58 protein-coding genes and 2 pseudogenes (1 of these 60 only partly in view) are annotated in these 55,512 nt (G+C 61.2%); 30 read left to right on the top strand and 30 right to left on the bottom strand.

Annotated elements, in window-relative coordinates; genetic code table 11:
- The 10 genes from PVW49_RS17580 to PVW49_RS17535 all read right to left on the bottom strand — a co-directional run.
- Positions 1-32: the 5' end (the start) of a hypothetical protein gene (locus tag PVW49_RS17580; protein WP_274591166.1), read on the bottom strand. Its footprint begins 154 nt before the window's first position; 32 of the gene's 186 nt are visible here — the first part of the coding sequence; the start codon lies at positions 30-32; its stop codon lies beyond the left edge, outside the window.
- 90 nt (positions 33-122) lie between these two features.
- Positions 123-647, bottom strand: a complete 525-nt coding sequence (locus tag PVW49_RS17575; RefSeq protein WP_274591165.1) for a TlpA family protein disulfide reductase — start codon at positions 645-647, stop codon at positions 123-125.
- Entirely contained in the window at positions 644-1,213 is a 570-nt protein-coding gene (locus PVW49_RS17570; protein ID WP_027263677.1) for a DsbE family thiol:disulfide interchange protein, read from the bottom strand. Before PVW49_RS17570 ends, PVW49_RS17575 begins: the two co-directional genes overlap by 4 nt.
- Positions 1,210-1,695, bottom strand: a complete 486-nt coding sequence (locus PVW49_RS17565) for a c-type cytochrome (RefSeq protein WP_064260116.1) — start codon at positions 1,693-1,695, stop codon at positions 1,210-1,212. The genes PVW49_RS17570 and PVW49_RS17565 overlap by 4 nt, the downstream gene beginning before the upstream one ends.
- Entirely contained in the window at positions 1,692-1,820 is a 129-nt protein-coding gene (locus PVW49_RS17560; protein WP_274591164.1) for a hypothetical protein, read from the bottom strand. The genes PVW49_RS17565 and PVW49_RS17560 overlap by 4 nt, the downstream gene beginning before the upstream one ends.
- Positions 1,821-1,824: 4 nt before the next feature.
- Positions 1,825-2,322 carry a DUF411 domain-containing protein gene (locus PVW49_RS17555; RefSeq protein WP_027263675.1) on the bottom strand — a complete coding sequence of 166 codons (498 nt, stop codon included), beginning with the start codon at positions 2,320-2,322 and terminating at the stop codon, positions 1,825-1,827.
- 11 nt (positions 2,323-2,333) lie between these two features.
- Positions 2,334-3,263 carry a WD40/YVTN/BNR-like repeat-containing protein gene (locus PVW49_RS17550; RefSeq protein WP_274591163.1) on the bottom strand — a complete coding sequence of 310 codons (930 nt, stop codon included), beginning with the start codon at positions 3,261-3,263 and terminating at the stop codon, positions 2,334-2,336.
- Between the two features lie 20 nt (positions 3,264-3,283).
- Positions 3,284-4,669: a multicopper oxidase family protein gene (locus tag PVW49_RS17545; protein WP_274591162.1), complete on the bottom strand. Its 1,386-nt coding sequence runs from the start codon at positions 4,667-4,669 to the stop codon at positions 3,284-3,286.
- 555 nt (positions 4,670-5,224) lie between these two features.
- Positions 5,225-5,668: a Cu(I)-responsive transcriptional regulator gene (gene cueR / locus PVW49_RS17540; RefSeq protein ID WP_274591161.1), complete on the bottom strand. Its 444-nt coding sequence runs from the start codon at positions 5,666-5,668 to the stop codon at positions 5,225-5,227.
- Positions 5,669-5,756: 88 nt separating this feature from the next.
- Positions 5,757-8,309, bottom strand: a complete 2,553-nt coding sequence (locus PVW49_RS17535) for an NAD-dependent epimerase/dehydratase family protein (RefSeq protein ID WP_274591160.1) — start codon at positions 8,307-8,309, stop codon at positions 5,757-5,759.
- A 327-nt stretch (positions 8,310-8,636) separates the two neighbouring features.
- On the opposite strand from PVW49_RS17535, the gene PVW49_RS17530 reads away from it, so the two are divergent.
- Complete coding sequence (locus PVW49_RS17530) at positions 8,637-10,952, top strand: heavy metal translocating P-type ATPase (protein WP_274591159.1); 2,316 nt, start codon at positions 8,637-8,639, stop codon at positions 10,950-10,952.
- 132 nt (positions 10,953-11,084) lie between these two features.
- On the opposite strand, the gene PVW49_RS17525 is transcribed toward PVW49_RS17530, so the two are convergent.
- From PVW49_RS17525 to PVW49_RS17500, 6 genes are all read right to left on the bottom strand, one after another.
- Entirely contained in the window at positions 11,085-11,444 is a 360-nt protein-coding gene (locus tag PVW49_RS17525) for a hypothetical protein (protein ID WP_274591158.1), read from the bottom strand.
- 4 nt (positions 11,445-11,448) lie between these two features.
- A complete protein-coding gene (gene merA / locus PVW49_RS17520; RefSeq protein WP_274591157.1) occupies positions 11,449-12,900 on the bottom strand; it encodes a mercury(II) reductase in 1,452 nt (483 codons plus the stop codon).
- Positions 12,901-12,959: 59 nt separating this feature from the next.
- Positions 12,960-14,309 (bottom strand): dihydrolipoyl dehydrogenase family protein, encoded by a 1,350-nt coding sequence (locus tag PVW49_RS17515; protein WP_274591156.1) that lies wholly within the window; start codon positions 14,307-14,309, stop codon positions 12,960-12,962.
- A 217-nt stretch (positions 14,310-14,526) separates the two neighbouring features.
- Positions 14,527-14,733 (bottom strand): mercury resistance system transport protein MerF, encoded by a 207-nt coding sequence (gene merF, locus PVW49_RS17510; protein ID WP_274591155.1) that lies wholly within the window; start codon positions 14,731-14,733, stop codon positions 14,527-14,529.
- 37 nt (positions 14,734-14,770) lie between these two features.
- A complete protein-coding gene (locus PVW49_RS17505; protein ID WP_274591154.1) occupies positions 14,771-15,076 on the bottom strand; it encodes a heavy-metal-associated domain-containing protein in 306 nt (101 codons plus the stop codon).
- A 12-nt stretch (positions 15,077-15,088) separates the two neighbouring features.
- Entirely contained in the window at positions 15,089-15,496 is a 408-nt protein-coding gene (locus PVW49_RS17500; protein WP_027263666.1) for a mercuric transporter MerT family protein, read from the bottom strand.
- Between the two features lie 96 nt (positions 15,497-15,592).
- Here PVW49_RS17500 and PVW49_RS17495 point away from each other — a divergent pair, with 96 nt between their 5' ends.
- Entirely contained in the window at positions 15,593-15,994 is a 402-nt protein-coding gene (locus PVW49_RS17495) for a MerR family transcriptional regulator (RefSeq protein WP_036051002.1), read from the top strand.
- A gap of 69 nt (positions 15,995-16,063) precedes the next feature.
- Here PVW49_RS17495 and PVW49_RS17490 read toward each other — a convergent pair whose 3' ends face one another.
- The 6 genes and pseudogenes from PVW49_RS17490 to PVW49_RS23780 all read right to left on the bottom strand — a co-directional run.
- A complete protein-coding gene (locus PVW49_RS17490; RefSeq protein ID WP_274591153.1) occupies positions 16,064-17,056 on the bottom strand; it encodes an arsenic resistance protein in 993 nt (330 codons plus the stop codon).
- Positions 17,057-17,346: 290 nt separating this feature from the next.
- On the bottom strand, positions 17,347-18,333 hold the full coding sequence (locus tag PVW49_RS17485) for a hypothetical protein (protein WP_274591152.1): 987 nt from the start codon (positions 18,331-18,333) through the stop codon (positions 17,347-17,349).
- A 55-nt stretch (positions 18,334-18,388) separates the two neighbouring features.
- Positions 18,389-19,939: an IS66 family transposase gene (tnpC, locus tag PVW49_RS17480; protein ID WP_371399021.1), complete on the bottom strand. Its 1,551-nt coding sequence runs from the start codon at positions 19,937-19,939 to the stop codon at positions 18,389-18,391.
- Between the two features lie 54 nt (positions 19,940-19,993).
- Complete coding sequence (gene tnpB / locus PVW49_RS17475; protein WP_274591151.1) at positions 19,994-20,344, bottom strand: IS66 family insertion sequence element accessory protein TnpB; 351 nt, start codon at positions 20,342-20,344, stop codon at positions 19,994-19,996.
- Positions 20,344-20,757, bottom strand: coding sequence for an IS66-like element accessory protein TnpA (gene tnpA, locus PVW49_RS23785; protein ID WP_371399015.1), 414 nt, complete (start codon positions 20,755-20,757; stop codon positions 20,344-20,346). Before tnpA ends, tnpB begins: the two co-directional genes overlap by 1 nt.
- 309 nt (positions 20,758-21,066) lie before the next feature.
- Positions 21,067-21,339, bottom strand: a pseudogene (locus PVW49_RS23780) (transposase); the annotation flags it as partial.
- 432 nt (positions 21,340-21,771) lie between these two features.
- Between PVW49_RS23780 and PVW49_RS17460 the strand changes: the two are divergent.
- Positions 21,772-21,918 (top strand): hypothetical protein, encoded by a 147-nt coding sequence (locus PVW49_RS17460; protein ID WP_274591150.1) that lies wholly within the window; start codon positions 21,772-21,774, stop codon positions 21,916-21,918.
- 46 nt (positions 21,919-21,964) lie between these two features.
- Here PVW49_RS17460 and PVW49_RS23775 read toward each other — a convergent pair whose 3' ends face one another.
- The 3 genes from PVW49_RS23775 to PVW49_RS17450 all read right to left on the bottom strand — a co-directional run bounded on the left by PVW49_RS23775 (position 21,965) and on the right by PVW49_RS17450 (position 24,264).
- Complete coding sequence (locus PVW49_RS23775) at positions 21,965-22,207, bottom strand: winged helix-turn-helix transcriptional regulator (RefSeq protein ID WP_371399016.1); 243 nt, start codon at positions 22,205-22,207, stop codon at positions 21,965-21,967.
- Positions 22,207-23,928 (bottom strand): SulP family inorganic anion transporter, encoded by a 1,722-nt coding sequence (locus tag PVW49_RS17455; protein ID WP_274591149.1) that lies wholly within the window; start codon positions 23,926-23,928, stop codon positions 22,207-22,209. Before PVW49_RS17455 ends, PVW49_RS23775 begins: the two co-directional genes overlap by 1 nt.
- A 75-nt stretch (positions 23,929-24,003) precedes the next feature.
- The gene (locus PVW49_RS17450; RefSeq protein WP_274591148.1) at positions 24,004-24,264 is read right to left on the bottom strand and encodes a helix-turn-helix domain-containing protein; all 261 of its coding nucleotides are present in this window, start codon (positions 24,262-24,264) and stop codon (positions 24,004-24,006) included.
- Positions 24,265-24,429: 165 nt separating this feature from the next.
- Here PVW49_RS17450 and PVW49_RS17445 point away from each other — a divergent pair, with 165 nt between their 5' ends.
- Genes PVW49_RS17445 through PVW49_RS23770 form a run of 3 tightly spaced genes read left to right on the top strand, consistent with a single transcriptional unit; the run spans position 24,430 to position 28,083 of the window.
- A complete protein-coding gene (locus tag PVW49_RS17445; protein WP_274591147.1) occupies positions 24,430-26,193 on the top strand; it encodes a Mu transposase C-terminal domain-containing protein in 1,764 nt (587 codons plus the stop codon).
- A gap of 16 nt (positions 26,194-26,209) precedes the next feature.
- Complete coding sequence (locus tag PVW49_RS17440) at positions 26,210-27,076, top strand: TniB family NTP-binding protein (protein WP_274591146.1); 867 nt, start codon at positions 26,210-26,212, stop codon at positions 27,074-27,076.
- Positions 27,073-28,083 (top strand): TniQ family protein, encoded by a 1,011-nt coding sequence (locus PVW49_RS23770; protein WP_443137071.1) that lies wholly within the window; start codon positions 27,073-27,075, stop codon positions 28,081-28,083. The genes PVW49_RS17440 and PVW49_RS23770 overlap by 4 nt, the downstream gene beginning before the upstream one ends.
- A gap of 16 nt (positions 28,084-28,099) precedes the next feature.
- On the opposite strand, the gene scpB is transcribed toward PVW49_RS23770, so the two are convergent.
- Positions 28,100-28,711 (bottom strand): SMC-Scp complex subunit ScpB, encoded by a 612-nt coding sequence (scpB, locus tag PVW49_RS17435; RefSeq protein WP_197919471.1) that lies wholly within the window; start codon positions 28,709-28,711, stop codon positions 28,100-28,102.
- Between the two features lie 47 nt (positions 28,712-28,758).
- The gene (locus tag PVW49_RS17430) at positions 28,759-29,643 is read right to left on the bottom strand and encodes a DUF1403 family protein (protein WP_274591145.1); all 885 of its coding nucleotides are present in this window, start codon (positions 29,641-29,643) and stop codon (positions 28,759-28,761) included.
- A 114-nt stretch (positions 29,644-29,757) separates the two neighbouring features.
- Between PVW49_RS17430 and PVW49_RS17425 the strand changes: the two genes are divergently transcribed.
- The 8 genes and pseudogenes from PVW49_RS17425 (at position 29,758) to PVW49_RS17385 (ending at position 37,568) form a co-directional block, all read left to right on the top strand.
- Positions 29,758-30,909 carry a tyrosine-type recombinase/integrase gene (locus PVW49_RS17425; RefSeq protein ID WP_232272209.1) on the top strand — a complete coding sequence of 384 codons (1,152 nt, stop codon included), beginning with the start codon at positions 29,758-29,760 and terminating at the stop codon, positions 30,907-30,909.
- Positions 30,910-31,329: 420 nt separating this feature from the next.
- A complete protein-coding gene (locus PVW49_RS17420) occupies positions 31,330-32,214 on the top strand; it encodes a recombinase family protein (RefSeq protein WP_274591144.1) in 885 nt (294 codons plus the stop codon).
- A 293-nt stretch (positions 32,215-32,507) separates the two neighbouring features.
- Positions 32,508-33,653 carry a plasmid partitioning protein RepA gene (gene repA / locus PVW49_RS17415; protein ID WP_274591143.1) on the top strand — a complete coding sequence of 382 codons (1,146 nt, stop codon included), beginning with the start codon at positions 32,508-32,510 and terminating at the stop codon, positions 33,651-33,653.
- A complete protein-coding gene (locus tag PVW49_RS17410; protein WP_067921651.1) occupies positions 33,643-34,566 on the top strand; it encodes a ParB/RepB/Spo0J family partition protein in 924 nt (307 codons plus the stop codon). The genes repA and PVW49_RS17410 overlap by 11 nt, the downstream gene beginning before the upstream one ends.
- Before the next feature lie 204 nt (positions 34,567-34,770).
- Positions 34,771-35,904 (top strand): helix-turn-helix domain-containing protein, encoded by a 1,134-nt coding sequence (locus PVW49_RS17405; protein WP_274591142.1) that lies wholly within the window; start codon positions 34,771-34,773, stop codon positions 35,902-35,904.
- Positions 35,905-36,017: 113 nt separating this feature from the next.
- A pseudogene (locus PVW49_RS17395) lies at positions 36,018-36,779 on the top strand (DNA-binding protein); the annotation flags it as partial.
- 125 nt (positions 36,780-36,904) lie between these two features.
- Positions 36,905-37,159: a type II toxin-antitoxin system prevent-host-death family antitoxin gene (locus PVW49_RS17390; protein ID WP_224769632.1), complete on the top strand. Its 255-nt coding sequence runs from the start codon at positions 36,905-36,907 to the stop codon at positions 37,157-37,159.
- Positions 37,152-37,568 carry a hypothetical protein gene (locus tag PVW49_RS17385; protein ID WP_231582180.1) on the top strand — a complete coding sequence of 139 codons (417 nt, stop codon included), beginning with the start codon at positions 37,152-37,154 and terminating at the stop codon, positions 37,566-37,568. Before PVW49_RS17390 ends, PVW49_RS17385 begins: the two co-directional genes overlap by 8 nt.
- A gap of 28 nt (positions 37,569-37,596) precedes the next feature.
- Here the strand turns inward: PVW49_RS17385 and PVW49_RS17380 are convergent, their stop codons facing one another.
- Positions 37,597-37,890, bottom strand: coding sequence for a hypothetical protein (locus tag PVW49_RS17380; protein ID WP_045685415.1), 294 nt, complete (start codon positions 37,888-37,890; stop codon positions 37,597-37,599).
- A gap of 337 nt (positions 37,891-38,227) precedes the next feature.
- Here PVW49_RS17380 and PVW49_RS17375 point away from each other — a divergent pair, with 337 nt between their 5' ends.
- The 16 genes from PVW49_RS17375 (at position 38,228) to PVW49_RS17300 (ending at position 53,007) form a co-directional block, all read left to right on the top strand.
- Positions 38,228-38,713 (top strand): hypothetical protein, encoded by a 486-nt coding sequence (locus PVW49_RS17375; RefSeq protein ID WP_338020394.1) that lies wholly within the window; start codon positions 38,228-38,230, stop codon positions 38,711-38,713.
- Between the two features lie 40 nt (positions 38,714-38,753).
- The gene (locus tag PVW49_RS17370; protein WP_274591140.1) at positions 38,754-39,692 is read left to right on the top strand and encodes an ArdC family protein; all 939 of its coding nucleotides are present in this window, start codon (positions 38,754-38,756) and stop codon (positions 39,690-39,692) included.
- Between the two features lie 346 nt (positions 39,693-40,038).
- Positions 40,039-40,866 carry a DUF2971 domain-containing protein gene (locus PVW49_RS17365; protein ID WP_274591139.1) on the top strand — a complete coding sequence of 276 codons (828 nt, stop codon included), beginning with the start codon at positions 40,039-40,041 and terminating at the stop codon, positions 40,864-40,866.
- A 225-nt stretch (positions 40,867-41,091) separates the two neighbouring features.
- Entirely contained in the window at positions 41,092-41,481 is a 390-nt protein-coding gene (locus PVW49_RS17360) for a DUF3768 domain-containing protein (RefSeq protein WP_274591138.1), read from the top strand.
- A gap of 157 nt (positions 41,482-41,638) precedes the next feature.
- Positions 41,639-43,621 carry a ParB/RepB/Spo0J family partition protein gene (locus PVW49_RS17355; RefSeq protein WP_274591137.1) on the top strand — a complete coding sequence of 661 codons (1,983 nt, stop codon included), beginning with the start codon at positions 41,639-41,641 and terminating at the stop codon, positions 43,619-43,621.
- Positions 43,622-43,693: 72 nt separating this feature from the next.
- On the top strand, positions 43,694-44,287 hold the full coding sequence (locus tag PVW49_RS17350) for a hypothetical protein (protein ID WP_025042408.1): 594 nt from the start codon (positions 43,694-43,696) through the stop codon (positions 44,285-44,287).
- A gap of 103 nt (positions 44,288-44,390) precedes the next feature.
- The gene (locus PVW49_RS17345; RefSeq protein ID WP_024099305.1) at positions 44,391-45,044 is read left to right on the top strand and encodes a DUF6927 domain-containing protein; all 654 of its coding nucleotides are present in this window, start codon (positions 44,391-44,393) and stop codon (positions 45,042-45,044) included.
- Between the two features lie 124 nt (positions 45,045-45,168).
- Entirely contained in the window at positions 45,169-45,495 is a 327-nt protein-coding gene (locus tag PVW49_RS17340) for a type II toxin-antitoxin system PrlF family antitoxin (protein ID WP_005668772.1), read from the top strand.
- The gene (locus PVW49_RS17335; protein WP_024099306.1) at positions 45,492-46,010 is read left to right on the top strand and encodes a type II toxin-antitoxin system YhaV family toxin; all 519 of its coding nucleotides are present in this window, start codon (positions 45,492-45,494) and stop codon (positions 46,008-46,010) included. The genes PVW49_RS17340 and PVW49_RS17335 overlap by 4 nt, the downstream gene beginning before the upstream one ends.
- Before the next feature lie 94 nt (positions 46,011-46,104).
- Positions 46,105-46,269, top strand: coding sequence for a hypothetical protein (locus PVW49_RS17330; protein WP_165054214.1), 165 nt, complete (start codon positions 46,105-46,107; stop codon positions 46,267-46,269).
- Positions 46,259-46,411, top strand: a complete 153-nt coding sequence (locus PVW49_RS17325) for an antitoxin PaaA2 family protein (protein WP_274591136.1) — start codon at positions 46,259-46,261, stop codon at positions 46,409-46,411. The genes PVW49_RS17330 and PVW49_RS17325 overlap by 11 nt, the downstream gene beginning before the upstream one ends.
- Before the next feature lie 102 nt (positions 46,412-46,513).
- Positions 46,514-50,776: a strawberry notch family protein gene (locus tag PVW49_RS17320; protein WP_274591135.1), complete on the top strand. Its 4,263-nt coding sequence runs from the start codon at positions 46,514-46,516 to the stop codon at positions 50,774-50,776.
- 122 nt (positions 50,777-50,898) lie between these two features.
- Complete coding sequence (locus PVW49_RS17315; protein WP_274591134.1) at positions 50,899-51,285, top strand: DUF6878 family protein; 387 nt, start codon at positions 50,899-50,901, stop codon at positions 51,283-51,285.
- Position 51,286: 1 nt separating this feature from the next.
- Positions 51,287-51,748: a DUF6915 family protein gene (locus tag PVW49_RS17310; RefSeq protein WP_274591133.1), complete on the top strand. Its 462-nt coding sequence runs from the start codon at positions 51,287-51,289 to the stop codon at positions 51,746-51,748.
- Between the two features lie 100 nt (positions 51,749-51,848).
- The gene (locus PVW49_RS17305) at positions 51,849-52,154 is read left to right on the top strand and encodes a hypothetical protein (protein ID WP_274591132.1); all 306 of its coding nucleotides are present in this window, start codon (positions 51,849-51,851) and stop codon (positions 52,152-52,154) included.
- A 124-nt stretch (positions 52,155-52,278) separates the two neighbouring features.
- Positions 52,279-53,007: a DUF736 family protein gene (locus tag PVW49_RS17300; RefSeq protein ID WP_274591131.1), complete on the top strand. Its 729-nt coding sequence runs from the start codon at positions 52,279-52,281 to the stop codon at positions 53,005-53,007.
- Positions 53,008-53,185: 178 nt separating this feature from the next.
- Here PVW49_RS17300 and PVW49_RS17295 read toward each other — a convergent pair whose 3' ends face one another.
- Positions 53,186-54,322: a helix-turn-helix domain-containing protein gene (locus tag PVW49_RS17295; RefSeq protein WP_093036949.1), complete on the bottom strand. Its 1,137-nt coding sequence runs from the start codon at positions 54,320-54,322 to the stop codon at positions 53,186-53,188.
- 935 nt (positions 54,323-55,257) lie between these two features.
- On the bottom strand, positions 55,258-55,512 hold a 255-nt coding region (locus PVW49_RS17290; protein WP_274591130.1), incomplete at its 5' end, for a DUF3800 domain-containing protein.

Genomic DNA, 55,512 nt, shown 5'->3' with positions numbered 1-55,512 from the left:
TTCAGGTAAAGCCCGGCGCCGATGATCGTCATTGACGCGAGAATCAGGCTGCGCTGTCCAAATTGCGGCCGCCATGGGCGTGCCACCGGATTCTCAGTGTGAGATGAAGTTTCAGACATTGGTTATTCACTCCTTTCGTTGATGAGATTCTGAATCTGGGCCATGACCTCGGGACTGTCCCATTCGGCCGGCCCGACAAGCCTGCCGCGCTCGAAACCGTCGCGATCGATCAGGATCGTGGTGGGAAAGCCCAGAGCGCCGAAGGCAAGCATCGCTCGTGTGCTGTCGGCGAGATACATGTCGAGATGGCGGATGCCGATTTCTTCGTAGAAGCTTCGAACGACCCTCATACCGGCGCGGTCGATGGACAGTGGCAGGACATGGAAATCGTCCCCGCCCAGCTTTTCCTGCAAAGCGTCGAGCGTTGGCATCTCTTCACGGCAGGGAACACACCAGGTCGCCCAGATGTTCAGTAGGACCACCCTGCCCCGGAAATCCGCCAGCGTCAGATCGCGGCCCTTTCCATCGACGAAAGGTGGCGACAGCATCTGTCGCGGCTTGTCGTGAAGCGGCATCGGGGGGCGTGCGTGAACCGGCCCCGCGACGCCGAGCGCCGCCATGCCAGCCAATAATTCACGTCGTTTCATGATCCCGCTCCTTCCTGAAGACGCCGCACCACGGGAAGGATGTTTTCCTCCAGAGAGTTGCGGTTGAAGGGGCCGATATGCTTGTAGGCAATCCGGCCCTCGGCATCGATCACGAAGGTCTCGGGCAAGCCGTAGACGCCCCAATCGATGGACACGCGCCCGTTCCGGTCGGCGCCGATGCGGGTGTAAGGGTCACCAAGCTCATCGAGAAAGCCCAATGCCTCTTCGGGACGGTCCTTGTAGTTTATGCCGAAGATCGGGACTTCACCCTGCGCCGCCAGTTCGTTCAGCAACGGCATCTCTACCCGGCACGGCACGCACCAGGACGCCCAGACGTTCACGATAGACACCTGCCCTTTGAGGTCGGCGGTCGACAGACCGTCGGTTCGTCCCTCTATCGGCGGCAAGTCGAACTCAGGCACCGCCTTGCCAACAAGTGGGGAAGGAAGAGTGTCGTTGCCATTGAACAGGCCCCAATAAAAACCTGCGCCGATGAGGGCGAAGATCGCAACTGGCAGCACGGTGACAAGCCGACCCTTACGGCGATTGGCCTCGACCGCGCTCATAAATCACCCTTGTCGTTGACAGAGACTTCCGCCTGGAATTCGCGCTGTCGATCCGGCCAGGTGCTTTTGATGTAAGAGAGAACATCGGCAATCTCGTCGTCGGTCAGGATGCCTTCAAACGCCGGCATGTCGCTTTCATAACCGGGCACGACGGCACCGACGCCGCCCTTGGTTACGATAAAGAGGTTCCGGTCCGAATGGTGCCAGGTATGGCCGGTTTCGTCATGTGGGGGAGCGGGCATGCGCCCATTGTCTAGACGCCGCCGCCAATCGGGCTGCCCTTCCAGTTCGGCACCATGACAGGACGCGCAATTCTCCGCGTAGAGCGTCTCGCCGGCTGCGATGTCCGCAGTAGTCACGGGTTCACCGAGGAAGGACAGCCCATCCACAGAAGCTTCGTCACTTTCCGACTGCGCGAGGACGGCAAAGCCGATCGCGGATAGTGCGACGATGGCGGCACCGATTGTTGCGGCCCGCCTCATGTCGCACTCCTGAGGTATTTCACGAGTGCGACGAGGCTGAGCACCAGAACCGCAGCGACGAGCAGGAGCAATAGCCCTCCACCGAACATCATCACACCCATCATCGGGCCGTTCATCATGTCCATGCAGTTACTCATCGGAGTAAACGGCGATCCCGCCCTCGCCGAAGGCGTAGGTCTTGAGCGTACCGGTCTTTACTCTTGCCATGCCCGGTGCGTTCGCAGGCATGCCCGGCAAAGTAATGCCGGTGATGTCGGGCTTCTCCGCGACCAGCCTTTCCAGGATCTCCGAGGGCACCAGTCCACTGACAAAATAGCCTTCGATCTCGGCCAGATGACAGCCGAGCCCCTGTTCGGGAACGCCGACTTCGATCGAGCGCTTGTCGAATTCCCGATCGTCGATGCGTGTTACCGTATAACCGTTCTCTTCCAGGTAATCGGCGTAGGTGTCACAGCAGCCGCAGCCCGGGTCGCGCCAGATGGTGATCTGCTTCGTTCCGTCTGACACATCGGTACTTGCGTGACCGGTCGCATCATCGGTGCTTTGTGCCGAAGTCAGCGTCGTGAAAGTGAAGGTTCCGCCGACGCCAAGTGCAGCAAGCGAAGCCAGGAAAATTCTTCTGTTCATGGGGTTCTCCATCATGCGATCGCGAGCGCGATCCAGGTTGCGCCGCCATCGCGGCTGAGTTTCAGAGCGCCGTCGAGTATGGCGGCCACGTGATTTTCGTCCCTTGGGTGAAGCGCGATGGCCCTCCCCTGCCCTTCTGCCTTGTGCGTCCAGACCACGCCGCCGTCCTGCGACGCCCAGACCCCCGAGGGCAGTGCCGCGTAAAGCTTAGACGGTGCCGTCAGGGCACTGGCCAGCGACAGGACCGGTTCGTCCGCCGGCAGGGGTGCCTCGGCAGGCGGTGCGCCCGCCGCCAGAGCGTCCATCGCATTGCCCGGCTGAACGTCCTGCCAGCGGCAGAAACAGTCCGGAACGCGGGTCAGGCCCTTCTCGGTTCCCGCATAGATCCATATGCCGCCCATTCCGGTATCGAGATCGACCGATACCAGCGTCAGCGGGTCGCGCTCGGCCGCGTCGAGCCAGGGCCGGTCCATGGCCAGGGCCCAGGTTGCGCCTGCATCCTCGCTCTTCCAGAGGCCGTCGCCGCGGATCGCGGCATAGATCATGTCGGGGTTTCCGGCGGCCACAGCCAGCGCCGTGACCTCACCGGAGGCAAGCCCGTCGCTTCGGGTAGTCCATGACGATCCGCCATCGCCGGACACGGCCACCCCTCCCCGCGCCAGTCCGGCAAGGAGACGTCCGGGACGCGCAGGATGCGTGGCGATCGAGGAGACCGGGGAAGGTGTCGGTCTCACATGCCAGCTGCGACCGCCGTCGAGGCTGGCCCTCAGTGTTGCGCCTGCGATCAGCAGCGTGTCGCCGTCGAAGGCGAGCGTTCGAATATCGGCCGCCCGGTCGGCCGCGCGCACCGCGCCGGGCAATACGAGCACTGCGGCTGCACCCATACCCAGTGCCAGGAAGTGGCCTCTGTCCGGCTCAAAAATCAAGGTACTGTTTGTCATATCTTGTCCTCCTCCGGAGCTCATGCGACGCGGATCACGCCCATCATTCCCGCAGCCTGGTGTTCGAGAATGTGGCAGTGGAACATCCAGTCGCCGAGGTTGTCGGCGACGAAGGCGATCTCGACCCGTTCGCGGGGCGCCATGAGCACCGTGTCCTGCCATTCCCGATGCGGCGTCGGCGCACCGTTTCGGCTGATTACGCGGAATGAGTGGCCGTGCAGATGAATCGGGTGATCAAAAGCGGTCGCGTTGGTCATTTCCAGAATGTGACTTGCGTCGCGTTTAAGCGTCAGGAACGGGTCGAGCACATGCCCCTCGGCGGCTTTTCCGTTGACGAACCAGATGCCGCGTCCGTCATGCATCATGCCCATCATCCCGCCGCCCATCATGCCTCCACGCGGCTCCAGGCCCATCTCCCGCTCCACCATCATGCCCATCATCCCGCCGGTGAACGTCACCTCATGACGCTGCGCAGAACTCAGGTCTGGTTCGGGAATAGGGTTGACTGGCAGTGTGATCGGCCAGTCCGGTGTAGCCTCGCGCAGGGCGGTATCAGCGTAGGTGAAATCGAGGACTCGAAAATCGTTCCCGCGATAGGCACGGTCGACAAGCTGGGATTGCGCGCCGGGCACACCGATGCAATCCAGGATTACGTCGGCGCGCATTGCGGGTCCAAGAACGACAAGACCGCCCGGCGGGTCATGTGGCGTGACGGGTTGGCCGTCGAGCGCGATGATGCGCGGTGTATGGTCCCCGAAATCGAGCGCGAAGATCCGGGCATTCGCGGCGTTGATCAGGCGGAGGCGGATCCGCTCCCCTGATGCCACCTCGAATGTCTCCGGCACAAGACCGTTGATCGTCACGGTGTTGCCGAGGCGGCCCGCGTGACTCACGTCATGGGCATTGCCGAAATCGTCAGAAATCGATGCGTCGTCGGTCAGTCGCCAGTCGTCCAGCACCCAGGTAACTTCGCGGTCGACACGAGGGGGATTGGCCTCCTCGACGATAAGGGGACCGTAGAGACCGCGCCCGACCTGCTCGAAGCTGCGCTGGTGCGGGTGATACCAGAAGGTTCCGGCATCGACTGCATTGAATTCGTAAACGAACCTGTCGCCCGGAGCGATCGGAGCCTGTGTCAGATGCGGCACCCCGTCCATTGCGTTGGGAAGCCGGATACCATGCCAATGCACGGTGGTTTCCTCCGCAAGGTCGTTGATAACCTCGACCTGAAGGCGATCACCTTGCCGAAGGCGGATCTCCGGGCCCGGAACCTTACCGTTGTAGCACCAGGCCGCGGTGTCGGGATGTGGCTCAGGAACAAGCCGTGTCCTTCCCGGAGTGGCCCGGAGCGAGAATTTGCGGATCGCGGCTTCCGCCATCCCCGGAAAAGGCAGGGTGGTGGACATCACACCCGCGAGCGACGACGCGACAAAGGCGCGGCGCGTGACGTTAGGTTTGCACTTCAAAGACATCGGACAGGGGCTCTCTGATAATAATGGGGTCCTCCGCCGGAGCCAAAGCGGCAACTGCGGTTTGGAATACCCGCAACACGGAGCGGCATGGCTCCACTGTCACGGCATGACACTGCGACCGCGAAACCGCGGCGCGTGTCAGATCAGAGAAGGAATCTTGGAGGCTGTTTGGCAGGCGGACTGCTCAGACCGCGAAAATCCCGCGCGATCGGCAGTCCATGAGCGCTCGAAACTGCAATTGAACCAAATTCCGCCGAGGCTCCCACCAGCGCGACGGCGGTCGCCGAGTTGCACACAAAATCGCATGCGACGCCCAAGGTTCCCGCCGTATCGTCATCACATGCCTCGCAGCCAGCACCTGCCATTTCAGCTCCGGCTGCGATCATTTCAGATGCCATCCTGGCCGAACCGGCCGCATGCGCAACCGAGCTTACCGCGAAGGCGGCAAGGACAGTTATCATGATGAGGCGGGCGACAAAGTGCATGCGGTTAATTTACCAGTGTTCCGAGGGTTGTGCCAGTAGGATAGTTTCGTGTCTCCGCGAGGTCGGAATCTGTCAGGTCATCCATTATCGGGCAGTCAGGACGATCATCGCCATGACACCGAACAACGAGATCACCAAGCGTTGCGCTCAGCGCCTGCAACTCCTCGATTTTTTGGTCCACCCGCGCGAGGTGGCTTTGGGCGATCGCCTTGACGTCGGCGCTGGACCGCTCGTGATCCTCGTACAGCGACAATAATGTGCGACACTCCTCAATGCTGAAACCCAACGATCGCGCCCGGCCGAGAAACGTCAGCTTGTGCAGATCCTGAACAGTGAAATCGCGGTACCCGTTTTCACGCCGCGACGGTTGCACGAGTCCGATATCCTCGTAATACCGGATCGTTTTCGCCGGCAATCCGCTCTGTTCCGAAACATTTCCGATGTTCATGGCTGGCAATCCTCTCCTTGAAACACCAGATAGTCCTTCCACCTACTGGAAGGTCAAGGGCGCTTGGCAATCATTTTCTGACGCCCTTTCAAAAAATGAATCTGTCCCAACTCCCATAGTGTTCCTCGCTGCGCTTCCCACGCGGCAGGCTGAGCGCGATGAGAGCGATCCCGGCGAGGATACCGACAAGGCTGCCTGCCACCGTGCCTCCGCCCAGAAGCCAGGGCGCGATGACCAGCCAGAGGCCGAAGAGGATGTTAAGGAACCTCAATGGCCGCGCGACCTCGGCCCAGGCGATGACCGCTGTGGTCAGAACCAGTGCGCCCAGCAGGTGATCGCTGTTCGCCATTGCCGCTTCGTTACCGAAAATCGCGCGCGACAACATCAGGAAGGCGCCAATCGCTGCACTCAGCCCGAGTGTCCATGGGACGGTAACCCCACGTGCGCTTTGTCGAAAGATCTGCATAGGTCGCGCGTCGAAGCTCATTTCGCCCCCCGTTGTGCCACCGGGCAGAGCATCGCCTCTGAAGAACGCGCGCCAGAACGGTCTGCCCCGGCGCATATTCCAGACCATGAACTGCACCATCGCGACGATTTCATCGAGTGAGAACGGGATCATGATCAGCATGGCCAGCGCCGCCATCAGGCAGATCGTGCAATAGGTGCCAATGGCAATCGGCTGAATGATGATGAAATAGATGCTGATCACGCCAAGCGGCCCGACAACGATCCCGAAAAGTGCGACCATCCAGGGCATTGTGCGCCAGCGCAAGCGGCTGCCCATCACGCCCATCATGATTTCGAACATGTAACTCATCGCGCCAAGGCCACCGTCGGCAATGGGCCAGGCCTTTGAGACATCGGAGGTGATGATGTATTCGGTGCCATTCAGCGCCGAGGGCGAGGAAAAGAACGGCTCCCACACGCCGTCTACATGGCCGAGCTGATAGGCCGACAGGACGCGCGACAGGATGAAGCCCACGACACCGAGCGCGATGATCGGCAGGCGCTGGACGTAGGTGGAGGGGCAGTAGCTCCAGCCGGGCGGAATGTCGGTATCGTCCATCATCCCCTCGCGCGACATGCCCGGCATCATCGGGATCAGGATGGTCAGTGCGACCACCAGCGCGCCGATCAGCGTGTCATTGGCATAGACGGCCGCATCGGGCGTCCAAAATACCAAGGGCGCGGCAAGCAACCAGACGCCGAGCGCGGCATTCGCCCATTGCGCCCAGCCGTTGCCGGGGCGAAGCGACAGGGCGGCAAAGACCATGATGGCAAGTCCGGTGAAGACATTGTTCCACGCGGTCAGCCAACTGCGTGTAGCGGCGGACCACAGCCCACGATCCTCCGTCACGCGCTGGACCGCCGCGCTGAATTCGGTCTGATCGAAGGTGCCGAAAACCGATGGCGCGGTAGCCAGCCACAGGCCGAGCGCCATGACCAGCCAATGCACCCAGAGCATCGAGAAATGCATCTGCCGCATGTGTTGATCGTGCTCGCGCCTGTTCGCGTTCGCTTCGGCCTCGGTCGGTGCCTTCTCGGCAGCCTCTTCAGCCACGGCGTTCTCAACCTTGGACGCCGAAACGCGGGCGGCGTTCAACCCGTTCGCTTCGTACCATTCGAAGGGATCGTCCTTCAGGCGCTGAAGAATGCCCGGCATGTCCTCGCGCAGGCTGTGCTGAGGCGTCCAAGCCAAATGCTTCTTCGCTGCTGACAGATCGAGCTCATAATGATCGCTCGAAATATCGACCATCCAGGACCGAATGAAGGCATCCTCACCAAATATCTTGTTTTCCGTCCAGGCGCCGAACTTGGCCAGTTGGGGCGGCACGTTCCAGGTGATCCAGTCCTCTCCATGCAGCTCGCGCCCGATCAGGCGCTGCAACTCGCCGAAGGGTATCGGGTCGGCCTCGCCCAGTAGCACCGGAAAAACGTCCGGCAGCTTGACGCGCCGATCAACGATACGTTCCACCGCGTCGAGAAAATCGTCGAGATGCAGGAACGCCTGCCCGCGCGACAGATCGCCAGGATAAACCTTGCCGCTGAATCGTCGTTCGTGAATGCGGGCGATCTGGTGGGTCAGAAAAGTCGACTGCCCGTTGTCATCGTAGATACCGGCGGGGCGCATCAGCACGAGTTTCTCGTCGCCCCTTACCTCGCGCAGTACCTTCTCCGTGCGCACCTTCGATGCGCGGTAAGGAAACCTGGGATCGAGAGGATGATCCTCGTCTATCGGCTCCCCCGGCTCGGTCGGCGCATGGGCAAGCATGGTGGAAGCGAAGACGAACTGTTCAAGCTCAAACCCCTGAAGACCCTTCATCAGCCGTTTTGAGCCTTCGACCGTCACGGCATCATACGCCGGATCATCCTCGCCGCTGAGATGGAAATAGCCCGCAAGGTGAATGCAGGCGGCAATCCTGTCGCCGTAAGCCAGCCGCACACGATCAAGCGCGGTGTCGATACTTGCCTGATCGGTGATGTCGAAGCAGACGCACTCGGCCTGATGCGGCGGATGGGGCGGCGAATACCGATCAAGTCCGACGACGCGGTAGGACCCGTGCAGCCGTCGCACCACCGCGGCCCCGAGATACCCGCTCGACCCCGTGACAATGACGACCGGCTTGCTTTCATCCGCCATGGTGACGCTCCGGCCTTCCGCTATGTGCGCAGGTATTTCACCAGCGCAATGATCGCGAGAACCAGCACCACGATGACAAGAAGCCAGACGATTCCCATGCCGAGCATCATGCCGCCACCCATCATTCCACCATCCATCATGATCTTCTTCCTTCTTTCAGTTGCTACCGGTTCAACTAAGTCATTGGCATTTGGTTTCAATTTCCAGCGCTGGAAGGTTAGAGGCCGCGTCTGGGATCGAACATTTGAAAGGGTGCAGGCTTCTATTGACCTTCCAGCAACTAGAAGCATTAAGTGAATTGTCAGCAACCTGCCGAAGGGACCTGACATGGACACTACAAAAGCAGAAACACGCGAAGTCACTGATCCCGTCTGCGGGATGAAGGTCGATCACGCGACGGCCAAACACCGATCAACTCACGCGGGCGAAGAGTTTCTGTTCTGCTCGTCACGATGCAAGGACAAGTTCGACGCCGAGCCCGAGACGTATTTGGGTGCAGGGCCGGCGCCGGAGCCGATGCCCGAGGGAACGATTTTCACCTGCCCGATGCATCCCGAGATCGAGCAGGTCGGACCGGGTGATTGCCCGATCTGCGGGATGGCTTTGGAACCCAAGGGCGTGCCCACTGGTGACGAAGGCCCGAATCCCGAACTCGTTGATTTCACCCGCCGCTTCTGGACTGGCGCGGCGCTGACCATCCCGGTCGTGCTGCTCGCGATGGGCGGCTATGTTGGCATGCCCATTCGCGACTGGACGGGGGAAAGGCTTGCTCACTTGCTGGAGCTGATCCTGGCGACGCCGGTCATTCTCTGGGCCGGCTGGCCGTTCCTCGTGCGAGGCTGGAAGAGCTTCCGCACGCTGAACCTCAACATGTTCAGCCTGATCGCCATGGGCGTCTTCGCGGCCTGGACCTTCAGCACCGTCGCGGTGATCGCACCAGGCCTTTTCCCCGCAGGCTTCCGCGACGACCAGGGCAATGTCGGCATCTATTTCGAGGCAGGGGCAGTGATTGTCGTGCTGGTCCTGCTCGGCCAAATCCTGGAGCTGCGCGCACGTGAGCGAACCGGCTCCGCCATCCGGGCCCTGCTCGACCTTGCAGCCAAGAGCGCCCGAATTATCCGTGCCGATGGAAGTGAGGAGGAAGTGGCGCTTGAGGATGTCCAGATCGGCGATCACATCCGGGTACGACCGGGCGAGAAAGTGCCGGTGGATGGCGAGGTGATCGACGGGCGGTCCTCTGTCGACGAGTCGATGCTCACCGGCGAACCCGTGCCGGTCGAAAAGGTGACAGGCGATGCCGTTACCGGCGCCACGATCAACGGCACTGGCAGTATAATCATCGAAGCGAAACGCGTCGGCGAGGACACGATGCTCGCGCAGATCGTCGAGATGGTTGCAGCCGCACAACGGTCGCGCGCGCCCATCCAGAAGCTCGCCGACGCAGTGGCAGGGTATTTCGTGCCGGCCGTGATCGCCGTGGCCATCGTTTCATTCATTGCCTGGTCGATCTGGGGTCCCTCCCCTGCCCTCGCCTATGGTCTCGTTTCCGCCATTGCGGTGCTCATCATCGCTTGTCCCTGTGCGCTCGGGCTCGCGACACCGATGTCGATCATGACGGCGACCGGACGCGGCGCTCAGGCGGGCGTGCTGATCAAGAATGCAGAAGCGCTGGAAGCGTTCGAGAAGGTAGACACCCTGATCGTCGACAAGACCGGCACATTGACCATGGGCAAGCCGGAGCTTGCCGCCGTCCTTCCCGAGGACGGCCATGACGAGGAAGAGGTCCTGCGGCTGGCCGCCAGCCTTGAACGCGGGTCGGAGCACCCACTGGCCGAGGCCATTGTTCGCGGGGCCGAAGCGCGCGGGATAGACTTTGCCAGCGCGCATGACTTCGAGGCGGTCACCGGCATGGGGGTCAAGGGAAGCGTGGACGGTAAGTCCGTCGCTCTCGGGAACGCGCGAATGCTTGGTGAGCTTGGAATCGATGCGCCTGCCGCGAGCCAAGTTGCTAACGCCCGTCGCGACGAAGGAGAAACGGTGATGTTCGTCATCATCGACGGTGCCGTGGCGGGCCTTGTCAGTGTCGCCGATCCGGTCAAGGAAACGACGCCCGCCGCGTTGAAGGCGCTGCATGAACTGGGCTTCCGGATTGTCATGGCGACAGGTGACAACGAACGCACGGCGCGTGCCGTCGCGTCACGGCTGGGCATCGATGATGTCCGGGCCGATGTCTTGCCCGAAGACAAGGCGCGCATCATCCGCGAGCTTCAGGCCGAGGGTCGCAAGGTCGCGATGGCTGGCGACGGCGTGAATGACGCGCCTGCCCTGGCACAGGCGGACGTCGGGATCGCAATGGGAACCGGTGCAGATGTGGCCATTGAGAGTGCCGGCTTCACGCTGTTGAAGGGCGATTTGAATGGACTTGTCCGCGCGCGGCGTCTTTCGCTGGCGACTATGCGAAACATCCGGCAGAACCTCTTCTTCGCGATGATCTACAACACGGCCGGCGTTCCGATCGCTGCGGGAATCCTGTATCCATTCTTCGGGTTATTGATCTCTCCGATGTTTGCAGCCGCTGCGATGAGCCTTTCTTCTGTTTCGGTAATTGGAAATGCTCTCAGGTTGCGGACGGTCCGGTTATGACCTGCATCAAGCTCCGGGGTCCAATAATCCATCGCGCGGATACAGCACTCTCCTGTCGATTGACCGAGTGTTCTGCAAAATTGTAGGCGACGCCGACAGCGACGGTCAAAAGTCGTCGTTCCGCACGGCTTATCAACGATACCTGCCCTCGCGCTCCGTGATGGCCGCGATAGCCCACGCGCCAATCCCGATCACCGCACCCAGCCACTTCCAGCCTTGGCCGCCAAGATCCACGAAACCGTACCCGTAAGCCAATACGGACAGCCCCATCACAAAGAAAAACGGTCCGGTCCAGAAGCAATGCCGCCGCTTGCACCGGTGCGCGTTCCAAAGACAAGCTGCTCCCATCCAGATCAGCGCTATGACCCAGACCCAGGTCTTGACCGGATGCGGGACGCCGATCGCCAGGAGCATCGCGGCGATTGGCAAGCCCCAGCCGATCAGCCCCCCGGGAAGCGTCGACAAGAAGTCCGATCTATCGCCTGATGCCATGGTCTCACCCCGCGCAGCAGCTGAGCTTTGCTACATCCTTGTCAAAGGTTTGTGCGGCCAGTTTCAGTCCTTCAACCGTGGTCAGATATGGGAAGATCGTTTCGCCGAGCGCCCCTGCGGTCATACCGAACTTGAGGGTCATGGCAAGCGTCTGGATGGTCTCAGAGCCCTCGGGTGCTGCGATCTGACCGCCCAACAGGCGGTCGGTCTTGACGTCGGCCACCAGCTTGATCACGCCGCGGGTATCGCGTGCAGCGGCGGCGCGCGGGACGTTGTCGAGCGTGATCACGCTGGTCTTGACGTCGTACCCCGCCGTCTTGGCCTCGGCCTCCGAAAGGCCGACGCCGGCCACTTGCGGGTCGGTAAACACGACCCACGGCATCGCCGCGTTGTCATAGCGCATCTGCTCCAATCCAAGGGCATTATTGATCGCCACCTTGGCACCATAGGCCGCCATGTAGACGAACTGGTCACGGTCACTGACATCGCCCGCGGCCCAGACGCCGGCACGCGTGGTCGCCATGTCGGGGCCGACCATGACCGAGCCGCGCGCATTGGTCTCGATGCCAAGCTCTTCCAATCCAAGGTTCTCGGAATTGGCGATCCGGCCGGTGGTCACAACCAGCCGTTCGGCGGTCAGATCCTCGGTCTTGCCACCCCGTTCGACAGTCAGACTGACGCCGCCCGCAGCTTTCGCGACCGAGACGTAAGCAAGACCGGTCTCGACCGTGATGCCCTCGACCTTCAGCGCCTCCGTCAGCGCCTCGGTCACCTCCGGCTCGGCGCCTGGCAGAAGGCGTGAGCGGGTCACTAGCGTGACCTTCACCCCCAGTCTCGAGGCCATTTGCGCCAGCTCGCAGCCGATATAGCCGCCGCCCAGAACGAGGATGCTTTCGGGCCGGTCGGGTAGAGTCAGCAGTCCCCAGGAATCCAACGCCTCTACGGCCTCGATCCCGTCAATTACAGGTATATGCGGGCGAGACCCGGTGGCAATCAGGACGCGCGACGCGGATATCACCCGGCCTCCGACAGCGACGCCACCCTCGACCAGTCGCGCCGGGCCTTCCTCGATATGGGTGACGTTCTCATAGGCGGGCAGCAGGTCGATGTATTTCTTCTGCCGCATCTCCTCGACCAGATCGGCGGTGCCTTTCACCACGCCACCCCAGTCCACGGCATGGGCACAAGGCGAGATGCCCGGAAACCGGGCAGCGGACGCGCCGCCATGGACCGCCTCGGCGGCGCGGATCATCGCCTTGGATGGCACGCAGCCGACGTTCACACAGGTGCCGCCGATGGTGCCGTGCCCGACAAGAGCCACGCGCTTTCCGGCCTCGGCTGCCGTGATCGAGGCAGAGAAGCCGGCCGAGCCGGCTCCCACGACGATGAGGTCATATTGGTCGCCGCTCACCTCTTTCGATGAGCAGCAATCCTTTTTCTTGACGGTCTGGTCCATGTCTTCTTCCTTGGCCTGCGACCGGACATCGCGACGGTCGCCCGGCCAAAATTCTGAAATTACACCATCGACCCGATGTCGGAGGCATAGCTCGGATAGGCGAAGATCATCGCCTTGATCTGGTTGGCGGTCTGCCCGGCACCCATGGCCATGGCGAAGAGATTGATCTGTTCCTCGGAGCCCGGTCCGATCAGATGCGCGCCGAGGATCTGCCCGCTGCCATGTTCGACAAGAACCTTGAATCCGGTATGTTTCGCGCCGACGCGCAGCGACGAATACCAGTCCCCGGTCTTTTCGAAATGGGTGTCGAACTTCAGCCCTTGTTCCCTGGCCACCGCTTCCGACAAGCCCACGGTGGCCACCATCGGCAGGGTGAAGACTACCGACGGGATCGGCGGATAATCCACGGTACGCTCGTCCTCTCCAGCCAGCAGGTTCTTGCCTGCCACACGCCCTTCGAAGGCGGACACCGGGGTCAGCTTGGGCCCACTGTCAGCGCAGTCGCCCGCGGCGAAGATCGCCGGATTGGTGGTGCGCATCGCGTCACTCACATTGATGCCGCGGCGCGAGTATTCGACGCCTGCGGCTTCGAGGTTCAGCCCGTCGATATTCGGCACCCGGCCTGTGCCATGCACCACCAGGTCGCAGGTCACGATTTCGGTGCCGTCGGCGCGTTCCACTGTGACGGTGAATTCATCGCCCTGTTTCTCGATCTTCGTGACCTTCGCCTTGGTGCGCAGGTCGATGCCAAGTTCCTCGGTGCCTTCGACCAGCATTTCGACCAGGTCGGGGTCGAAGTTGCCAAGGGGGCGATCCGCCATCTCCAGCACGGTCACTTCGCTGGACCCGGCGCGCCTGACGATATGTGCGAATTCCATCGCGATGAAGCCACCGCCGACAAAGGCGATGCGGTCAGGCCGGTCGGGGAGTTCAAGAAACTCGGTGCTGGTGGTCAGATGCTCTTCGCCGGGAATGTTCAGCGTCATCGGCCGCGCGCCGGTGGCGATGTGGAAATGCTTCGCCGTCAGGGTTTTGCCGTTCAACTCGATCGTATCGGAGCCGGTGAACCGTACCTCTCCGTGCAGGACGTCAATCCCCGCCTTCTCCATTCCGCCTTCGATGCGCGGCGGCATATCGTCGGTGAAGCTGCGCTTGAAGGCGATCATGTCGGGCCAGGTGACCGAAGGTTGCGCCTCCAGCCCCTTGCCTTCCATGTTTTCGGCCCATTCGACACCCTCGGTGACCGCGACCAGCATTTTCTTGGGGTCGCAGCCGCGCAGGGCGCAGGTGCCGCCATGGGGTTCGCTGTCGATGCTGGCGACGCTCCAGCTTGCATCCGCGGCCATCCGGGCGACGCCATTTCCAGCGGTGCCGCCGCCGATCACGATGAGGTCATACGTCTTGGTCATACCTGTTCCTTTCCTTGTGCCAGTTTCTCTTGATCCGGCTCACTGCTGAACTGCCCGATTTTCTGAGCCAGAGCGCATATCCCGCTACCGCCAAAGCGGCGGCAACCGAAATCCGCAGAGCAAAGCGGAACTCCAGCCAGAACAGCAGAGCCGAAAGAACAACCGCCAAGCCGATGAGAAGGGCTTTCGGACTGTGCCCTGGTCTGCTCGCTTGCTGTCACAGGGCATATGCAACCGCACTCAGCGAGGCGAAGAGCATCGGGAAAAGCGCGTAGTCGAACCAACCAACAACGGCAGAAAGTCCGACCCCGGCGACGATCAGCACCAGGAACGGCGTGAAGCAACAGATCGCCGCAAATACGCTGCCGATGAGGCCGCGCCGCAAAAGGGTCGTGGGTTCATTGTTATTGTTCATGTCTGTCATGCTGTCTCCAGCTCCGAGTGCGGGTCGGTGAATGCGATCAGAAATCGCCGGACTCGACGATGTCCGCCGAATAGCCGGTGGCGCGGATTGCTTCGACGATCATGTCCTGATCGGCGGCCTCGTCATCAAAGGCGACGATGTAGGTGCCGGTGCCGAATTCCTCTCCTTCCGTGAAGTCGATGATCTCGACCGAGGGAACGCCCCGCATGGCCGCCGCCACCGTGTAGGAGCAGGTCGGGCATGTCAGTTCGCCGACCCCGATATTGATGCGCTGTTCGGCGGCGCTGGCGGGGAAAGCCGCGAGGGTGCCAACGACCGCAAGGGCAAGATGGAGTGACTTCATGGGTTCGGCCTTTCAGTAGGACAGAAGGTATGGGGTGAGATAGGGAAAGATCATCGTGACGGTGACGATGGTGGTGGCAATCCAAAGAATGGATCGCATGAGTTTCCGGTTCATGGGACGCGCGCAGGTGCCATCCGCGCAGACTTTGGCCGGGATCGGACGGTAGGCCTTGTAAAATCCATAGCCGATGAAGGCGGCACTCAGCGCGAAGGTGATCCATTTGTACTGGTAGAGAACGCCCAGCTGCGCAATGAAAACGCCGGTAACGCCGAAGCTGACCAGCACCAGCGGCAGGATGCAGCATGAGGTCATGGCCAGCGCGCCAAGCGCGCCGAGCCAGGTTGTCGCCCATTCCTTTTTGTCGGCAGCCCCTGTTTCGTCCATTGCCGTCTGCCGGCCGGCGGATGTGGTTTCAGTCATGGTTCGAATCATCACTGCCTCAGTGATGATCTCGATCTAGGGTCTGTAGCAGGTACAGGCTCAAGAGGGTTAAACGTGATAAATCATCACAGATCGGTGAAGGTCCTCAGGCGCGGAGATCTGGCCAGGCTGACCGGCTGCAATCTCGAGACCATTCGCTACTACGAGAACATCGGCGTCATGCCCGAGCCGCCGCGCTCCAGCAAAAACTATCGCGTCTACGATGATCGGCATGTCGCGCGCTTGCGCTTCATCATGCGCGCGCGCGAGCTTGGGTTCACGCTCGACGAAGTCCGCGATCTGCTCGCCTTGGTCGATGGCGGGGCCCAGACCTGCGGCGAGGTGCAGGGTCTGGCAAATTCGCATCTCGCCTCGATCCGCGCCAAGATCGACGATCTCAAACGCATCGAACGCGTGCTGTCTTCCACCGTAGCGCAATGCACCGGTGACGATGTCCCTGAATGCCCTGTGATCGACGCGCTGACGGAGGTGACCTGAAGGGCCATAGTTGAGGACGCCCACGCATGTCAGCCAAGCGTACAATGGTGCCAGCGCCGTTGTTTGCGATCATTCGTTCCCCGCGGAGTCCTGCGTGTTCGCCGCATGTTCGGGGACCAGATAGCGCGGCACGATCCACAGATAGGCGACCATGCCGAAGAGCTCGAAGAGCGACTGGAAAACGATGACCACGGCCGCCACGTTCCACTCCGGTCCGAGCGCCAGCACCAGCGGAAGTACGACGAAGGAGTTGCGGGTTCCGAGCGAGAAGATGACCGTTCGTCGCCCGCTAGTGGGCAATCTGGCCGCCCGCCCGGTCGCCGCACCCAGAAGTGCTGCGGCGACGAGGTAGGCGACGTAAACGCCCGCCACCTGCGCCAGAACCGGCAGCGCATCCCGTACCTCGTCGACTTGCGAGGCCGCGATCAGGAACACCACGACAGCCAGAAGCGGAACCGGCAGCCAGGCGAGGCGATTTACTATCGCGGCCCGCTCCGGGCGCGCCTCTGCCCAACGCTCCAGCAGGAAAGCCGCTGTGAGCGGCAGCAGGATAAGCGCCGCAAAGACGGCGGCAATGCGATCGGCGGCGAGAAGCTCAAGGAATGCGTTGCCCAGAAAGAGCCAGAGGAAGAGCGGCAGACAGGCGAACTGAACCGCGAGGAGGATCGGTGTCGCGGTCGCGGCACGCACCGCATCGCCGCGACCGAGATGGGTGAATGTGATGAACCAGTCGGTGCAGGGCACCAGCAGCACGACAAGCACCCCGAGCCGAAGCGCAGGATCGTCAGGCAGGAACGCGATCAGCCCCCAGACCAGCAGCGGCACCAGGACGAAGTTGCCGATCAGCAGGGTGCCGATGAAACGCCGGTCGCGCGTCGCGCGCGGCAGGTGCGCGAGCGGCATCTGAGCGAAGGTAGTGAAAAGCATAAGCCCCAGCACCGGCCACAGCAGCGCCTCGAACACCCCCGAGATACCGGGGGCGAGCGCGCCCAAGACCAGACCGGAGAGGATGGTAGCGAGATAGATCCAAGCTTGATGGCGTTCGAGATTCTGCAGCTTCATGTCCTGCCCCTGCTCTATCCGACGGCGATTTTCAAAAAGACATCATTAGACAGGCCGTTACGACAACGGCACGTTCGTCGCTTGGAGCGTTGTATGGTCTGTCCGGTTTATACCCGCAGACCGGTCACGACCCAGTCGACAATGCTTTCATGGTAGTTGGGGACGCGGCGAAAGCCGAATTGTCTCAGCCGATCAGCCGAACTCTTTGACTCTGGAAAACGGCGCTCCTCACCGTTTCAGCTGCGCTGCGGATAGACGCAACATGGCCGCCGCACAGATCGGTTCGACCATCAGTTTGTGGCGCGCCACATTCGAAACCGTCCTTGCCCTGTTAGCTCGCGGACCAGATCCCGCGCTTCCATCCAGGCGAGGTTGCGCTGGACAGCAGCGCGGCTGGCTCCGGTCAGGGCCTCGGCCATAGGGGCAGAGACCAGGGGCCATTCGGTCAGCACTCCGCGCAGGGCTGGCGGCGTCTTGCCCGAGAGCGGGGTCATCTCGGCTTCCGCCAGCGCCGACCATGTCTCGATATCGTCGAGGTGCCGCATCGCGGTCAGGCAGGCCGTTTCCATTTTCTCGAGCCAGCGCGCCAAACGTTCAGCCGGGGGGCCGCCGGCGCGCAGCGCCCCCGCCCCACCCATGGCCAGGGGTGCGAATATTGCCCCCTCGCCCTCATGCGCGGCAATGCGCGACGCCGTGACCGCCGCTTCCATTCGGTTGCTCTGCTGTCCGAGGCCCGCGAGGCTCCAGAGGTGAAACCCCATGCAGGCACGCGTGATCGGGTGCAGGTCGGCGGCTTGCGCCATCAGGTCAAGCCACCCGCCCGCGCGATCCGCGAAGGGCTCGGCTTCATCCACCATGTTCTCGGGGTCACGGCGATCGAGGAAGGCGGACAGGTCCACCTCTGGGCCGGGACCGCCTGTAAGACGCCGCACCGCCCATCCGACACGCGCAAGCGCTGCGGTGTCGTCCTGCACGCCGGACAAGCGCATGGATATCCAGAGCGCCAGCCGATCCGGGCCAATTCGGTCGCCTGCAAACCAGCTGAGGTCTGCCGCCTCGATCAACGCAAGCCTGTGCCGCCAGCCTTCCGGGCCACGCTTCAGACGGTCGTCTAACGCCCCGATCCGGCCGGCCACACGGGCAAGGCGGGCAGCATGGCCCGCCTCGGCATGTCGCCAATCGTCGAGAACAGCGGTCTCACGCACTTCGGCCCTAGGTCCGGGCGGCAGAAAATGCGGCTCCTCTTCCATCGGACCGGGCAGGAACCACTGTCGCATTTTCTTCACTATTTCAGCACGTGATTAGTAAGCGGCGTCTGCGCCCCACCCGGGATCAGCTTGACGGCTTGAAGTTCCAGGGCAAGAGATCGTCGATTTGGCCTTGCGGATGGCCGGCGGCGATGGCTTCGAGGATAGCCTTGAGATAAGCGAAGGGCTCGACGCCGTTGATCTTTGCGGTCTCGATGAGCGACGCGATACGACCCCAGGCGCACCCGCCTTCGTCATGCCCGGCGAACAATGCGTTCTTCCTGTTCAGAGCGATCGGCCGGATCAGGTTCTCGACGCTGTTGGAGTCGATCTCGACCCGCCCATCTTGAAGGAAGGTCTGCAACCCATCCCAGTGTCGGTGGATGTAGGCGAGCTTCTCTCCCAAGCGTGACTTGGCGGAGACGCGCAGGCGCTGTTTTTGTAGCCATTCACCGAACTCGGTCACGAGGGGCGCCGTGCGCGCCTGACGGGCTGAGAGCCGTTGGCCCGGTGACGCGCCGCGGATGTCGGCTTCGACCTTGTAGAACTCGGCGATCCGGCGCAGCCCCTCGGCGGCGATCTCGGAGCCGTCACGGTCGAACACCTCCTTCAGCTTGCGCCGCGCATGGGCCCAGCAATGAGCAACCCGCACCGGATCACCGCCCCTCCGGGAGAGGCGCGTGAGGCGGTTGTAGCCCTGGTAACCGTCGATTTGTAGGGTTCCGTCGAAGCCCCGTAAGATCGTCTCCGCGTTTTCCCCGGCACGACCGGGTGCGTAGAAGAAGACCACACCCGGAGGATCATCTCCGCCCCAACCCCGGTCGTCACGGGCGAGCGCCCAGAGGTATCCTGTCTTGGTTCTGCCGCGCCCCGGGTCCAAAACGGGGGCCGTGGTCTCGTCCATGAACAGCTTGGTCGACGCCTTCAGATGCTCGGCCAGCCGGTCGACTACCGGGCCGAGATGGAAGGCGGCGGTGCCGACCCAGTCGGCCAGCGTGCTGCGGTGGATCTCGATGCCCGATCGGGCAAGGATCCGGCTCTGTCGATACAACGGCAAGTGGTCCGCGTATTTGCCGACCAGCACATGCGCGATGGCGCCTTCGGTCGGCAGGCCACCCTCGATGAGATGCGCCGGGGCCGGCGCCTGGGTCACGCCGTCCGTGCAGCTGCGACATGCGTATTTGGGACGAACCGTGACGATCACCCGCAACTTTGCAGGCACGATGTCCAGCCGCTCGGTGCGATCCTCGCCGATCTTGTGCATCTCCCCGCAACCGCAGGGGCACAATAGGCTGTTCGGCTCGATCACCCGCTCGATGCGTGGCAGGTCCTTGGGCAGGTTGCCTCGATTGCGCCGGGTCGCACGCCGGGGCCGGCTCTCGGAGGGAACCTGAACGTCCCGCTTCTCTTCGACCTCGCCGATCGCCGTTTCCAAGTCTTCGAAAGCCAGCTGTCGATCATCCTCGCTGAGCTTCTCCGACCGTTTGCCATGAACGACCTGGTTGAGTTCGGCGACCAGATGCTCAAGGCGCTTGTTGGCCTCCTTCAGAACATCCCGCTCGCGCAGAACTGCGGCGACCGCTTCGCGCTGCGCCTCGGGAATGGCGGACAGGTCGATGATGGCGGCATCAGGCATGGCGGAAAGGTAGCCCAAAGCGATGTCAGATGCGCGCCCTTTCCCGCGCCTGATTCATTCTGCCGCAGCCGGACGGCGGGTCTCCAAGGCCTTCACCTTGCGCCAGTCGAGACCGGCAAACAGGGCCTCGAACTGCGCCCGGTTCAACGTCATCACGCCGTCCCGAACCGCCGGCCAGGTGAAGGTGGTCTCCTCCAGCCGCTTGTAGGCCATCACCAACCCGCTGCCGTCCCAGAACAGGATCTTCAGCCTGTCAGCGCGCTTCGCCCGGAACAAAAACACGGTGCCGGTGAACGGGTCCTCCTTCAGCACCGATTGCACCAGCGCTGCGAGCCCGTCATGCCCTTTCCTGAAGTCGACCGGCTGCGTCGCCACCAGGATACGGACGGTGTGGGACGGCATCATCACGAGGACGCCCTGAGCGCATGCACGAGCTCGGCAATCCGCGCCGCCGGGGTCTCGGCGGCGAGCTCGATCGCCACGTCCCCGAAGATCAGCCGCAGCTTGTCATCCGAATGTGGTGAAGGTTCCGGTGCCTGCGGAGGGTCCGGCTCGCACAACACCAGCGGCGCGAAAGATACCGGTTCGTCGGCCATCTCGGCGGCGGGCAGGACCAGCCTCCCTTGCTTGGCCAGGCTCCGCCATGCCGACAGCTGGTTCGGCTTCACCCCGTAACGCGTCGCCACCGCGTTCACGGTCGCGCCCGGTTCCAGCGTCTCTGCGACGGCCCGCGCCTTCACGGCCTCCGGCCACCGGCGATGTCCGCTCTCAAAAATCTCCACACCGAGCGATCTGAGAAACGCAGTCTGAGCCTCCATTGCGAAACGCACTCCCATCATGAGATGGGTATCACCTCGCAGCCAACGCCGGGGCCGGCAACGTGTGGTTCAGACACCGCTTACCGTGATTATAACTTTATTCCTTGATGATACCGGGATAACGCACATCGTTTTTCAGCTTAAGGCTTCAATTTTGGTTCCGTATTTCAGCAAGTGGCAGCACAGGAGGCGTATGGCGCATCAGATCTGGAATTTTGCATATCGATGACGTCCGACGGCTTGGGCTTGAGCAACAAGGGTCTCGTGTGAGCTGGATCGGTGGCGCGTTGCCCTTAAATCGGGTCATCCTCAATTTGTGTGGCGGGACGGTAGCATTCTCACCCACAACCATTCTGGACCGGCCCGGCCGTACATGGCGCGTTTGAGGGTCTTCAGGCGATTGATCTGACCTTCTGCTTGGCCATTGCTCCATGGCATCTCGATGGCGTATTTGACCGCATCGAAGTCCCAGTTCAACCTGCGTGCGAAGCGCACGAGTGGCGCTAGGTCGGCTTCGATCGCGTCACAGGTCCATGCAGGGAGAGGGTCTGCTTCGCGGCCGCACAGGATACCGATTATCCGGCAGTTTGGATGCCCGAGGTTCACCGCGACGCTCGTGGCACATGGACAGGCCGTGATGGCAGGCGAAATCGCGCGATGATGATGGTGGGAATTTTGGAATTAAGAACCACACATCAGCCCCGGATCGACCTGATTTGTCAGCAGGGTCCTCCGAACCTTTGCGCGTTTCCCGATAAGTCCCACAATCCGCTTCGGAAAACTGACCGAGCGGAGCCCTATATTCGAAGTAGTTGGCGCCTAAATACGACAGAAGGTTTTTCGTGTGCGCGCGACTGACCAAGCCTAAGAACGCAGCCAAAACCAGAGGACGGCCACCGCGATTGCTGCAAGGGCCACAGGAAAAAGGAGTGGCGCGCGCCGCCGAGGCTTGATCGAAGCAGCGCCCGTCCTGGACTGCCCGAGACGCTCCCTTCCGGTCGGCGTCAGAGCATAATGATCCGCGCGCGGGACGCGCAAGAGGCCAACATCGACAAGGTGCTCAGCCAGCGCCACAACCTGTGGAGCGCTTCCGTCGAGATCGAGCTCTCCATTCTCTGCCGCCTCGGCGCACTCAAGCAGAGCGGTCCAGGTGGAGGATGACGCATTCCCATTCGGCGGGGCGTCTGAGGTGTCTGCGCTCATGACGTCAGTCACCGTTTCGCGTCTTTTCCCAGACACGCGTCCAGGCCACACGTTCGGCTGGGCAGACCAGCCCGTCTCGCTCTAGGCGCCGCAGAAGGTGCAAGATTCCGCTGTTGCTCATGCCAAGGGCGTCACGAAGCTCTGCCTGTGTGCGTGGACGCTCAAGCGCGGAAAGAACATAGCGGCGTCGCTCCTGTGGATCAAAGGACTCTCGGCGCCGCCGGCGCTCCGACGCGACTCTCTGCATCACGCGGCCTCCTCGTGGGCGTCGACACCGTCCTCAAGGCTCTTGAGCGCGTCCTCGACGGAAGCGGCATAGTGGACGAGTGGCCGTTTCAGGCCGTGTGTTACGAACACGCGCTGGATGTCGCGGCTTGCCCCTGTCAGCCAAAGGGCCACGCCACGCTTGTGTGCCTTGTGCGCAAGGCCCTCAATCATGTTGGCCCCGGTGGAGTCGAGGAACGGCACTGCCGAGAAGTCGACGACCAGCGCCTTATGGCTGTCCTGAATGCGGTCAAGCACCGATCCGATCGAGGCCGTCGCGCCGAAGAAGAGCGCGCCGGTGATACGATAGACCACAACCTCGGGGTTTGCCGCTTGCTCCTCGTCGTAGGTCGCACGCGGGTGCGTGGAGTCCGCTTCATCACGGCCGACGAAGGCAGTGTTTTCAGCGACCCCGGTTGTCTGGCTCATACGCTGGATGAACAGGACTGACCCGAGTGCGAAGCCGACGATGATGGCTTCGGTCAGATCGCGGAAGATGGTCAGGAAGAAGGTCGCGCCAAGAACTGTCGCCTCGCCCCAGCCCGAGCGCAGCAAGATCGCGATGGCGGGTTTCTCGATCATGTTCCAGGCCACGACGGCCAGAACACCCGCCAGTGCGGCGAGCGGAATATAAGCCGCGAGGGGGGCGGCGACGAGCATGAAGAGCAGGATGAACAGGGCATGCAGCATCCCGGCAACCGGCCCATGCGCGCCCGCCCGCACGTTGGTTGCCGTCCGCGCGATCGTGCCCGTAACGCAGAAGCCGCCAAAGAGGGACGCCCCGATATTCGCCGCCCCCTGCGCGACAAGCTCGCAGTTCGAACGGTGCCGCCGCCCGGTCATGCCGTCGGCCACGACGGCCGACAGAAGCGACTCGATGGCGCCGAGCAGGGTGAAGGAGATCGCCTCCGGAAGCACCGCCAAGATCTTCTCCATCGAGAGTTCCGGCAGGCTCGGGGCAGGAAGTGAGGACGGGATCCCACCGAACTTGGTGCCGATGGTCTGAACCGGCAGCCCAAGAAGCGCGACGACTGCCGCCGCTACCGCGACCGCGATCAGCATGCCAGGCCAATGGGGACGCCACCGGCGCAGGCCGAGAATGATGCCGACCGTCGCGACAGACAGCAGAACAGCCGCGGGCGTGATACTGTCCCGGGCCGCCCAAAGTACGGGCAGTTTTTCAAGTAGCTCACCGGGCTCATGATCGAGCGTCAGGCCGAAGAGCTCCTTGATCTGGCTGGCGAAGATGATCACCGCGATCCCAGCCGTGAACCCGACAGTGACTGGGAAGGGAATAAACTTGATGAAGGTGCCAAGCCGCAGGAACCCGACTGCAGTCAGCATCAAGCCCGACAGGAAGGTTGCGAGGATCAGCCCGTCCATTCCGTGCAGTGCGACGGTACTGGCCACCAGCACGATGAAGGCACCAGCTGGGCCACCGATCTGGAAGCGCGAACCGCCAAGAAGCGAGACAAGGAAGCCGCCAACGATCGCGGTGTAGAGCCCCTGTGCCGGGGTCGCCCCCGAGGCAATAGCGATCGCCATCGAGAGGGGCAGTGCGACGATGGCAACGGTCAGACCGGCAATGGCATCCGCCCGCAACTGGGGCAGTCCATAGCCCTCACGCAGGACGGTGACGAGTTTCGGAGTAAAGAGTTCGACGAAGCTGGGTGCCGTTCTCTGTCTGGTGGTCTGGTCTTTCATCTTCGGCCGCACCTTTGAGGGTAGCAGCGGGATCGTCGGCTTTTTGTCGGCGGTCGCCGTCGCGTGTTGAGTTTTTCAATGTCTGGGTGGAGGCACCTTGAGGCGCACACCGCGTCCGCCCGTCGTGCTGACGGAGCCTTCTCCAATGAGTTCTGCCCCGGCAAGCTCAAGCGCTGCAATGACCTTGGTCAGGCTGTCGACCACGCCGCGCACATTGCCGGTGCTTGCCTCCATGCGCTGAATCGTCGGCACGGAAAGCCCTGCCAGTTCGGCCAGGGTCTTCTGGTCGATACCGAGCAAAGCACGAGCAGCGCGCATTTGGGGGCCAGTGATCATGAGGTATCCTGTGAATGGGATGACCCCTATCTAAACCGTTATCTTTGATATGTCAAATATCAATATACGTGGTTTCAATATGCATCCGTCTATCTCCATCCCCGATGTGGCGATCCACATCGGGGTGTCGCATTTTCTTCACTATTTTCAGCACATGATTATTACGTGATTTCTGGAAGATACGGCGATATCGCACATCATTTTTCAGCTAAAGGCTTCAATTTTGGTTCTGTATTTCAGCAAGTGGCCACCCTGTTAGCGCGCGGCGCAGCTGGTCCCGAAAGTTTCATATCGATGACGTCCGGCGGAGCGCATGCCTCGGATGAAGCGTGGGCCAAGGCGACGCGTACCGCGCGCGAGTTGGACCGGATTCTTGACGGAGCGGCGCCGGTGCGTGAGGCCGTGATGCGCGCGGCATCCGAGCTGCGGCTCTCGACACGCCAAGTCTACAACTATCTGGCGCGGTATCGGGAAGAGCGCAGGGTATCGTCCCTTCTGCCGCGAAGGAGTGGAACAAGACAACCAAGGATCAACCCCGCAGTCGAGAACATCATCGCGGTGACCCTGCGGGAGATGTGGTTGCGCCCGGAGCAGCCGGACCTTGCACCGATCGTTGAAGAGATCCGCACCCGCTGCGCAGAGGAAGGGCACACTCCACCCGCCTATGTCACTGTCGCCCGGCGGATCCCCATTCTGTTCGCCCCGGAAGAAATTGCCCGCCGCCGCCTGTCGGATGGTAAACACCTGCACCGGCTGAAGCCGCGACCGGGCTACATCCGGGCTAACCACGCGCTCGACGTTGTCCAGATCGATCACACGCCGGCAGACATCCAATTTGTTGAGGTGATTGATGACCACGGTGTCTTCGTTGGTCGTCCCTATCTGACCATCGCTGCAGATGTGGCCACGAGCGCGATCATCGGCTTCTGCCTGACCCTCGAGCGGCCGTCACGACTGTCTGTCGCGCTTTGTCTGGCGCACGCGATGTGCTGCAAGATTGACTGGCTGGCAGAACGCGGTATCGATCATGCTTGGCCGATGCACGGTCGCCCGAAGCAAATCGTCGTCGATTCCGCCAAGGAGTTCCAGAGCAGCACCTTCAGCAGAGGATGCGCGGACTATGGCATCGCCATACGCATGCGGAACAAGGGCACCGTGCATCGGGGCGGAGTCGTGGAACGCCTGCTTGGGAAAGTGAACACCGCGCTACGCGCCTTGCCCGGCAAGACGGGGCGTTCCATCGCGGATCGGGGCGACTATGCCTCGGAAGCGCGGGCACGGCTCAGCTTCGCGGATCTTGAACGCTGCATCGCGCTCGCGATCATCGACCACAACCTGAGCCAGAATGCGCGCAGGCTGACCGTTCCGGCGAAAGAGTGGGAAGATCGGTTCCAGCCGAAGGACCGGCCTATCGATGCGCCTGTCGATGTGCTGCTGAATTTCCTGCCGCGCAAGACGCGGAAAATTTCACCTCAGGGCTTCAGTCTCTTCGCCATCGACTATTTCGAGCCCTGGCTTGGCCCGCTGGTTGCGCGTCGTGACCGGCTGGAGCCGCTCGATCTGTGCTATGATCCTCGCGACATCAGCCATGTCTACGTCAAGGATCCGGATACGCAGGCCTGGCGGCCGGTCAGGCGACGGGACGGACTGGCCGAGCCGATCACGCTTTGGCAGCACCAGGCGGATCGACAGCAGCGGCGTGAAATCCAGCGGCGCCCTGTGCAGGAGGCATCAGCCATCCGACGCGAAATCGCCGCAACTGTTGCCGCCGCCAAAACCCCCAAAAGCCGTTTGAAGGAGATGACCCGCGCCCGGCATGCCACCGAGGCAAAGAAGCCTTATGCCGACTTCGCTACGCCTTCCGCCTCGGCCCAGGCAAAGCTCGACCCGGATCGTCCGCGGCGGGTCTTCCCAATCGAGGATTGGTAAGGTGCCGGACCACCTCATGTCCGCCACCGTCCCACTCTTGCAGGCCGATGACGCAGTGCGGATCGCCCATGTGCGCGCGCCGCGCTGGATCAGCCATCCGGCGGCCGGCGCGGCGCATGACGCGATGCGACTGCTGCTTGAGCGACCGCCATCCCTGCGCCCACGCGGTTTGCTGCTTGCCGGTCCCTACCATAACGGCAAGACCATGATCGCCGAACGCTTCGCCGTCGAACATCTGCGTGCTGCCGACCAACAAAAGGTGTGGGTGATTCAGACCCGGGAAGGTGCAGGGCTGTCGCATTTCTATGCCAGCATCCTGTCCGGATTGCGCGCGCCACAAGCCGCGGGCTGGCGCAGCCTGGCCCGCGCCGGCGATCAGGTCGATCATCTTCTGGAGCGCCTGAAGCCGCGCCTTTTGATCTTCGACGAGTTCCACAGCGCGTTGCGCGGGCGGCGCCAGGATGTGAAGGCCATCTTCTCGTTCTTGCGGCGGATCGCACGAGTGCATGACATCTCACCCGTCCTTGTCGGCGAAATCGCGATCTACGATGCGGTTCATGATACGGACGAAATGGGCTCACGTTTCGATACGATCCCCATTCCGCGATGGGCGTATGACGAGGAGTTCGCGACGCTACTCGACAGCCTGGAAGCCAGTCTGCCGCTCGCCGAAGCTTCCGATCTGTCGCGCGAACCCTTGGCAAAGATCATCCACGATCTGTCAGAGGGGCTGATCGGCGAGGTTATCGAGATAGTCACCAGGGCGGCAGTTGCGGCAATCTCGCGCGGTGAGGACCGGATCACGGGCGCAACCCTGTCGGACCTTGGCTATGTGCCTCTCTCGAGGCGTCGCAATTCCGCTTTGCGTCACGAGATGACATGAGGTTTGGGCCGACCGGGATCTCCGTGACGCCTGCAGAGCGGTATGAAGGCGCGGCGGGAAACCGTTGGCCCATGAGCATTATGCCCGCACCAGGTGAACTTCTGTCGAGCTGGCTGCACCGCCTCGCTTACGCAAACGGCATACCTCCGCACTATTTTGGTGCGCTTCTCGGAGCGCCAGGTCAGAACTGGTCGGCACGTCTTGATCGAGCGATGCCAGATCGCATTCTGCAGTTTCTGGGAGAACATACCCACATACCCTTGGAAGACATCGCGGCTCTGACCATTGCTCCTGACCCCTTGGCCCGGTTGCGTTTGCCCCTGCGGGCATCGCCTCAGCAGAGTTGCGCACCAAAGACGCAGGCGACCTGGCTGCAATTCTGCCCGGCCTGTCTGGCGGAAGACGAAACGCCCTATTTTCGCCGAGGCTGGAGCCTGGCGACACGCGTTTCTTGCTTTCGTCACGGTTGTCGGCTTCGAGACAGGTGCCCGTCTTGCGGACAAGGATTGGCTCCGTTCAGCCAGAAGCGTCTTGTGCCGCATCAGATCTGCGCCTGGTGCGGCGCGGCCCTCTGCAAACGCACCCGTCCCGCCGCCAACGGAGTTCGGCGTCTGGAGCGCCTGATCGACGATCTGCTTCGTTTGCATGCAGCAGGGCATCGAATGGCAGAGGGGCGATCACTCCCGGACCTTCTTGGATCAGCCTGCTTTCAATTTGGGAAACAGCGCATGTCCATCGCGCGCCTCCCTCATCGAGATCGCTATCATCTGCTTCGGCAATTGACGGAAGGGCGGTCGACGCCTTTCGGAATGCGAAGAAGTCCCGCGATCTCTTATTGGAAACGCGTCGCTCAGGCTGCGCCAGCTTGGAGCGGACTGGTCACATCCTTCAGCGATGCCGTCCTGCCTCGGCCCAAAGCTGGGCCTTGCTCTACCACCGCTGGCCCGCATTTGGCGGATCTCGTTCAGGCGGCCGCGCGGCTCCATCAGCAGCGGCAGGTGCCCTGATGGTCTGAAGCAGGTTTCAAGGGCGCGCGGCCAGCCCAGCGTCATTCAGCTGTTCAGCGTCTGGCAGGTCGCGCAAGCTCTCCATCCCGAAAGCTGAGAGGAACGCGTCTGTGGTCACGAAGGTATAGGGGGCACCACGACGCGGCGCGCGCGGCCCAGTTCCAATCAGACCGTGTGCATGCAGCCTTCCGATCAGGTCCCGGCTGATCTCTTTGCCAAAGATGTCTTTGAGCCCATCGCGGGTGATCGGCTGGTGGTAGGCGATGGCCGCCAAAATCGCGACGTCGAACTCGTTCAGGTCCAGCAACTGGTCTCCGACATCCGCTGCGGCGCGGATCGCAGGCGCGTAAACAGGCCGCGTCCGGAACATCCACCCCCCTGCGACCATGGCAATCTCGAACGCCCGCCCTTCCAGATCAGCGGCAAGGTCTTCCAACAGCAGATCAACCGAAGTCCCCTGCCCCACTATGCGCGCCAGATCCTCGCGCGGTACAGGCGAGGCAGAGGCAAACAGCACCGCCTCGATCCGGCGCATCCATTCCCGCCAGCGCAACTCCGGTGGCAGGTCGAGCAACTCGCGATCAAGCTCAGCTTCTGGTCGATCCTTCGACTTCCTTTCCGGTCGCATGTCCGAACCGCGAAACCGGTTCCCACTTTCGCTGTCCATGCTCATGGCTACACCCCGTAGAGCCGGAATGTGTCGCGCCCGGTTAGCTCACGGACCGCGCCGAGATCGACAAGCCGGTCACAGAGCCGCCGCGCCGCGCGGTCCGGCAAAGGCAGGGCACTGGGCGCCACGGCGTCCTGCGTCAGGAATATTTTCACCGCCGCCCCTGCCCCCTTGGCCCGAAGCTTTGGTGCAACTCCTTTCAAAAGCGAAGCCCGACGCGCGAGATCGACAGCCAGACGCGCGGCCTCGACCGCGGATGCGGTCACTGCGCGATGACAGGCTAGGCGCAAATCGTCACCCCGCTTGCGCAGGTCTGTGCGTTTCAAACCCGCGGCCAGCAGCGGCACGACATGATCCCAACCAAGCGCCTGGGCGAGGGCGGCGTCCGCGAGGATCAACGCCGGGACTTCGGCACGGGGTGCCTCCGTCAGGACAGCATCCAGCGCCATCGCGGCACGGGTCACCGGCGCTCCCTTCCCCGTATCGAGCCATGTAGCAATCTGGCCCAACTCCAAGATCGGCAAGGCTCGGCCCAGAGCCTTGATCGACACCGGCCGCTCCACCGCGCGACGCCAGGCAAGGTAAGTTTCCCCCGCGGGATCAGGTAGATCGCCAGGGCGCAGAAGATGAATCGCGTCGCGCAGCTCTGGGGCTCTTTCCGGCCGACCAGAAAACCCGGCACATGCCTCGGCCGCTCGCAGCGCCAGCCGATCCCGCAACAAGGCTTTGGGGACCTCTTCGCGTCCCAACACAAGATGCAGGTGGTTCAGCGCCGCGCCCGATAAAAACGCCACATCTTCAAAGGCTTCAGGACGTGCCGAGGTGACCCATGCGGGCATCCGGGGTAGAGTGTCTGTGTCGATGGAGTGTTCCGGTCGGGCAAATGTCATGACTGAAGCCTAAACCATCGCGGCGCTTTGCTCCAGAAAATAGCACAGAAAACGCCTCGCTCTATCTTTTGCCATGATGTCCGATAATCTTGCATTATCGGGCGTAAAAATGATATGCTCGAAAACATGAGCAGTCCTACGAATAACAGCACCAAAATCGAGGATTCCGACGCGTCTGGCGCAGAGATTTCGAGCTCAGCGTCCTATGACTCGTTGAACGGTGACGAACACGACAAGAGAACCTCTCGGGACCGAGCCTCAATCGCCCTGCCCGCCAATGTGGCCGGCTCCGGCGCACTCGACCGGCTGATCGATACCGCCCGTGGCTACGCCGAGGCCTCGACAGCCGGGAACACGAACAAGGCCTATGCGGCCGACTGGAAACACTTCAGCCGCTGGTGCCGGTTGAAAGGCACGGAACCTCTGCCCCCCGCGCCCGAGATGATTGGACTTTATGTGGCTGATCTGGCTGCACCAACCGGGAAGGCCCCTACCCTTTCGGTCTCCACGATCGAGCGCCGTCTCTCGGGGCTTGCCTGGAACTACAGACAGCGCGGGTTCACTCTTGATCGCAAGGACCGGCATATCGCCACCGTTCTGGCCGGGATCAAACGCAAGCATGCGCGCCCGCCGGTCCAGAAGGAAGCGATCCTGCCTGAGGACATCCAGGCCATGGTGGCCACCCTTTCCTACGATCTCCGCGGGCTCCGAGACCGGGCGATCTTGCTTTTGGGCTATGCAGGTGGCCTGCGCCGGTCGGAGGTGGTCTGCCTCGATGTGCATAAGGACGATACACCGGACTCCGGCGGCTGGGTCGAAGTCTTCGACGGCGGCGCCCTGCTCACCCTCAATGCCAAGACCGGATGGCGCGAGGTTGAGGTCGGGCGTGGCTCAAGCGGCCAGACCTGTCCCGTCCACGCGCTTGAGCAATGGCTACACTTTGCGAAGATCGACTTTGGGCCGGTCTTCGTGCGCACCTCGCGGGACGGCAAGCGTGCCCTCGAGTCCCGCCTTTCCGACAAGCACATAGCGCGACTGATCAAGGCAACCGTTATGAAGAGTGGCATCAGATCCGATTTGCCGGAAGCCAAACGGTTGGCAATGTTCTCGGGGCATTCCTTGCGTGCCGGGCTCGCCTCGTCGGCAGAGGTTGATGAGCGCTATGTTCAAAAGCAACTCGGACATGCGTCGGCCGAGATGACCCGGCGCTATCAGCGCAGGCGCGACAGGTTCCGGGTGAACCTGACCAAAGCCGCAGGGCTGTGAAGCTCAGGATTCTTGACCCATTGGTGAAGCGCTAAGGTGAAATTCCAGCGCTTCAGTTTCAGCTTACTGCTTCAATTGAAATCGGGAGCTAAACGCGACAACCAAAGATCGTCCTCGGACGACTGTCCCACCTCCTCAGCGTCGAGAAAGAGAGCATCAGATTCATCATGAAAGGCAGGCGCTTGAGGTGTCATATGTGCAAAATACTAGAGTTTTGCATTCTACCCAAGGGTTTTGTCAGAGTGCGCCCATGCTGCTTATATAGCACGCGCGGGCGATAGTCGGCGAGGGCTCTCTGATTGCGCTGAGTGTATAGAAACCAAGGGCATTCCGGTAAGCAGCGCCAGAGCGCGCGCCCTTGCATTTGTTTACAAACGGTCGTTTAATGACGCTATATGAAACTGCAAGAATATTGTTTTGATGCCCCTGATCGGTTATGCCCGCGTATCTACCGAGGATCAGACCCCCCTGCCCCAGTCGCAGGCCCTGAAATCTGCGGGTTGCGCCGAAATCTATGAAGAGCACGCCTCAGGCGGCAATCGCGCGCGGCCGGTGCTTGGGCGAGTGTTGGAACGCATCGGCAAAGGCGACACGCTGGTCGTCGTGCGGATTGACCGCCTCGCGCGATCCCTGTCGCATTTGCTGGAGGTGATCGAGCGGCTGGAGGCCAAGGGTGCGTTCTTTCGTTCCATTCAGGACCCGATCGACACCGGATCCCCGCAAGGCAAGTTCACGCTGCAGGTCTTGGGCGCTGCGGCCGAGTTCGAGCGCGCACTAATCCGGGAACGGACGAAGGCTGGCTTGGCCAGCGCACGCACAAAGGGCCGCGTGGGCGGAAACCCCGGACTGCGGGCCAAAGACCCTGCCGCTCTTCGCAAGGTGCGGTTGGCGCGACAGGACGGCTACATTGAGCGTCTGAACGAGACGGCACAGGACTGGGTGCCCCATGTGCGTCGGTTGCGCCCCGACTTGGCCTGGGAAGACGTGGTGCGCATCATCAACGGCCCCCTGCCCGAGGCGCGTCGCTGGACCCAAAGCCGTCTCTTGCGCGCCGTGAAGGCCTATGTCCGCGACGGCTTCCTGCCCGAAACAGTTTTAGCCCGCGCCGGCCGCCGCGAAACCGATGACCGCCTGCCCGCCATCGTCGCCGCCATCAAGGGCGCGGATCCCGGCATTACGCTCCAAGCGATCTGCACCCGGCTGGAAGCGATGCGTGAGCGCACGCCCCGCGGGCGGACAAGCTGGCAGCCTTCGTCGGTGAAGATGCTGCTGGAGCGGGCCGAGAGGCTGGGGTTGCTCGACTGAGATCCCGGAGAATCGTCCATCCGATTCTGCCGACTGAATTCTCTACGCACTCACAATACATCTTGTGGTCACTTCGCAACTGGCAACGAGGTGTTGAAGTAAAGTGAGAGCGCAGTCGCCCAAGACGCTGATTTTTAACAGTTTACCGTCGACAGAAATGGGTGCCTTCAACGCCCTCAAGCCGCTCAACGGTTTGGTCTGGATTTATCCACAATATCTGTTAAGCTTTGCAAAACAATAAAGACTTGAGGGCAGTGATGAACGGGATACGGGCCTCCCAGAGATTTGAAGTCATGTCCAAGCGGCTTGGTAGTCGGTTGCGTGAACATGCGCAGGAAACCTTCCCACCGGACGCTCAGAAGGGCCTCCGCCGCTTCGCCATGAGGGAAGCGGCTGAACTTCTTCGCATTAATCAGAATACCTTCCGCCATCATGTGTCAAACCTCGAAGGCTTCCCCGAAGGTGTTCTGGAGGGCGGCAACCGCCGTAGCTTCTCTGCAGAGGAGATGGTCGAGGCACAACGCGTACTTCTCGAGACTGGAAGGATCAAGCCAGAAGAACACCCGCACAGAAGACCGGGAGAGGCTTGTCAGGTCTTGACGATCTTCAACCTGAAGGGTGGTTCGGCAAAGACGTCATCTGTTGCCCATGTAGGACAACTACTGGGTCTGCGCGGCTACCGTGTCTTGCTGATCGACCTCGACAGCCAGGCAAGTCTGACAAACCTGTTCGGGGTTACTCCCGAGCTCGATCCGGATATGCCGACTTCATACGATCTTATCCGATCCGACGATCCATTACCCGCAACAGAGATCATTCGCAAAACGAACTTTCCGACCGTGGATCTGATCCCGGCATCCATGGACATCATGGAGTACGAGTTTGAGGTCGCCCTGAGCTTCAGACACGGCGCCACCACGTTCCATAGCCGCATCCGGGAAGCGCTTGAGCCCGTCCTCAACCGATATGATGTGGTGATATTTGACACTCCACCGCAGCTGAACTTCTCGGTGATCTCTGCCCTCTTTGCATCGACCGGGGTCCTGATCCCACTCAACGCGTCGATGCTCGATGTCATGTCGCTGGCGAGCTTTCTGGGCATGGCGAGCAACCTAATGGGCGTCGTCGAGGCACACGCCCCGGAACATGGACTGAACTTCGTGCGAGTTCTGATCACACGCTACGAAAATACGGATGGTCCGCAGGTGCAGATTTCGTCTCTGCTTCGGACAGTCCTCGGGGATGCCGTGCTTTCTGCCGAGTTCCTGAAATCAACAGCCGTGGGTGATGCTGCGAACACCCAGCAGAGCATCTTCGAGGTCGAACCTCGCGACGTGAACCGCAGAACTTACGAGCGCGCGATCGAGTCCGTCTCGCGCGTGACCGACGAAGTCGAACGCGAAGTCCTGAAAGCATGGGGGCGTAGCCATGGCGCGTAAGGTCTTCGGGGACTCACTCAAGAACGCGATGGGCAAAACGCCGCCTTCAGACGACGATCTGGATATGAAACGGACGAGCCCGACTGTAGCTCGCGCTCAAGCATCTGTGCTCGAAGAGGATAAACACGCCACGCGGCTGATCGACCCGACCGCCATACGGATGTCCGCGGTCATGGACCGCATCGATCCAAGCGATGGTCTGGATGAGCTTGTCTCGTCGATCCGCGAGCACGGTCAAAAGGTTCCAGTACTGGTTCGCCGAACCGAAGACGGTGCGCTTGAGATCGTCTATGGACGCCGTCGGCTTCTCGCTTGTCGCCAACTTGGTCAGAAAGTGCGCGCCACGGTCATGGAGATGACCGACGAGGAAGCTCTCATTGCCCAAGGCGTAGAGAATAATGCGCGCCAAGATCCATCATTCATCGAAAGGGCTCTGTTTGTCGCCGGGATCATTCGAGAACTTGGGAAAACCGACGAAACGCGCAAGAACGCTCAAACGATCGCGTATCGGGCACTTCAGATCGATGAATCGCTCGTCTCGCGGATGAACCGTATCGCTACGGGCATCCCGATGGAACTGATCCAGGCTATCGGACCTGCACACGGCGTTGGTCGACGGGTTTGGGAAAAGCTTTTCAGGCTGTGCGAGAAAGACGTCGCGAGAGCCCGAGAAGTTGCCGGCACAATCCCTCGCAACATACCGGCCCCCGACCGTCTCGAAGCGGCGGTCACCTTGCTGACAGCCACCAAACCATCGACGCAGAAGACGCACCCCAGTGAGCGCGTGAAGATCGGCCGAAAGGGCAACCGTATCACCATCGATGTGGACGCTGATCTTGTCCCTCGTGTTGAGGAGGCAGTCCGGAAGCTGGTCACGGAGCTTCTTGACCGCGGTCAAGACGGGCCAGAGTGACGACCCCCGTGTCTTGACCGCGGTCAAGACATCAAAAGCAACGAGCAGAAAACGAAAGGAGGACCGGCTAGAAAAAGAAAGACCCCCCGAAAGCGATGCTTCCGAAGGGCCTCAATCAGTCTCGACACCTGATTGATACCCCCAAAACGAATCGATTTCAACACCGCTCGCGGTGAACGGGGAAGCTTTTTCTTCCGAAACACCATGAGACATGCAAATGAAACAACAACCGCCCTGGCGGAACGGACGTCTCTACCCTGCCCTAACCCCTATGAGCTTCTGGGCCCAGTTCGCGTACTGAGGAAGGAGCTCGGCCTTACAACCAATGACCTCGCCGTTCTGACGGCGCTCATTAGCTTCCTACCCCGCAAAGAACGTGAGATTCAGGACAGCCAGCGACTTACGCTCACTGTCGTGTTCCCATCGAACGCTTCTCTATCAGAGCGCGCCAATGGACTCGATGAGAGAACAATTCGACGCAGCCTGGGACGCCTCTCAGCTGCTGAACTGATCGAGCGCAAGAATTCAGCAAATGGCAAACGCTTTCCGCTGCGGTATGGAGGCGTTATCAGAGATGCCTTCGGTATCGACCTGAAGCCCTTGATCCAGAGGTACGGCTCGCTCGCGACACAAGCCTTGCAGCTCACCGAAGAACGCGAGCGCTTGCGCTCACTGAAGGCTGAGGCGTTGGCCCTACGTGCTTCGCTACTCCAACAGACACGCTTCGATGAAGCAAAGCTCTCTACCCTCAACATGATCAGAAATGTCCTGCGTCGAGCAACATTAACCGTTGATGCAGTCCTGAGCGTTATCTCAGAACTTAGGGCCCTCGGAGCCGATACCGACGCAAGCTACGGTGAACACCATGCCGCGGCAAACGCTGGTACCGCAGATAATTTACAAACTATCGAACACCGACCTGATACACCAGATTCCAACGATCTGCCCGCCACAAACGGTCAGAATGTCCGGCACATAGAGTCTATAAAAAAAGATATTAAAAAGATTGTTCCCACTACGGTCAATCACGGTGAACAAACCGCACAAACCAAACCCACGATGAACCGAGACCCAGCACGCATGGCATGGGAAGACTTCACCCACGTTGCGAGATTTTTCCCAGAACCGCCGCGCACAGGAGAAGCCCTCACCCGCATTCTATACGACCTCGGTCGATTGCTTAGAATAAGCCAAGACGAACTGCGGCATGGGATCCAGAAAGCTGGTGCAGGAAAACTGCTCCTCGTTTTCGACTACCTGATAGCAAGAGCAGACACGATCAAACACCCTGACGCTTATTTTGAAAGGGTTCTACGCACACAACTTGCTCCCACATGAACTTCTTGACCGCGGTCAAGAACCACCATGAGAGGGAAAGGAGTGTTGGTTTGAGGGTGACCGGAAGTGAGATCGGAAAAGTGGCTTCCGACGCTTGCCGTGGAGAATATCTGATGACCAAAACTGTCCAGAAAATCACCCTGTCCCCGTCCCGGGATATCCCTTTCGAAAAAATGATGTTGAGGCAGTCCAACGTGCGGCGCATCAAGGCCGGCGTGTCCGTCGAGGACATCGCTCGCCGCGGCCCCATGCAGAGCCTGAGCGTGCGGCCCGTGTTGGCTGACGATGGTACTAAAACCGGCAAGTTCGAGATTCTGACCGAGGACGATTCCCTTGCGGAAACATGCAGAGCGACGCGCTGCACCCGTTCGACCAGTCCTGCGCGTTTGTGTCCCTGCCTGACAAGGGTCAGACCGATGCTGCATGACCTCTTCCAGGGCGATGGCGACAGTTCGCTCGAGGACCTTGCCTTGCTCGATCGGCTGGTGACAGAAAAACTCAAGGCCCAGGCTGAGACGGTTGCGGTTGAGGTCTGGAAGTGGATCGAGGTCGCACTCGACCTGCCCTACGGCTACAGCCACGGCCTGCGGTCCTTGTCCGGCGATCCGGCACCTATGCCGGATGACGAAGCTACGGCCAATGCTAAGCTGCTCGAGGAAGAATACTCGAGTCAGGATGAAATCCCCGACGAGATCGACACGCGGCTTGGCGTGTCGGAAACAGAGGTGGAAGAGATCGAGACCCGGCCGTTGTTCTTCGACGCAAAGGAAATCGGACGGGAAGGGGCGTTCGTCACGTTCGACCGCTACGGCGCGCTGGTAGCCTATCGCGGCTACGACCACCTGACCTCGGACGAGTCCATTGAAGACGGCAACACCGCCTATGAGTACACCTACACTGAGACCGTGCGGCGGTTCGGATGACACATGGAAGGGCTCAACCCATCTCTTGCAGAATATCCAGAATGTATGTATATTCTGGACAAATGGAGACCCTGATCATGAATGAGCTTCCCGAGTTCAAGGCGGCCGACCTGACGCGGCACACAAGTGACCTGTTCGACGCGGCCATTCGGTCGCCGATTGCGATCACCAAACATCGCAAGCCGAAATTCGTGCTGATGAGCATGGACCAGTACCAGCACCTCACCCGGGGGGCCACGCAACAGGCTCATATGGTTGACGAGATGCCCGAGGATCTCAAGGCGCTGATGATAGAAGGGCTCGAGCGTGACTTGACGCAGGCTGATGACTAAGCCGAGTGCTGGAGAGGTTTTCCGCTATCCGTTCCTGTGGAAACGCGAGCAGATGGCGGGCGAGACCGAGGGCCGCAAGACACGGCCTGTCTGTATCGCCGTCACTGTCGCCAAGTCCGATAGCGAGACCGTGGTGTTCATCCTGCCGATCACGACGCAACCGCCCTTGCCCTCGCGCAAGTGCATCGAGGTGCCACAGATCGAGTCGCAGCGTGTGGGGTTGGAGACCCATGTCCGCAAATGGGTCATGCTGGACGAGATCAACACCGATATTCTGGAGCGGTCCTATGTCTGGGAGGACCGCACGCCCATCGGTACGTTCAGTTCCGTCTTCACATCCAAAATCCAGTCCAGCCTGATCGCGCTTGCCAGGTCGGGCGGGGCATCGATTGTTGATCGGCTGAAGTAGTCTCAATCACCGCAGGGGCTACCCAGCTTCATTTGTTCCCATCGATCCATTTTGACATCAGCCCCTTGTCGCGGAAACACTCATCCGGGACGGCGCGGCGTTTGATCCGGGCGAGACGCTCGGCGAAGGCGACCTGCTTCGATGTCGGGCGGCTGTCCTGCGCGCCCGGGTTCAACTTGGCTTGTGCGTCGATCCAGGCGCTCAGGGACCGCCGATCTTGCTGAACCTCCCACGGCAAAAGCGTCTGGTTGCGCAAGGCCAGCGCGCGCGCATAGGCGATCTGCTTGGGCGTCGCGGGCAGGGCGTAAGTGGTGCTTTCCATCGGGGATCTCCCTTCTTAGCGTGGTCCTTAAAATAGAACATAACAGGAACAAAATCAAGCCACCTGCGGAAATCATGGGGTTTGAGAGGAAGAGGAGGGCCGGGGGAGGTCAGGCCTGAGGATGCCCGAAAGAGGGTGTCCGGGCCTGATCCTGTTCCTCAATGGGGTCTGATGCCGGAAAGTGCAGGATCCTGCGTTCTCATGAGCTTCGCATTTAACAATCTCCGGCATCAGATCCCTAAAGAGTGAAAGTGTCCTTCGGGTTTTGTGACTTACGGATGAGGGCCTTTGGGGTTCCTCGGACGGGTCCGGGCCGGGTTCCGGTCTGTCTTTCCTGATGAAGGGCATTCCCATGCAAACAGGTGTCTTGCGCGTGTTGCGCGCAACAGCTGCCTCGTGGTGGCGACACAAGGAACTTCGCCGAGCCGGTCAGGCGGGGCTGGCACAGCGGCTCGAATGCGAGACCGTCCTGCGTGATCTCGGTTATCTCAGGCAGGCGGCAGGCTTGCCGCACGCGCATGTGATCTGCGGAGAGGGTGGGACATTCATCCATCTGGGCTGGACCACTGTGTCGAGTTTCGCGCCGATCGAGCGCTTTCCCTTGGCCACTCTTGCGGTCGCACGAGGGACCCCGTTCATCGATATCCGACCCGTCACCGATGTGATTGCCTTCGCGAACCTGCCGCGGGTGGCGCGGGACAGATCGGTCGACCCTGACTCTTCGGGTCCCGGCAAGTCCGTGTCGCTGACCACCTACATCGACATGGTCGAAGCCCTCGGTGCCAGGATCGCCAACGATCCGAGGCCCCGTCAGTCAACCTGACCACCATTCCCTCTCACCAAAACTCGAAAGGAGGCCAGCCATGGCCCGATCCCGCACGCCCAAATTCGATGCCTCAGAGGTCATCACAAACGAAATCATCCGCATTATCGAGCGCGGCGTCCTGCCGTGGCGCAAGCCATGGACCGCAGGTGGCAGCTGTCGCCCCCTGCGCGTGGGCGGGGAACCCTACCAGGGAGTGAACAACTTCCTGCTGACGATGCGGACCGTGATGGCGGGCCACAGCTCTCCCTTCTGGATGACGCTGCCGCAGGCCAATGCGTTGGACGCAAAGGTCCGCAAGGGCGAAAAGTCCTCTGTCGTTGTTTATTACGGCCAAAGCCGGAAAGACGCCGACGGCGAGGACGACCGCAGCGATGGCGATGATCGCTCCGAGGAGGCCCGCATATTCCGCTTCCAGAAACCCTACCGCGTGTTCAATGCCTGCCAGATCGAGGGTCTGCCCGACAGCTTCTTCCCCGACCCGGAGCCAGCGCCTGAGCATCCGCCCGCAGAACCCATCCCGCATATGCAGACGTTTTTCGACGCCATCGACATCACCACGGTATTCGCGGGCGGCGAGGCCTACTATCTGCCGCCCGTGGACAAGGTTTACATGCCATCAATCACGCGGTTCCAGGACCCGCGCAATTTCTACGGAGTCTGGGCTCATGAACTGGCCCATGCCACGAAAGCCCCCCATCGACTGAACCGCGATTATGGCCTCTCGCGATTTGGCAACACCTCCTATGCCCGCGAAGAGATCGTGGCCGAACTTACCTCCTGCTTCCTGGGTCAGGAGCTTGGTTTCACAGCGCATACGCTCGAGATGAACGCGGCGTATCTCTACAACTGGCTGCGCGTTCTGCGTTCGGACAAAACCGCGATCTTCAAGCATGCGGCCGACGCGCAACGCGCTTGCGACTACCTGGTCGCCCGATCAGAGGCGGGCAGGGCAGGGGGCAGCGCCGAGGCCGCATAACAGACCTGTTGCTGCGAAGCGGAAAATTGCAGGTGAGAGACCGGAGTGACGATTGTGGTGATGACCACGAATGGCGGCTGTGCGCAGGGAGCGGGCTTTGCAGAGTCGAGGATTGCCTTAATGGTTCTTAAAGAACTCGCTTCCTTTGACAGGCTCAGCTATTGCTGCGCCGCGCCTGTTGGACCTCGGCCTCCCGTTTCGGAACTGCAAACACTTGGCGTGAAGGATTGCACCTATTACTTGTGCTCTGATCTACGAAATTCGCAATCCGAACCGAGCCGTCGAAGGTCCAAAGCTGGCTTGCGTGTGTGTCACTTGAGGTCAATTGAACGAGGCGTGACGTTTTATGACTGAAGAGCTAACCTATTATTGCGGCGAACATGTATTTCTGTCTTTCTTGGAGAGCAAGCAGCTTTGGCTGACCTCCCTTTCACAGTCAAACGACTCCGCTGAGGGGCGCTGGATGCGGGACTACTGGCTTGACCTATTCCTGCGGGAACGATCCCCGGCAAAAAGACTAGAGCGACGGGGCGCAGCGCTGTGTATGGACACTGCCAGCCACGATCGCTTGGCGTTGGGCGTCTGTTTTTCCGAGGAACGAGACCTTCTAAGCCAGTGGCGCGGATACGCTGCAGATGGTGCCGGATTCTCTATCACGTTCTATAGGGAAGCTTTGGAGGCCGTCGCTAAAGGCCATCCCGCGAGCAAGCTGCAGTTGACCAAGATCGCTTACGGCAACCAAGACTTCGATGAAATCAACGCTATTGTCCGCGCACTTCACGACGCCTTCGGCGAAGACGCCCGGCTCTATACTGAGTCCAATGGCACCGGCACTATCGCACTGGACTTTGGCCCTAATGGCGAAAAGCACGCGAAGTATGAAAAAGCTGCCAGATCCCTCTTCACGGCCAAAAACGGCGCGTTTCGTGAGGAAAAGGAATGGCGGCTCTTCACCTATGGAAACCTCTCTTCAATTGACGGAGTGAAGCTTAGGGGGACGGGCAAGGCGATTTCTCCGTACATCCCCATAACCATCCCTGCAGAAGCTGTATCACAGGTGACCCTTGGCCCGACCAATCAGACCCCCCGACACGTTTTGGAATTTGCCTTAAAGCACAATGGGCTTTCCGAGGTTACTATTAGGGCGAGCAATGCGAGCTATCAGGCACGCTGACGCTCGGAAATTTGGTTTTTCAACGGGATCACTGCGACTTGATCGAATGTCGCGTTCGGGCTGGGAGCGGTCGTTGCTTCCGAAAGCCCCAATAGCCCCATATCCCGCACACCTGACTTTTGGATTTATTCGGGTCGGGCAGGTTTTGTCGGGGGTTCTTCCGCCATGCGGAAAAGTGAAAGCGGGCTTTGGGAAGGGCGTTTCAACTTCTCAAAGGAGAGCCCCATGACCAGTACCGTTCAACCCCAGCCAAACCGTCCAGATCCGACCATGATCGCCGCGCAGAACGACGCGTTCCGCAAGCTCGCCTGCCTCGGGATCCCGCCTGAGCAGCCCATCCAGGGCCGCATGCATGTGACCCGTTCGCTCATGGAGGCCGATGACGGCTTCATGGCTGAGGCGGTGAAGGCCACCGGTGTGTTTGCCACATTCGAGCCTGAGAACGATCCCGAAGGCTGGCATGATTTCGGGGCGGTCGAGATCCGTGGCGAGACCGTGTTCTGGAAAATCGATCTCTATGAGGCGGATTCGGATTTCCGCTACGGGGCTGAGACCCCGGACAATCCCGCCACCACCATGCGCGTGCTGACCATCATGCTGGCGCGCGACTGGTAAAAGGGCAGGGGACTCCCCTCCTGACACCCCAGGCGATGAAGGCCCACTGACCCCTCAAAGGGAAAGCGGGCCTTTTGTCGTGGTGATCCCTGAAGCCGGGGATTGGTTACGCGCGTGAAGGCGCGGGCCACACCTCACCCACCTGGAAGGATATCCCATGACCACAAGCTTTGCCCCTCTCACCGTCGCCATCGGCGATCTGGTCCCGCATCCTGCCAATGTGCGCAGCAACTCCCCGGAAACTTATGACCCCGAGAACATCGCCCACCTGAGAGCCAGCATCGCTGTGCTGGGCCTCCTGCAGCCGCTCCTGGTCCAGAAGCTCGACGGCAAATACTCTGTCCTCGCTGGTGGCCGACGCCATGCCGCGCTGAAGGAGCTGGTCGCAGACAAGGCCGCCAAGGGCTTCACCGCCAAGACCAAGATCGACTGCCGCCTCGTGCCCGAGGATTGCGACGTCACCACGGCCCTGTCGCTCGCCGAGAACATCACGCAAGCGCCGATGAACGCGATTGACGAGTTCGAGGCTTTCGCGCGGATGATGGAGGTCGATGGCCAGACGCCCGAGACCATCGCAAAGACCTTCGGCACCACGGTGGCGGCCGTGAAAGGCCGGTTGCGCTATGGCCTTATCCACCCCGAGATCCGCGCCGCGGCCCGGGGCAAGGTGATCACGCTCGACACGATGAAGGCCTTCGCCGAGCACCCGAGCCAGGAGGCGCAGCGCGAGGTTTTCGAAGCGCTCACGAAAGACGGCGGCTATCTGCAGGCCTATACCGTCCGTCAGGCCCTCAAGTCCCGCGGCGTGCAGGTCAGCGATGATATCGGGGCTTTCGTGCGCGAAGACTACGAGGCGCGTGGCGGTGCCGTCGCGGCTGACCTTCTGGAAGAGCATTCCGTGCTGGAGGATGCAGCGCTGGTCGAAACCATCCTGCTCGAGAAGCTCGGTGCCGCCGCCGAAGAGGCCCGCATAAAGCTGGGCTTTGCCTGGGCCGATGCGATGGTGCGCTATGATTACGCGACCATGGCCGACTATGGCCGCGTCTATCCCGGCCCGATCGAGCCGGATGAGGCTGCCCGGAAGCGCATCGATGAGATTACCGCCGAGCTTGAGAAATTGCAGCTCGAGATGGAGGATGAGGGGCTCGAGGACGGTGCCTACAACGCGCTTTACGACCGCGTGGATGCCTTGGAAGAGGAAGCCCGCGATCTGCAGGAGGCCTACAGCGCCGAGGACCTGGCGCGGTCCGGGGTAATCGCCTCGTGGTCGAATGGTCAGGTGACGCTCCATGTTGGTCTCGTCCGCCCGGAAGACACCGTCAAAGAGGAGGGCGCGCGCGGCTCCTCGGCTAGCCCGACCGGGGAGGAGGCCCCAGACGCCGGCGAAATCACCTATCCAGCCTCACTGGCTGAGGACCTCAAGACCGAGCGAGCCATGGCGCTTGGGGCCGCGATGGCGCTGCATCCGGAAGCCACGCTCGATCTGACGCTCTTCAAGCTGGTCAGTGACGTTCTGGCCAGCGGCATGAGTGTCACGCAGGCGATCAAGATCGATGCCCGCAAGGAATACCGCAGCCATGCCAAGATGGACGAGATCGACGAGACCTCGCTCGAGCAGGTGGCGGCGGCGCATGATGCGCTTGATCTCTCCTGGCTCGATGACACCCGCGCGCCCGCCGATCAGTTCGCGGCGTTTCGCGCGCTCCAGGCAGGGGAGAAGGCCAAGCTCGTCGCTTATGCCACGGCCAGCACCACGCAATCCTGCTTCACGCGGGACCGCCAGCGCGACAGCCTGATGCATGCGTTCGAGATCGAGATCATGCCCGACATCCGCGCCCACTGGACGCCGAATGCGGCGCTCTTCAACCGCTTCAAGAAGGCCTGGCTCTTGAAGATCCTCGGCGAGGATCTGGGTCTCGCCCAGGAGGCTGTGACGCTGGCCTCGTCGAGCAAGAAGGAGATCGTCGCCTTCTGCGACAAGCTCTTCGCCGAGCCCTTCGCCACGCTCACGGACGCGCAGCGCGCTGCCGTGGCCGCCTGGTGCCCGCCCATGATGCAGACCGCCGGTGTCGCCTGTGATGAGGCGGAGCCCACTGCGGAAAATCCCGAGCCTGAGAGCGAGGTCGCGCAAGCGGCCTGAGTCCTCACGCGACCCGCGCGAGGCATTCCCCGCGCGGGTCGACCCTTCCAAACCGAACAGAAAGACATCCCCATGGCTATTCTCAAGTTCTCTGCGTCCGCTGTTGCGGCGCAGATCGCCCATGCACGCGCCTGCAAAACCTTCCTGCCCAACTGGAACGGGCCTGTGGACAGACCTGCCCTGATCCTGATCGTCGGCAATGGCGTGCATTTGCGCTCCAACGGCATCGACGGCACGACCACCCGCATCGTTACCACCGAGCAGGCCGATCCGTCATTTGCCTTTGCCGATGGCATGAACCCGTTTCGGGACACCGACTGGATGGCGCAGCGCCGCATGGCGTTTCGCGATCTGACCGGCCAGTTTTACACCGACATCCTGGATGACGTGCAGGTGCTCATCGACCGGGGGCGAGGGGCCATCCGGCTCGCCACCGATGGCCACAGCATCCGCGTCTTCGTGCGCCGGGCCTCGGACTATCTCATCGGCGGGACCTACGAGGTGCCGTCGGGCCTTGGCGGCACCTTCCGGGTCATCCTCAAGGATGCCTGCGACACCTTTGCGATCGTGCAGAACTGTGGCAATTGCGAGGATTTTGACGCCATGCAGCCCTACCGCGTGCCGCTCGATGCGCTGATGGAAATCGATGACCGGAGGGCGGCGTAACGCGCCCTTTCTCAAACAAGCATCGCCAATACCCTGCCGGGCCTGCGGCCCTCTCGGGACATTGGCGACAACAATTTTCCCAAACGAGAGAAAGGACTCTGAGATGGGATGGCTCTTCTACACCGACGGCCGCGTCCAGACCTACGCGGATGAGAAAGCGGAGATTGCTCGGCTGTGCACCTTCGAGGGCGAAAGGCGCAAGACGGAACTGGTCAAAGCCTGCAAGGTGGGTTCGACTTGGTACGCGGCGGCAAAGGTCACAAATATCGACGGCACCCCTGTCGAAGACACGACCTATGTCACCGATGCGGATGGCTCCATCACTTTCGCCGCCGTATTCCTTACCCGATATGATGACGGCTGCTGGGGCTACAAGGACATGGAGGAAAGCGCGGGACCGGTCGAATCCCGCGCGCCACTGAGCCTATTGGCCCTGCTGTCCGAGCTGAAAGACCCAGACAGCTATGCTCATGCCTGGCGCCAGCGCTGCCAGGACTGGGCTGCGATCCCGGACTACGAGGAAGGCGACAAGATCAAGCTCGCCACCCCTGTGACGCTCACCGATGGCAGTACCTGCCAGATTGTCACCGCGACCCACTACAGGCGTGGGCGGCAGAAACGCCGCTGCTACCGCATCGAGGAAACTGGTGGGCTCGTACGCCTGTCGAAGGCCTCGCTTGCGGGCTCGGAGCTGCTCAGCTCCACGAAAGGTGCGGCTAGCCCGGTGCTGGCGGAGTTCCTGGCGGGGCGAAATTAGGTCCTGCGCCGGACGGTTCATCGACCTGCCCGGCGACAGCAGATGCTGCGGCTTGTCTTGACAAGGCAATGCAAATGCATTACCTATCGCGGGCAGCAAAGCCCCTTTTCTTCAGGAGACTGCCATGACAGCGCTCGCACAAGATGTCTCGAAACTCACGGATCGGTATCAGACGACCGTGCCGGCGGGTGTGCGCAAACAGCTCAAGCTGGGCAAGGGCGACCAGATTCGTTACTGCACCGAGCCGAGTGGCAGGGTCTATATCGAGCCCGTGCGCAGCGACGAGGAAGATCCCGTGCTCGGAGCCTTTCTCGATTTTGTCGAGGCCGATATCAAGGCGCATCCGGACCGCATTCGGGCGTTCGATGGGGCTTTGCATGACCGTCTTGCAGCACTGGTCGGAGACGTTGATGTCGATCTCGATGCGCCGCTATCGCTCGAGGATGAATGAGCGGCGATAGCGTGCCCGCCCAAGCGCCCCTTGTCGTGAATGGATGGTCGATTTATGCGCACCCACTCTTTCTGGACCAGCTCGAAGGGCTGGTCGAGGAGGTAGAGGCGCGTAAGGCTCGCGATCCCAAGACCTGGCACAAGAAAAACCCGACGAAACGGCTGGCCGCCATCTTCAAGCTGGTCACCGAGGCCATACCTGCAGATCCGGGTGCCGCCGCCTTCCGGCAAGGCGGCACACTCGGCGATCACCGCAAGCACTGGTTCCGGGCGAAATTCTTCCAGCAGTATCGGCTGTTCTACCGGTTCAACAGCGATGCGAAGGTCATCGTGGTGGCCTGGGTGAACGACGACAAGACCCTGCGCGCCTACGGCAGCAAGACGGATGCCTATGCGACGTTCAAAGGGATGCTGGAAGATGGCAACCCACCTGACAATTTCGACGCGCTCTTGAAAGAAGCTGCAGCGGCAGGCAAGCGGTTCGAGAAATCCCTTGAAGCGGTGCCCGATCGGTAAGTGGGCCAGCTTGCTTTGACCCTTTGGCATTATCGTTTACGACGCCCCGCTGGAAGATGTAGCATCGGCTGATAATACGGTCGGAGAAAGCACAATGATTGAGGCGGAAAAGGATGGGCAGCACCTCGGGCTAGAGGAGCAATGCGCGCCTGACCTGACGGGGCACCGTTTCCCAATTGCTGTGCACGTTGCAGACATGCCCGATGACCTCGGCAAGCTGCTGGATATCGGGCTCGAGGAGCATTTCCGTGGCGGCTGATGTCAATTCGTATGACGCGTGGTTTCGCGCGAAGGTGCAGGCCGCGCTGGAGGAGGAATACACGGGAACATCTCAAGTTCAGGTGATGCAGGCCGCACAGGCATTGATTGATGCGAAGCGGCAGGTCGAACCCAAGTCCTGACCAAGCCTTTGAGGTCGGCGCGGTCTGACTACGTCACCCTGAAAAGCGAAAGCGGGCTTTTTGTCCTTTGGAACTCAGACCCTGATCCAAAGGAAAATCCCCATGTCCAAACCCAGAACGGCCAACCCGGCTCTCGCAATCTCCGAAGCCGATCTCGCCTCTGCCCTCGCGCAAATCGGCACGGAGGTCGATGACCAGCCCCTGCGCAGTTCAGCGCTCGCGCGTATCATGCGCGAGACGTTTCATGGCAGCGATGCCGGTGGCGCCTGGGACTGGCGCATGGCCTATGACATGATGCAGGCCGCGGCTGTCCAAGTGCTGCTGCGTGGGAACGGCGTGGCAGATGATATCGCCGCTGCAAAGCTACTTGCCTCACGGCTCCTGACGGAAACCCGCCGGTCAGAGCAGCAGATCCGGCTACAGCAGTTTTCCACGCCGTTGCCTTTCGCGGCAATGGTCGTGCGGGCGGCAGCCGTTCGCAAGGGCGAGACTTTGCTGGAGCCCTCGGCTGGCACCGGTGCCCTGGCTGCTTTCGCCGCCCGGGCCGGTGCCACGCTTCTGCTCAACGAGATCGACCCTTTTCGCCAGCGCCTCCTGCGCGCGGTTTTCGGCGGCGAGGTCACAGGCCATGACGGCGAGCATATCGATGATCTGCTGCAGACGCCGGTTCTACCCGAGGTCGTGGTGATGAACCCGCCCTTCGCCTCCTCGGTCGATCGCTCCCGAGACAAGCACATCGCCGCCAAGCATCTCATCGCGGCTGCAAAGCGCCTGGCACCCGGCGGGCGGCTGGTGGCGATCATGCCGCCGGGATTCACGCCCGAACGCGATGCCGCGCATTGGTCCCGCGCCTGCGGTCTCCTGACGCCGCGATTGGCGCTGACGATGCCGGGACAGGTCTATCGCAAGCTCGGCACCTCTGTCGAAACCCAGCTGATGGTCTTCGACAAGGTGCAGGAGGACGGCGAAATGATCCGCGTCCCTGTGCGGGATTTGAATGAAGCCTTGGCATATGTCGATGCCGTGGCCGCAACACGGACCGAGATGCGCCCGGCCCAACGGGTTGAAGCGATCCCTCATGCTCGGCCGACCGTTCCAGCATCTGCCCCGCGCAAGACCGCTGCTTCGCCTGTTGCCGCCTCCAAACCCCGGGCCAATGCCGTCCGTCCGCTCAGCTTCACAAGCTTTGAGACCCCTCGCGACAACACGCCCATCTCGGACATTTATGCGCGCTACCGTCCGCAGCGGATCGAGATCGCGGGTGCGCAAGAACATCCCACGCCGCTCGTCGAGAGCATCGCCATGGCCTCGGTTGCCCCGCCCATGCCCTCAAACACGGGCAGTGATGACTTGCGCCTGCCCGCCCGGTTGATCGAGGAGGGACATCTCTCCGAGGCGCAGCTGGAAACCATCATCATGGCGCATGACGCCCATGGGCGCGACTTGCCCGGTCGGTTTAGCATCGATGACGACCAGACCAAGCTGACGCGCGCCGATGATGACCCGGACGCACGGGCCTATCGCCTTGGCTATTTCCTCGGCGACGGCACCGGTTGCGGCAAGGGGCGCGAATGCGCGGGGCTCATCCTTGTCAACTGGCTGGCCGGGCGCAGAAAGGCGATCTGGGTCTCCAAATCCGCCACGCTTATCGAGGACGCCATCCGCGACTGGACCGATCTCGGCGGCTCGCCAGCCGACATCCAGCCGCTCTCCAAATGGAAACCGGACCAGCCTGTCCCTATGGGTGACGGTATCCTCTTCGTCACCTACGCCACGCTGCGGTCCGCGGGCAAATGCGGCACTACGCGACTGAGCCAGACCCTCGACTGGATGGGTGAAGACTTTGACGGCGTTCTGGCCTTCGATGAGGCCCATGCCATGCAGAACGCGGCAGGGTCTGAGCAGGGCAGGGGGGCCAAACCCTCCCAGCAGGGCCTTGCTGGCCTGCGACTGCAACTGGCAGCACCCCGCGCCCGCGTCTTCTACATCTCGGCCACGGGGGCCACGAGCGTGCACAACCTGGCCTATGCTGCGCGTCTCGGTCTCTGGGGGCAGGGGCCTGAATACCCCTTCCTGAGCCGCGAGAGTTTCGTCTCGGCGATGGAGGCCGGCGGTGTCGCGGCCATGGAGGTGGTCGCCCGCGATCTCAAGACGCTCGGGCTCTACACGGCCCGCGCCCTCAGCTTTGACGGCGTCGAGTATGACGTGCTCGAACACGCGCTGACCCCGGCGCAGATCGAGATCTACGACGCATACGCGACTTCGTTTCGGACGATCCACCACAATCTCGAGGCCGCGCTGACAGCGACCGGCGTCAACGACGCCTCGGGGGAGACCAATGCCTCGGCCGCTCGCGCCTCGGCCAAGTCCCGCTTCGAGAGCACGAAACAGCGTTTCTTCAACCATCTCCTGATGGGCATGAAAGCCCCGACCATCATCCGCGCGATCGAGGATGATCTGGCGGCGGGCAAGGCTTGCGTCATTCAGGTGGTCTCTACAGGCGAAAGCCTGCTGAAACGGCGGCTTGAAACGATGGACCCAGAGGATGAACTCGTTGAGGGGGCCTTGACACCGCGTGACTACGTACTGGGCTACCTCGAACAGGCTTTCCCGATCCATGCCCAAAAGCTGGTCGAAATCGACGGCAACATGGTGGCCGAGCCGCTCAGGGACGAGACCGGCGCGCTCGTTGTCTCGCGCGAGGCGCTCGCCCTGCGTGATGCGGCCATGATGGAGTTGATGACGCTGGCGCCGATCCCATCGGCGCTTGATCAGATCCTCTGGGCCTTTGGCGACGAGGCCGTGGCAGAAGTCACGGGGCGGTCCATCCGGCCCCTCAAAGCCGAGGATGGCCATCTCTTCATCGAGAAGCGCTCCGCCAGTAGCAATTCCTCCGAAACCCAAGCCTTCATGGATGGCGAGAAGGATATCCTGATCTTTTCCGATGCGGGCGGGACGGGCCGATCTTACCATGCGGCGCAAACGGCGAAGAACCAGAAACGACGCCGGCACTACCTGTTGGAGCCCGGCTGGCGCGCCGATGCGGCCATCCAGGGGCTCGGCCGCACGCATCGCTCTGCCCAGGTCAGCGCGCCCTTCTTCCGGGTCTGCACCTCGGATGTGCATGGCGAGAAGCGCTTTACCTCGACGATAGCCAAACGCCTCGACCAGCTGGGGGCCTTGACCAAGGGTCAGCGCGAGACCGGCTCGCAGGGCATGTTCCGCGAGGAGGACAATCTCGAAAGCCCGATCGCGCGGGCCGCGCTGCGCGGGTATTTCGCCGATCTTGCCGCCGGGCGCGCTGAGGCGATGAGCTACGAGAGCTTCACCGACTGGACAGCCCTGCGGCTGATCGACAAGGACGGGGTGCTGCTCGAGGAGTTGCCGCCGATCCAGCGGTTTCTGAACCGGGTTCTGGCCCTGCCCATCCACATGCAGAACGCGCTCTTTGCCGAGTTCATGCGCCGGATTGCCGATCAGACTGAACGGGCGCGCGCGGCGGGCACGCTCGATCTCGGCGTCGAAACCCTACGTGGCGAAAAGATCGAGCAGGTCTCCACCGAGGATCTCTGGACCTGCCCGAAATCCGGCGCCGTGACGCGGATTATCGGACTTGAGGTGACGGACCCAGTGTATGTCCTGGTCGCCGAAGAGGCCATATCGCGCAATCCCGACAAGCTGCCGATGGTGAATCGCGCCTCCGGTCGCGCGGCGCTCATCTCGGCGCGGCCCATGCAGATGTATGACGAGGACATTGTCACGCTGATGCGCAAGGCGGTGCGGCCAAACGGGTCGAGCTATCTCGAAGAGGCACGGTTTGAGTCCTCGGCCTGGGAAGAGATTGACAGGCCCGAGTTCGCACGGCTTTGGGATGCCGAGGCTGCGTCCCTGCCAAAAACCACCACGACCAAGCTCTACCTGCTGACCGGGCTGCTGCTGCCGATCTGGAAGGACATTCCGACCACCAATGAGCGGATCTACCGTGTCACGCCAGACGGGGCGACGGCCATGATCGGGCGGACGCTGAGTGAGGAAGGGGCGGCCTCGCTGCGCGCCCGCTTCCTCGTCTCCAACCCGCAAACGCCGCAGGAGATGTTGACCGCCGCGCTCGGCACCACAGCGGCGGTCGATCTCGGCCGGGGTCTCACCCTGACCCGTCGCCGTGTCGCAGGCGAGATGCGTCTCGAGCTTGGCGGTGCGGATCGGGGCATGATCGACAGCCTCAAGGCCCTCGGCTGCTTCACCGAGATCATTGCCTTCCAGTTGCGGGTGTTCCTGCCGCATGGGGACGGGATCGACACGGGCAGCATTCTGGCCCGGATCGTGGGGCAGGGGCCTGCTATCACGGCAGAACAAGCCGCCTGAAAAGTCAAAGCGGGCTTTCGGTCGGGCGTCGCGGATCGGGGTTTGCCCGGGCTGCGCTTTCCGGGCGCGGGCAGACGAATGCCACGCCCGGCCCCCCTAACTTCAGACAAGAGGACAGACCCATGACCAATCCCCAGATCGATTATGCCGTAATGGCGGCTCAATGGCGCGCGGAGCGTGAAACCACCTTGAAGGCATCCCGAGTGGAGCTGCTCGCGCAACTACGTGCGCTTGGCATCAGCGAGGTCACTGCCGAATACGAAGGCTATGGCGACTCCGGCAATGTCGAGGATGTGACGGTGCAGCCTGCAGAGATCCAACTGCCGGAGGCGCTTGCCACAGAGGTTGGCGACTTCGCCTGGTCGCTCGCCTATCACCATCACCCGGGGTTCGAAAACAACGAGGGCGGCTACGGCACGCTGACCTGGGACATAGCACTAGACAGCATCATCCTCGATCACGCGGACCGCTATGTCGAATGCTCGCACAGCTATGACGAGGGGCTTTGAGATGGCCCATCCGCTTCATCATGCTGAAAGCTCTGCCCGGAAATTCGGCGGGGTGCCGTCTGACTATCAGTCTGTGCACGATTGGTTTGACGCCTCGAAAGAGCACCTCGCGCTCTTCACGCACCGCGCCATGCGTCACCATGCGCAAGGCCTGTTTGAGGCCGAACGGGTTTTTGGCCTGACACTGACCAATAGTGCGGGCCGCGACATCCCCGTGCGCTGGATCGGCGAGCAGCATATCCGTGAAGACTGCCAGGGCCGCATCCCGAGCATGGCGGACTGGCTGCGACGGATACAGCCTGAGCCATGGATGGCCAATGGCCACATCGACCGGCATTCCGGCGATGAGCCCTGCGGCGACCCAAGGGTTGCCTGGGCCTCCGAGGTCGCCGCCGGAAGAACGGTTCTTGGCCTGAAGGATTGGATGGCGGCGCGCGCGACGCAAGCCACGCAAAGCGCCTGACAGCTCTTGGCCGTTTGCCAAACGAATACTGCATGGAAGCCCGGTTGGACGACCGGGCTTCTTGCGTCGTTTCCCCACCATTCTTCTTGAGGAGGTTCGCATGACACTCGAAGACATCAAGGCCGCCGTTGATGCCGGCCAGACCGTGCATTGGGCCAATACCGGCTACGTTGTCCACAAGGACCGGCTTGGGCAGTACCTGATCACCTATGTGCCGAACGGCAGCTGCATCGGTCTGACCGACCAGGAAGGGCAACGGTTGAACGGCAAAGAGGAGGAGTTCTTCATCGCGCGGTCGGAGGACAGCGTTGAAAATTCGGGCAGCCAATCAAGACCAGACGGGCAGGGGAGGGCCGTAGCACAAGGAGGCGCGGGGGGGGGGCTCCCACTCGGAGGGCAGCTCTGACCCGCGGGCGGGGCTGAAAGGAAAGCAGGCTTTCTGATTTGTGATCCCTCAAGGGGTCGAGAAAGCAATCCCGGATGCGCTGGCAAGGACGTCAGACACCGGCCAATCCAAAAGGAACCATCCCATGTTCGCAGGAACCCTCACCCGCAATGTCGAGACCGCAGACGCTCAGTACACCGGCATGATCCACTCGACGCGCTTTGACATCGCCATCCAGCTTGAAACCCGCCCGAAGATGTCCGAGCGCAGCCCGGATTTTGACGTGACGGCAGTCAACAAATCAGGCCGCAAGGTGCGCATCGGCACGGCCTGGAACGAGACCGGCAATACCAGCGGCAACCCCTACATCTCGATGCAGATCGATGTCGGCTTCGGCCCGTTCCGGGTCAACGCGGTGCAGACGAAAGAGGCGCGCGCGGCCCAAAGCGGGGCGTTCGAGATCATCCCGCTGGTCTCGAACGGCCTGATGAAATCCGGCTCGCTCTCGGGCGAGCTCACCGCCATGGACGCCGACAACGCCTTCACGGGCTACATCGCCAACATGATGTTCGATCTGGAGTTCATGCTGATCGAGAACAGCTACAAATCCGAGGAGACCCACCCCGATTACCGCATCGAGGTCAGCTCGCCCCGGGGCACACCGATCCGCGTCGGCTCGGCCTGGATGGCCAAAAGCAGCCGCACGGGCAATGACTACCTGTCGCTGCTGATCAACACGCCCGATGGCGATCTGCGCGTCAACGCCGTGCAGAACGAAGAACAGCGCGGCGGGCAGACCTTCTCGATCATCCCGTTCATCGACAGCGGTGAGCAGCCGCAGGACGCGGGCGCGGGGCTGTCGCTGGTGGCCTGATCAACGCGCGAGACTAGACGATGCGCAACGAAAGGGGAGCCGTGGGACCACGGTTCCCCTTCTTGTTTTCTTGGAACGTGCGAAAGCGAAGAGCTGCAACACAAGAAGTGGATCGTTCGGAAGCCATTGAGGTTGTCTGTATCATGTATGACACGTCCAGCTTAGCGTGCAAAATCGATCAAAGTTCGCCTCCAATAACCAGCTTCAGTTTTGGTTTCGGGCGCTGGTCTGGCGGTTTCAGGCCGTGCATCTCCGCCAACTCAGTTGGGAAAGTTCTTAAAGCATCAGCCAACTCGTCGAACGAGTATCCCAAATCCTCCGTGTGCAATTCCAAGAGCTGAGTTGATAGATAACCCTGTTCATGCTCAATACTAAACTCATCAGGCTCTCGCGTTCGATAGCCGTAGTAACTCATCTTCTTGTACAAAGACGTCGCAGCTTGATCGGTTATCGCGTTCAGCGCTTTAGCGCGGTAGATCAATGCTGCCATTGCCACACGCCATTTCAGCTTCAATTGCCCAAGTCTTGGAATGGTCAACGGTTTCTTCAGATCTGGTAGCACTCCTTTGGCAGGAGTGAGCAACTCAGCGGCAAATTCGTTGGCTTCCTTTTCCATCGCGTCGTACGGGAAGGGATGCAAGATCACATGGCCGTATTCATGGGCAAGGCTAAACCGCTTCCGATCGGCGGGCCGGTCTTCGTTTAGAACCACCACCGGTTTCATTCCTGGGGGCCTAATGGTTACGCCGTCAATGTCGGCGCCGCCAAAATTGCCTTGAACCACGAACACACCGGTAGCTTCAATGTACTTGACGAGATTCGGCAAAGGTCCATCGTCCAACTGCCACGACTTTCGGACCTTTTGAGCCGCTTCGGCTGCAGAAGTAACGGCACGGGCGTGTTCGCTTACGCTCGACTTGTCATCCACAACCTCAAACTGAAGCAATGGAAACTGGGGCTCCAAGTCGACGGCTTCAAGCATTCTGCGCAAGTGCAGTACAAGATGATTTGCTAGCGCGACGACCGCACCTTGATCTTTCGCAGAAACCGCCGACTTCTTGCGGAAGGCCGCGCCGTGGATACTGAGGGGTGTTTTGTAAAGCGGCTCCTGCTCAAAGAAAAAACTCACCGGGAATCCTAAAAAGCGCGCAATCGACTGAATCTCTTCATGCGACAGCACGTCCTTTGTACCGTTTTCGACTCTGGAGATCGCCGCCTGTGCGACCCCGGTCTCTGCGGCCAAGTCCTTTTGAGTTTTCCGTCGTCTCTTACGAGCTAGAAGCAGCATCCCCCCGTTTATCTGTTTTGATGCCATCTTCTTTCTTGTCTCCCTCGGGTCTTTTTACCTTCAATGTTGCGCCACGCGGACCCTGCTCTGGTCCGATATCTGCGGATGCCTTGGGCGCCCCTTCGGCAGGGCGGTGCATCTCAATCATTCGCTGATCTACACCGTCCGCAAATTTCAAGTACGCTCGCGACACCGATACGCCGGTGCCGCTGAGATGACACGCTACAAAAAGTAGCAGTCTCTCGGGCGCGTCTATGTCAAATTCGATAAGCGACGGTTGACGTTCAATGTCGCATACGGCGGGTTCCGAGAATGCAAACTGGTGTTTCGATTTTGTCGTTCCGCCACGTGGACCCGACAGATGCAACTCTAGGCTGACGGGGAAGGTTTCGTTGCCCGACTTCACGTGCCCGGAAATCTTGTTGCACTGTCCATTTCGACAGTATCTAACTTCAAGCCTGTCTTTCTCGATCCCAGCCTCCTGAACTGCTGCCGGAAGAGCTGAGTTCAAGACTGATCCTATTGCGCGAGGGCACTCAATATTTATGTGCGGTACGCTTGCGAGTGATGCCAGCGAATTTTCAAGCTCGCTCAAAAGGCCCCAAATCGATGTTTCCAACTGGTCGCGCGCTGCCTGCAGTGCGTTGTCTCGGTTCAAGTTTCTATGCCTTTTGCTGTTTGGTTCTTTGCGCCTCGCACCCTACATCACACACTCTAAGTGCTTTGTCCAGAAAATATTCAAGAAATATTCAGGTGGCGAATATTTTTCAACGCGTCTCTGGGTGGGTCGTTAGGATGGGAGTAGTTGAAATTTTACTCCACACATGCTATCTACATCTCAGACAGAAACCTGTCGGCGACCCGTCATGCTGTGTGCAGGGCGAGCGTCGCGGCGACCCGAACCGCAGATGGTTCGGTTGCAAGCCGCTCCTAAAAACCGCCCTCAGGGCGGTTTTTCTGATTCAAAGGACCCGGATTCCGTAGTTCTCATGTAGCCCCTTTGCATTCTCTTCGCCCTTGTGGATCCACGTGCGCGCATAGGCGATTACGTCAGCGAGTTGGAGAAGGCGCGATGCTGCGGAATCGATCTGGCTGATGCGATTCACCGCCTTGAAACGCCCGTCATGCAGGCACGCCTCCGAAATCATCCGCTGGCATTCGGGGTCCGTGTTGTGTAACCGCCCGATTTGAACCGCCTGCTCGTATGTCCCGGTGAT

The sequence above is a fragment of the Marinovum sp. PR37 genome (assembly GCF_028807375.1).
GTDB classification, from domain to species: domain Bacteria; phylum Pseudomonadota; class Alphaproteobacteria; order Rhodobacterales; family Rhodobacteraceae; genus Marinovum; species Marinovum algicola.
This window is presented reverse-complemented; position numbering and strand designations above follow the sequence as displayed.

Bases quoted from the DNA above. Each gene is read 5' to 3' on its own strand.
- PVW49_RS17380 (WP_045685415.1), bottom strand. From the start codon at position 37,890: ATGGAAAGCACCACTTACGCCCTGCCCGCGACGCCCAAGCAGATCGCC.
- PVW49_RS17555 (WP_027263675.1), bottom strand. From the start codon at position 2,322: ATGAACAGAAGAATTTTCCTGGCTTCGCTTGCTGCACTTGGCGTCGGC.
- PVW49_RS17315 (WP_274591134.1), top strand. From the start codon at position 50,899: ATGACCAATCCCCAGATCGATTATGCCGTAATGGCGGCTCAATGGCGC.
- PVW49_RS17360 (WP_274591138.1), top strand. From the start codon at position 41,092: ATGACCAGTACCGTTCAACCCCAGCCAAACCGTCCAGATCCGACCATG.
- PVW49_RS17375 (WP_338020394.1), top strand. From the start codon at position 38,228: ATGAAGGGCATTCCCATGCAAACAGGTGTCTTGCGCGTGTTGCGCGCA.
- PVW49_RS17505 (WP_274591154.1), bottom strand. From the start codon at position 15,076: ATGAAGTCACTCCATCTTGCCCTTGCGGTCGTTGGCACCCTCGCGGCT.
- PVW49_RS17565 (WP_064260116.1), bottom strand. From the start codon at position 1,695: ATGAGGCGGGCCGCAACAATCGGTGCCGCCATCGTCGCACTATCCGCG.
- PVW49_RS17340 (WP_005668772.1), top strand. From the start codon at position 45,169: ATGACAGCGCTCGCACAAGATGTCTCGAAACTCACGGATCGGTATCAG.
- PVW49_RS17525 (WP_274591158.1), bottom strand. From the start codon at position 11,444: ATGGCATCAGGCGATAGATCGGACTTCTTGTCGACGCTTCCCGGGGGG.
- PVW49_RS17345 (WP_024099305.1), top strand. From the start codon at position 44,391: ATGGGATGGCTCTTCTACACCGACGGCCGCGTCCAGACCTACGCGGAT.
- PVW49_RS23770 (WP_443137071.1), top strand. From the start codon at position 27,073: ATGAGGTTTGGGCCGACCGGGATCTCCGTGACGCCTGCAGAGCGGTAT.
- PVW49_RS17365 (WP_274591139.1), top strand. From the start codon at position 40,039: ATGACTGAAGAGCTAACCTATTATTGCGGCGAACATGTATTTCTGTCT.
- PVW49_RS17310 (WP_274591133.1), top strand. From the start codon at position 51,287: ATGGCCCATCCGCTTCATCATGCTGAAAGCTCTGCCCGGAAATTCGGC.
- PVW49_RS17300 (WP_274591131.1), top strand. From the start codon at position 52,279: ATGTTCGCAGGAACCCTCACCCGCAATGTCGAGACCGCAGACGCTCAG.
- tnpA (WP_371399015.1), bottom strand. From the start codon at position 20,757: ATGGAGGCTCAGACTGCGTTTCTCAGATCGCTCGGTGTGGAGATTTTT.
- PVW49_RS17545 (WP_274591162.1), bottom strand. From the start codon at position 4,669: ATGTCCACCACCCTGCCTTTTCCGGGGATGGCGGAAGCCGCGATCCGC.
- cueR (WP_274591161.1), bottom strand. From the start codon at position 5,668: ATGAACATCGGAAATGTTTCGGAACAGAGCGGATTGCCGGCGAAAACG.
- PVW49_RS17405 (WP_274591142.1), top strand. From the start codon at position 34,771: ATGAGACATGCAAATGAAACAACAACCGCCCTGGCGGAACGGACGTCT.
- PVW49_RS17330 (WP_165054214.1), top strand. From the start codon at position 46,105: ATGATTGAGGCGGAAAAGGATGGGCAGCACCTCGGGCTAGAGGAGCAA.
- PVW49_RS17430 (WP_274591145.1), bottom strand. From the start codon at position 29,643: ATGACATTTGCCCGACCGGAACACTCCATCGACACAGACACTCTACCC.
- PVW49_RS17420 (WP_274591144.1), top strand. From the start codon at position 31,330: ATGCCCCTGATCGGTTATGCCCGCGTATCTACCGAGGATCAGACCCCC.
- PVW49_RS17570 (WP_027263677.1), bottom strand. From the start codon at position 1,213: ATGAGCGCGGTCGAGGCCAATCGCCGTAAGGGTCGGCTTGTCACCGTG.
- repA (WP_274591143.1), top strand. From the start codon at position 32,508: ATGTCCAAGCGGCTTGGTAGTCGGTTGCGTGAACATGCGCAGGAAACC.
- merA (WP_274591157.1), bottom strand. From the start codon at position 12,900: ATGGACCAGACCGTCAAGAAAAAGGATTGCTGCTCATCGAAAGAGGTG.
- PVW49_RS17485 (WP_274591152.1), bottom strand. From the start codon at position 18,333: ATGCGACAGTGGTTCCTGCCCGGTCCGATGGAAGAGGAGCCGCATTTT.
- tnpB (WP_274591151.1), bottom strand. From the start codon at position 20,344: ATGATGCCGTCCCACACCGTCCGTATCCTGGTGGCGACGCAGCCGGTC.
- PVW49_RS17355 (WP_274591137.1), top strand. From the start codon at position 41,639: ATGACCACAAGCTTTGCCCCTCTCACCGTCGCCATCGGCGATCTGGTC.
- PVW49_RS17575 (WP_274591165.1), bottom strand. From the start codon at position 647: ATGAAACGACGTGAATTATTGGCTGGCATGGCGGCGCTCGGCGTCGCG.
- PVW49_RS17460 (WP_274591150.1), top strand. From the start codon at position 21,772: ATGATCCGCGCGCGGGACGCGCAAGAGGCCAACATCGACAAGGTGCTC.
- PVW49_RS17350 (WP_025042408.1), top strand. From the start codon at position 43,694: ATGGCTATTCTCAAGTTCTCTGCGTCCGCTGTTGCGGCGCAGATCGCC.
- PVW49_RS17370 (WP_274591140.1), top strand. From the start codon at position 38,754: ATGGCCCGATCCCGCACGCCCAAATTCGATGCCTCAGAGGTCATCACA.
- PVW49_RS17490 (WP_274591153.1), bottom strand. From the start codon at position 17,056: ATGAAGCTGCAGAATCTCGAACGCCATCAAGCTTGGATCTATCTCGCT.
- scpB (WP_197919471.1), bottom strand. From the start codon at position 28,711: ATGCGACCGGAAAGGAAGTCGAAGGATCGACCAGAAGCTGAGCTTGAT.
- PVW49_RS17535 (WP_274591160.1), bottom strand. From the start codon at position 8,309: ATGGCGGATGAAAGCAAGCCGGTCGTCATTGTCACGGGGTCGAGCGGG.
- tnpC (WP_371399021.1), bottom strand. From the start codon at position 19,939: ATGCCTGATGCCGCCATCATCGACCTGTCCGCCATTCCCGAGGCGCAG.
- PVW49_RS17385 (WP_231582180.1), top strand. From the start codon at position 37,152: ATGACTAAGCCGAGTGCTGGAGAGGTTTTCCGCTATCCGTTCCTGTGG.
- PVW49_RS17410 (WP_067921651.1), top strand. From the start codon at position 33,643: ATGGCGCGTAAGGTCTTCGGGGACTCACTCAAGAACGCGATGGGCAAA.
- PVW49_RS17455 (WP_274591149.1), bottom strand. From the start codon at position 23,928: ATGAAAGACCAGACCACCAGACAGAGAACGGCACCCAGCTTCGTCGAA.
- merF (WP_274591155.1), bottom strand. From the start codon at position 14,733: ATGACAGACATGAACAATAACAATGAACCCACGACCCTTTTGCGGCGC.
- PVW49_RS17550 (WP_274591163.1), bottom strand. From the start codon at position 3,263: ATGACAAACAGTACCTTGATTTTTGAGCCGGACAGAGGCCACTTCCTG.
- PVW49_RS17320 (WP_274591135.1), top strand. From the start codon at position 46,514: ATGTCCAAACCCAGAACGGCCAACCCGGCTCTCGCAATCTCCGAAGCC.
- PVW49_RS17305 (WP_274591132.1), top strand. From the start codon at position 51,849: ATGACACTCGAAGACATCAAGGCCGCCGTTGATGCCGGCCAGACCGTG.
- PVW49_RS23775 (WP_371399016.1), bottom strand. From the start codon at position 22,207: ATGCAGAGAGTCGCGTCGGAGCGCCGGCGGCGCCGAGAGTCCTTTGAT.
- PVW49_RS17440 (WP_274591146.1), top strand. From the start codon at position 26,210: ATGTCCGCCACCGTCCCACTCTTGCAGGCCGATGACGCAGTGCGGATC.
- PVW49_RS17335 (WP_024099306.1), top strand. From the start codon at position 45,492: ATGAGCGGCGATAGCGTGCCCGCCCAAGCGCCCCTTGTCGTGAATGGA.
- PVW49_RS17425 (WP_232272209.1), top strand. From the start codon at position 29,758: ATGCTCGAAAACATGAGCAGTCCTACGAATAACAGCACCAAAATCGAG.
- PVW49_RS17450 (WP_274591148.1), bottom strand. From the start codon at position 24,264: ATGATCACTGGCCCCCAAATGCGCGCTGCTCGTGCTTTGCTCGGTATC.
- PVW49_RS17500 (WP_027263666.1), bottom strand. From the start codon at position 15,496: ATGACTGAAACCACATCCGCCGGCCGGCAGACGGCAATGGACGAAACA.
- PVW49_RS17560 (WP_274591164.1), bottom strand. From the start codon at position 1,820: ATGGACATGATGAACGGCCCGATGATGGGTGTGATGATGTTCGGTGGA.
- PVW49_RS17530 (WP_274591159.1), top strand. From the start codon at position 8,637: ATGGACACTACAAAAGCAGAAACACGCGAAGTCACTGATCCCGTCTGC.
- PVW49_RS17515 (WP_274591156.1), bottom strand. From the start codon at position 14,309: ATGACCAAGACGTATGACCTCATCGTGATCGGCGGCGGCACCGCTGGA.
- PVW49_RS17390 (WP_224769632.1), top strand. From the start codon at position 36,905: ATGAATGAGCTTCCCGAGTTCAAGGCGGCCGACCTGACGCGGCACACA.
- PVW49_RS17295 (WP_093036949.1), bottom strand. From the start codon at position 54,322: ATGGCATCAAAACAGATAAACGGGGGGATGCTGCTTCTAGCTCGTAAG.